Genomic DNA, 57,671 nt, shown 5'->3' with positions numbered 1-57,671 from the left:
GCTCTAAGGTGCAGGTGCAGACTAGCCATGAGGACGCTTTCGTCTATGCGATGAAGGAAGGAATCGCCATTACGGCCAAGATTGGCGGTAAGCGCCGCTCGGGCAAGCTGCTCAGCGGAGAGCTGGTCCTGCTTCCTTACGGCACGGAATGCACCATGGAGAGTACGGCGAAGCATGAGTCCCATGTGGTGTTCATCCGGTTCCGTCGCAATTGGCAGGATGTAGGGGAAGGGGCGGAGCCGGTGCTCGGCAAAGGCGGCATTCAGAAGCTCTATATCTTCCGCATGCCGCAGATCCGCAGTTGGATTCAAGACTTCTTAAGCGACGGCGGCAGCCGGGATGAGCCGCTCTATTACCAGCTTCAGTCTCATTTGTACGCAATCGCCTCTGCCCTGCTAACGAGCGTCCGCAACCGGAAAGAACCGGAAGAGGATGTGTATGAGTATGTGGAGCAGACGCGCAAATATATGGTCGAGCAGTTCCATAAGCCGATCGACGTGGAGCAGCTCGCCGCACAGTCGGGTTCCAGCGCCAGCCGGTTCTATCAATCGTTCCGGCGCTATACGGGGCTTAGCCCGCACAAGTATTTGACCAAGGTTAGGCTGGACGCCTCGCTGCGTCTGCTGGCAGGGGCGCATGATACCGTCATGGATGTCGCCCACTCGGTCGGGTATGTCGACGAATTTTATTTCAGCCGCCTGTTCAAGAAACATCTCGGGCTTAGTCCCACCGAGTATGCGCAGCTGGCCGCATGCCGCGTAGCTACGCTGAGCGCAGTCTTCGAAGGCGATCTTGCCGCGCTCGGACTCACCCCTGTATTCGGGGTTAAGCGCAAGTGGGCGGAGGAGCTTCGGGAAGGGATCGGACTCGCCGAGAAGCTGGAGGCGATCGCGGCCGCACAACCGGACCTCATTCTGACCGGACCGGTGCCTGCCGCGATCTTCGAGGCGCTGTCTGCCATCGCGCCGACGGTTGAGCTCCACTGGAAGCGGATCTCCTGGAAGGAGCGGCTGCAGAATATCAGCGACCTGCTGGGACTTGGCACCGTTGCGGAGCGCTGGCTGAGCTACTATGATCAGAAGGTGGAGAATGCGCGCTGCCATGTGCGCAGGCGGATCGGCAACGACCCGCTGCTGCTGGTTATCGCGCAAGGCGAGGGGTACCGGGTCTACGGCACGCAGATGCAGAAGATGAAGGATCTGTTCTATGATGACCTGCAGGTGACGCCGCCGCCCAAGGTGCGGGAGCTTAAATTCATGGACACCGACAATCTCGACGATATTGCCAAGCTGGGCTGCGATAACGTCATGTTCTTCGTGGACGAGCTCGAATCCGAGGCCTATTGCCAGCAGCTGGAGGAACAGTGGCGCGCGAAGAAACGAGGCCGTGCCAAGCAGCACTGCCTGTTCGTTCGTTACCAGGAGCATATCAATTATAATGCCGCCGTCCATGAACGGTTGGTCGAAGAGACCGTATTGAAGCTGCTTGAGAGCGGTTAGGGAACGGAAGTTGAGAAGAACCGCCGAAGGCTGCCCGAGCCTTTGACGGTTTTTTGTTTTAAATCAAACTATTCAACTTGTTTCATGTTTATGGTAAAAAGGTAGGATGGAAGAGAAACGCATAGCGGTTTTCCAGGCAGGGTACAATGCATAGCGATAACCATGATTCGGTAGAAAGCGGTGGCTAGGATGGAGAAGAAATTTGTTCGAGAGACAAGATGCTTCAAGGTAGCGCGGGTATTCCCGACCGATGTGAACAATCATAATACGCTGTTCGGCGGCAAGCTGATGTCCTATATAGACGATATCGCCTCCATATCCGCCTCCAAGCTGTGCCGTACGTCCGCGGTTACGGCCTCGACGGACTCCGTCGACTTCCTGCAGCCGATACGCCCGACGGATTCGGTGTCGTTGGAATCGTTCGTCACCTATACGGGACGAAGCTCGATGGAGATCTTCGTCAAGGTCATCCGCGAGGATCTGTTAAGCGGCGAGCGGAAGATCGCGGCTACCTCCTTCCTGACGTTCGTGGCGCTCGACGAGAACAATCGGCCGATCGTGGTGCCCGATATTGTACCGGAGACGGAAGAGGAGCACAAGCTATACGAAACGGCTGTCGAACGGGCTCAGATGCGCAAGCACCGCCGCGAAGAAAGCAAGAAATTTGCCGATTACCTGCTAACCAAGTATCCTTGGGAGTAGGGACGCTGTCTGAAGTTCGAGGCAGGGAATGCAGCGAGCCGCTGCCCCTGCTTTTTTGTGCTGTATAGCGAATGCGAGCCGAAGGAAAAAGGTTTTTAACCATGCCAGGAAAAGGACATGCTAACGATAGCGCATAATCGCAAATGTTGGCGATAGAAGGAGGTGCTGCCCTGCGTGCATGATCTTTCCCTGCATAATTTCAACTACTGGTCACGACGCATTCTAATCTCCTATGGCATTGTCGTGCTGTTCTCGCTTGCGGCAGAGACGATGGCCTGGTTAATCACGCGCAAACTGTCCGACGGGCTGCAGATGGATTTTCTGATCGACTTCATCGTCATTCCGACCTCAATCCAGCTCTCATTCATTGCGATAACCTTTTTGGTCGTAAAATGGGCGAATAAGACCCTCTCGATTTATTTTCTTATGCTGTGCGGATTCGTGATATCCCTTACGCTCATCCTGACGCATCCCGCCGTAGACGGCCTTGAACTCACGCTGCTGCTGCCTATGGCAATCGCCTTGATCTTCTTCCGGATGCGCGTGCTGGTTGCGAGCTTCATCCTGAGCCTGGTGGCGTACATGGCGATCTATTTTTGGATGCCGGATTTCAAGGACCGCATTCTGGAATTCGAGTTTATCTCTTACGCCTGTATCCTGTGCGCAGGCTACACGATCTACTATGCGGTGATGCAACGGGAGATTGAAGTGTTAAGCTCGCTGCGAAGGGCCATCGATACGGAGCAGGAGCTGCGGATCGAGAAGACGATCATCGATAAGCTGTCGAAGACGGATGCGCTTACGGGGCTGTATAATCATCGGACCTTCCAAGAATATCTGGACCATCTGGTGGACCAAGCTACCCGGTATCCGTTGCCGATTCAGCTGGCGATTATCGATATCGATCACTTCAAGAGCATTAATGACAGCTATGGCCATAGTATCGGAGATATCATTCTGCGCCGCGTTGCCGAGCTGATCCATGACGCTGTAACGGTCAATGACATCGTTGCCCGTTATGGAGGCGAGGAGTTCGCGATTATCTTCACAGGCAAATCGCTGGAGGAAACGTATCAGATGGTGGAGGATATGCGACTTGCGATCAGCCAGGTCCAACATCCGGAGATGAACGGACGCGTCGCTACGATCAGCGCGGGGCTGCAGGATTATTCGCCCGGACTAAGCAAGTCGGAGTTGTTCGCGCAAGCGGATAAGCTGCTCTATGAGGCGAAGCGGGAAGGGCGGAACCGGACGGCCATGCAGGCTTGAGGTTCAACGGGGGCGAGGAACGGGAATGTTCGAGCCGTGGCCCAAACGAGAAGAAAGCCGGCCTGCATCCAGTAGCAGCCGGCTTTCCTCCCCTTACGGCAAGAAACGATGAAGCATTACCGCCTCTTCATTTCGAAAAACTCGCACTCCTTGCGCGAATGATAGGCGACGTCGCTGACAGACGACTGGACAACGACGGTCTGATCGTCGAAGCGGACGATAACGCCGTCCGTATCGATGACATGATCATCGCGAAATACGCGAAGCCGCGCTTGCTTGTCCATCGCTTCGGTGAAATCCTGATCGCTCAGCAGCTTGTGGACATGTGCCATATTCGCTCCTCCTTCTGCTCTTGGCGGCCATTCCTTTGTGCTATTGTAACCCGTCGAAAGGGCAATGCACAAATTGGGAATAGCGCAATCAGGCGGCTGCTGAACACTATCACTTCTCCTAGCGTCAGGAACGACTAGACAGACTTTTGGCATGGACGTTATAATGGCCCTGAATGCACTTACAATGACAAGAAGTGTTAGCTCTTCAATAGGACAGGCTTGATTGATTATGACATCTTAGCGAGTTGGAGGGAGACGCGTGCAACACCATATGACTTCTACACGGCTCCTGCTGCTTCTGTCCATGGTTCTCTACATAGGCCTGCAATTCATAATGCCCATGCAAGGGGAAAGTTTCATCGGCTTCATCGCCCTCATGAATGTGGTTCCTCCGTTATATTCCGTATACGTGCTCCGCAGGGCAGCATCAATGCTCCCGGGTGCGTACGGCCTCTTCTGGCGGCTGCTGTCCTGGTTCTGCCTGCTGTATGGGGCGGCCTCCGCGGTTTGGTATGGCTGTTATCTCCTCCTTGGCCATGTGCCGCCTTCGCCGAATGCGGCGGACTTCATCTGGAATATTCAAGCGCTGCTGCTTCCCGTCGCCATTATATGCCTTCTCTTCAATAAACGAACGCTCTACCGCGGCCTGCGTTACTTGTTCGACGCGCTTACCGTCGTTCTCGTGCTGAATACGCTCTGCTGGAGTTATGTCATTCTGCCGAGCCTCTATGCGATCAAACGCCATATGGATTGGATCACCTTCATCGGCACGTCGCTGTTCCCGGTGTATGACCTGATCAGCCTCTGTATGATCATCACCTTATTCTTTGCTTATCGCAGCTTCCTCCCGGTCCGTACCTGGATCATGCTGGGAGCGGCTGTTATTCTGCTGGGGATCTCGGATTCCATTAATATCATGCTGCTCGCCAAGGGGCTTCCGTTTATAGGAAGCTGGTCAGCGGTCGTCTATAACTTCGGTCTGCTGCTGCTCCCGCTCGCTGCGCTGAATGGCAAAGGCGAGGAAGCGGACAACGACGCGTTGAAGCCAGCGCCTGTGAAGCGCAGCGCCTTCATGCGGCTGTATGTGCCTGGCTTTAGCTTCGCGGCGCTCATGGTGATGGCGCTCGATCAAGTGCGGGTCTGGAACGGTCTGATGATCGGCGGCGGCGCGGCCGTGCTGCTTATTCTCGTCCGTCAGGTGCTCATGCTGAAGGAGAACGAGTCCTTGGTGGAGCGTTCCGAACAACTGGTCAGGCAGTACGAATATATGGCGAACCACGATATGTTGTCCGGACTTCCGAACCGCCGTTATTTTGAGGAACGGGTGCGGCATGCGCTTCAGGCGAAGGACTCGCCAACGATCACGGCGGTCATGCTGCTGGATATGGACCGGTTCAAATATGCCAATGATACATACGGCCATTCGGCCGGCGATCAAATTATCCGTCAGGCGGCGCAAAGGCTCACCGAGGTAATCGACGGCTGCGGGACGGTGGCGAGGCAGAGCGGGGACGAGTTCGCGATCTTGCTCGAGTGCGAGACGCAGCCGGGTCAGCTCTCGCTATGGGCGGACCGCATTCAAGGCGCCATGGCTAGACCTTTCGAGTTACATGAGCATATCGAGTATTTGCTGACGGTGAGCATCGGAATCGCGTTCGCTCAAGCGGGAGCGACGGAGCTCGAACTGATGCGCAAGGCCGATCTGGCCTTGTACCGGGCGAAGAGCCAGGGCGGGGGCAGACAGGTCTTCTATCAGGAGGAAATGTCCCATTCCCTTACGCGCCAGCTGGCGATGGAACAGGCGCTGCGCAAGGCGATCGAACAGAATGAGCTGCTACTGCACTACCAGCCGCAGTTCGCCGCGGAGAGTCAAGCGCTCATCGGCGCTGAGGCGCTGATCCGCTGGCAGCCGAAGAACGGTCCATCGGTGTCGCCGGCCGTGTTCATTCCCATCGCGGAGGAGACGGGACTGATTGTCCCGATCGGCAATTGGGTGACGCGAACCGCCTGCAGGCAGGCGGTCGCTTGGATGCAGCAGGGGCTGAGTCAGCCGTTCCTTATTTCGGTCAATGTCTCGCTGCGCCAGTTTCAGGAGCCGGATTTTGTCGCCAGCATCATCGCGATTCTGGAGGAAACGACGCTCCCGCCGGAATTGCTCGTGCTGGAAATTACCGAGAGCATAGCCATGTCGGATGAACGTGAAGCCGTGGAGAAGCTGCTTGCCTTGAAAGACAGAGGCATCCAGATCGCGATGGATGATTTCGGGACCGGCTATTCCTCGCTGGCTGTGCTGAAGCGGTATCAAGTGGACAAGCTGAAGATCGATCAAGCTTTCGTGCGGGACATCGGCGAGAACGAAGAGCAGTCCACCATTATTGAAGCGATTCTCGCCATGGCGGCCAGCTTGAAAGTCGAGGTTATTGCCGAAGGCGTGGAGACGCATAGCCAGTATCTGTTCCTGAAGGAGCGGGGCTGCGGGGCCATCCAGGGGTATTACTTCGGCAAGCCGCTTGCGGTAGCCGATTTTGAAGGGCGTTTTTTACGCTGATTGGTTTGCCTCCCGAGGCTAAGGAGGCAGCATTCAGCGACGCTGATTGGTTTGCCCCCCGAGGCTAAGGAGGCAGCATTCAGCGACGCTGATTGGTTTGTCTCGAGAGTTTATCAGACTAACATAGAGAGGTGCAGCAGCATGCGCTTGCTTATCCCGAAGCGTCGCTTCGGCCGAGATATCTTTAATGGTCTGCTGCTTAGCGGAGTAGGGTTAATTCTGCTCATTGCCGGCGGCCTTTATATGATCAATAAAGATTTCAAGGAATCCGTCCAGACGAATGCGCGGATCGAACGCCTGTCCGATCATCTGATGCAGCTGCGCTCGGCGATGATCGATCAGGAGACCGGACAGCGCGGCTTCGAGCTGACGGGGGACGAAGAGTTTCTGGAGCCTTATATTCTCGGGACGATGCAGTTTAACGAACTTGTCCAATTGATTAATGAAGAGAAGGATATGCCCGAGAAGTTGTACGTTGCGCTGCAGGAAGTCATCAAGCGTGCCATCTACTGGCATGATGATTACGCCCAAATCCAGGTGAGGAAGAAGCGGTTCGATCTAGGCGAGGTTTCCATCGATGAGCTCCGTGCGGGGAAGGCGAGATTCGAGGCTTTCCGCGATGCCGCTGATTACGCGGAGGAGCTGCAGCTCACGGCCAAGGAGACCGCCTTCCAGGAGCTGCAGAAGAACGTCAGCGAGAAGTTGGGCTGGTTCGGCATAACGGCCGTGCTGTTGATCTTGGCGCAGGTGGCGTTCCTGTCCCGGCGGCTGCGGCAGGATATGGAGAATTTGCATGTGCTGGCGGAGTCGGCCCGCGCTTACACGAAGCGGAATTTCGACGTTCCGGTCCCGAGGCGGAAGAAGAAGGACGACTTGGGACGGTTGATCGCCAATATCGACCAGATGCGCAGCGAGCTGAAGGAGAAATTCGGCTTGATGGCGCAGCTTGCCGATTTGGATGGTCTGACGGGCATACCGAATCGCAGATACTTAAACGAACAGCTGCCGAAGCTGGTATGCGCAGCCAAGCGCCAAGGCGTGCCGTTTAGCCTCGTTTTGTGCGATATCGACTATTTCAAGCGGTTCAACGACGAGTACGGCCATCTCGAAGGAGACCGGGTCATCAAGCATGCGGCGAAGGTGCTTCAAGATGGCAAGGTATTCTGCAGAATGGTGTCCAGGTACGGCGGGGAGGAATTCTGCCTGCTGTTGCCGGGCTGTGATCTGGACGAGGCGAGATCTGAGGCGGAACGTCTGCGGACGTTGATCGTAGAGGAGAAGCTTCCGCCGTATGCCATTACGATGAGCTTCGGGGTGTCCAGCTTACTGGCGGAAGATGACGAAGAGGGCACGCTGCTGCTCGCAAGAGCCGACAAAGCCCTCTATCAAGCGAAGGCGAATGGCCGGAATCGTGTCGAATGAAGGCGATTTTAATGGCGATGTTAGAAATACTGACATTTTTGTCATTCTATCATTGTGCATACGCCCATTTCCTGCTACTATTTTGATAAATCCATCAAACAAATAAAGGGTGATCATGCATGAAGAAATTAAAATTACTCACTGTACTTACAATCATTACCATTATTTTGGCGGCTTGTGGATCGAAAAACAATGAATCAGGCAATAGCAACAGTGCAAGCGGCGATGATGTCACTTATTTAATTGCTAGCGATGCTTCTTATGCACCGATGGAATTCATGGACAAAGACAAGATTACCGGCTTTGATATCGACTTCCTGGCGGAGGTTATGAAGGAAGCGGGCCTGAAGTATGAAGTGAAGAACGTCGGCTGGGATGCGCTGATGGAGAGCGTACGCCAAGGTACGGAATACAAAGCGGCGATCTCCGCGGTATCAATCACGGACGAGCGCCAAGAGACGTATGATTTCTCCGCGCCGTATTTCGAATCGACGAACATGATTCTGGTCAAAGAAGGCAGCGGCATCAAGAGCGCGACTGACCTGAAGGGCAAGAAAGTCGCTGTTCAACAAGGCACGACGGCCGATGATCTGATGACTGGCATTATGGGCCAAGGCAATACGGATCTGAGCCGATTCGAGAATAATGCGCTGGCGTTGATGGAGATGGACCAAGGCGGCGTTGATGCGGTCGTGGCCGACATCGCGATCGTTCGCGAATACATGAAGAACAATCCAGACAAGAACTATGAAGGCCTTCTGGATGAAACGAATTTCGTCTCGGAATTTTACGGCGTTCTGCTTCCGAAGGGAAGCGAGCTGAAAGCGAAGCTGGATCCGGCCATCAAGACGGTCATCGAGAACGGAACGTATGCGGAAGTGTACAAGAAGTGGTTCGGTGAGGAGCCTGATACGGCAGCCTTGTTGAGCGCGGAGTAGAATTTCTCGAGAGCGAAGCATGCGCATGTGAACGATACGGCGCATGCTTTTTGCATGATTGAACTTTAATACGCTACTAGAGGAAAGGATGACATGGATGGACTTTCGTTTTGATATCATCATTGATTATTTGCCTCTTATCCTGCGCGGTGCCCTCTACACGATCGGCATCTCGCTTGGCTCCATCCTGCTCGGGTCGATCCTGGGACTTGTGATCAGCCTGGGCAAAATGTCACGGCCCTGGTACTTCAGATGGCCGGCAAGTATTTATATTAACTTCTTCCGCGGCACGCCGCTGCTCGTCCAGATTTTCCTCGTCCACTTCTGCGTCGTACCGATCCTATGGGGAAAGAGCGATCCGCTCGTTGCTGCAGTCGCCGCCCTCTCGCTGAATGCAGCGGCTTATACGGCGGAGATCTACCGGGCGGGCATTATGTCGATTGACCGCGGCCAGACGGAAGCCGCTTATTCCTTGGGGATGACGCATGCGCAGGCGATGCGACTGGTCATTCTGCCGCAAGCGATTCGACGGATGGTACCGGCCTTCGGCAACGAATTCATTACGCTCGTGAAGGACTCGTCGCTCGTAGCGGTCATAGCGGCACCGGAGATCATGTACTGGAGCAAAGCGATGAGCGCACAGTACTATCGCGTATGGGAGCCATATTTGACAGCGGCGCTGATCTACTTCATCTTGACGTATCTGCTCGGCAAGCTGCTTAGTTATATGGAAAGGAAGGTGTAGCTCGTATGCCGACAGTGATCGAAGTAAGCCAGCTTAAGAAAGCATTCGGCAGCAATACGGTGCTGAAGGACGTCAGCGTGAACGTGAATGACGGAGAAGTGATGGTCGTCATCGGACCTTCTGGCTCGGGCAAATCGACGCTGCTGCGCTGTCTCAACGGCTTGGAAGAGGCGCAAGGCGGAGACATTCGAATCGAAGGCAAGTCGCTTATGGATAAGGCGACGAAGCTGACGGAAATCCGCACCGAGGTCGGCATGGTATTCCAACAGTTCAATCTGTTCCCGCATCTGACGGTTCTTGATAATATTACGCTTTCCCCTATTAAAGTAAGAAAGCAAGACCCGGAGAAGGCGCGTGCCAAAGCGATGGAGCTGCTGCGCAAGGTCGGGCTGGAGAGCAAGGCGCAGGCATTCCCGCCTTCGCTGTCAGGCGGTCAAGCGCAGCGCGTAGCGATCGCAAGGGCGCTGGCGATGGAACCGAAAATCATGCTCTTCGATGAGCCGACTTCGGCGCTTGATCCGGAGATGGTCGGCGAGGTGCTGGCCGTCATGAAGCAGCTGGCTGCCGAAGGGATGACGATGGTAGTCGTCACGCACGAGATGGGCTTCGCGCGCGAGGTCGCAGACCGGGTCGTCTTCATGGAGCAAGGCGGGATTGTCGAGGTAGGACCCCCGACGGTCATTTTCGAGAACCCGCAGCAGGATCGGACCAGAGCTTTTCTCTCGAAAGTGCTGTAGTAAGAGAAGGGGCCATAGATAGCTTACAGAATAGAAGAAATCGATATAAGTTCGAAATGGGCGCCCAGGAGGGCGTCTTTTTTTGTTGTCGCGGCACGGTGCATTGCATCCAAGTATCCACATGTCAAAAGCGGAGCGTGGGCAAGATAATCGCAAGATAAGGTGCATTGTAGGCGGATAAATGAGCGGAAATCGGCTGTTGAAGCGAAATTTATATTTGACGGTTACCTCGAGAAAGAGTTATATTACTAAATGTTTTAGTGCTAAATAATTTAGAGGTCAACAAAAGAAGGTGGGAACCATGCAGGACAAAGCCCAGCTTTTGGAGCTGCCTGCGCTTTTCAAGTGTTTCATTAAGAAGGCCACGCAGGAGTGGAAAGAGTCCACGGATCACGATTTGACGCTAACCCAATTCCGAATGTTGTACGCGTTAATGGTTGAGGGACCGGCCAAGTCGGTTGAGCTCGCCGAGCAGCTTGGGGTTACCCCCGGAGCGATAACCGGAATGGCCGACAAGATGATCGAGAAGAGTTTTGTCGTCCGCACCCGTGACGATCACGATCGACGCGTCGTCCATGTGGCAATAACCGAAGAAGGCCGTGCGCATATCGAGCGGATCCATGCCAAGCAGAATGAAGCGATGTCGGCGATCTTCACGAAGCTGCCGGATGAAGACATCGAACATTTGCGGCGGATCTTCACGCTTTTGTTAGAACGCACGAATTTGGGGAACGGATAAAGAAAACACAGCACCTTGCTACGGTCTTTGTCCACAATATAACTATGAGAGTGAGAGAGGAATCAACATGAGTCAAGCAATATCCAATACCCTACGTAAGGGACCTATAGTTGCCTCCCTGCTTATCGGGGCATTCGTCGCTTTGCTTGCCCAGACGCTGCTGAACGTCGCGTTGCCGAGCATCATGGCCGACCTGGGAGTAAGCGCGAATACGGTACAATGGCTGTCGAACGGCTATTTGCTGGTTAACGGCGTCCTGATCCCGATAACCGCTTATTTGATCGCCAAATTCCCGACGCGCAATCTGTTCCTTACGGCAGTCGGATTATTCACCATCGGCACGATCGTCTGCGCGGTCGCGCCAGGCTTCGAGACGTTGCTGATCGGCCGTCTGATTCAAGCGGCGGGCGCAGGTATTCTCATGCCGCTGATGTCTGTCGTCTTCCTTACCATCTTCCCGGTTGAAGAGCGCGGTAAAGCGATGGGCATGATGGGTCTGGCGATGATCTTCGCGCCGGCTATCGGTCCTACATTGTCGGGCTGGGTCGTGGAGCACCATTCGTGGCGCGTCCTGTTCTATATCGTACTTCCGCTTACGTTGTTCGCTCTGGTCTACGGCTTCGTTGCTATGAAGAACGTTACGCGTAACATCCAACTGAAGTTGGATTCGCTTGGTGTCATTCTCTCGACGCTCGGCTTCGGCGGTCTGCTGTATGGCTTCACCGATGCCGGCAAAGACGGCTGGGACAGCTCGATCGTTGTCACATGCCTCGTCGTCGGCGCGGTCTCGCTTATCCTGTTCGTATGGCGCGAGCTCGTTATCGACACGCCGCTGCTCGAGATTCGCGTATTCAAGTACAGCATGTACTCGCTTACGACCGTCATTAACGTCATCATCACGATGGCGATGTTCTCCGGCATGATTTTGCTCCCGATCTATCTGCAGAACATCCGCGGCTTTACGCCGCTGGAATCCGGCTTGCTGCTCCTGCCAGGTGCCATTCTGATGGGTATTATGTCGCCGATCACAGGCATTATCTTCGATAAAGTCGGCGCTCGCTGGCTTGCTGTCGTGGGACTGATCATTACAACGATTACGACGTATGAATTCAGCAAGCTGACAGCCGATACGACGTATGCCCACATGATCTTCATGTACACGCTCCGCATGTTCGGGATGTCCATGCTCATGATGCCGATCCAGACGGCGGGCATGAACCAGCTGCCGCAGCGCCTCAATGCGCACGGCTCGGCGATGTCGCAGACCCTGCGTAACGTGGCGGGTGCGCTAGGTACGGCCTTGCTCGTAACGATCATGTCCAACCATGCGGCTGACCGCGTGAAGGAATTGGTGACTGCAGGCCAAGTGGATCAAGCAGACAAAGCCGCTATGGCGCAGGTCGTGCAGCAAGCGACGATCGACGGTATCAACCATTCCTTCGTTGTGGCAACTTGGATCACGGTTGCGGCACTCGTGCTGGCATTCTTCATCCGTAAGGTGAAGCCGCATGAGGAAGGCAAGACAGCTGCAGCTACCGGTGCGGACAAAGAAGGTCAGCCGGTACCGGCGAAATAATGTTATAGGCAATAAGCCCTGACCGTTCGCAGTCGGGGCTTATTTTTTGCGATAAATTAATGTAAATCATTACCTATAAACTTATTTATAGGAACGAATCGAGATGATAATCAACATAGTTTCTATTTATTTCGACATAAATAGTCATTGGTTGACATTTATCTAGTAACCTACTAATATTTTTTATACTGTGTAAGCAATAATGACATTCAGGATAAACAGGAAGAATGAGGTGGCTGGAAGTGCGGCTGAAGTTGCGATTGAAGGACGTTGGCAAGCGTCTTAAGGTACTAAGGACCTGGGGCGATAAGGGGGTCAAGATGAGTAAGCCGGTGTTCCGGGCTGCAGCCTCCAAGTGGAAGAACGCGAATGCCCGCAAGGCAGTGAAGGACTGGACGGGCAAGCCGCGGTTTTTTCACTCGGTCGGGTTCAAATTGTTCACGACGTTCTTCGCCAGCATCGTCGCGCTTGTGCTGCTCGTTGGCGTTTTTTCGTATACATACGCCAGGAATATGCTGGAGGATAACGTCTCTGCGGCAAGCCTGCAGAGCATGATTCTCACGGGCGATAAGATCGACTCCACTTTGTTGCGGTATGAATCGCTCACCACTCAGATTCTGCTCGAGACGGAAATCAATGAGCGGGTGAAGGAGCTGTTGAGCGCAACGGACGATCAGGCGAGACTAGCGGCGGGTCAATTGCTCTCGCAGCGCCTGGAGGCCAGACTGTTCGCCGATCCGGACATGGCGGGCGTAACCTTATATACGCTGCAGGGGAACCAGTTCTTGCATCTGGGCAACGCCAGCTCCAGCGTACAATATGTCGCCGGGGAGACCTGGTTCCGCAATGCGGTCATGAACAAAGGCAAGACGGCCTGGAGCGCCTCGACGACCGGCGGAACGCCGATGGTGACGATGACCCGGCAGATCAGCGATCCGCTTACGGGCAACAGCATGTACGTCATTCAGATGGAGATGAAGTCCGAAGCGCTGGCCAAACAGTTAGCCGGGGTTAAGCTTGGCGAATCGGGCGGCTTGAAGCGGGTGATACGCGACGATCTGTCGATTGTCGCCTCCTCGGAGATGACGGAAGTGGGCAAGCACGCCGATCTGGAGATGCCGGAGACGCTCGAGGCGTCAGGTTCCTTCAATGACAAAGTACAGGGCGAGCAGATGGTGGTCATGTATTCGTCGCTAACCTCCGTGGAGGGATGGATGGTTGTCGGCAGCTTCAGCGCGGAAGAGTTGGCCGCGCAGGCGGATACGATCTTCAACGTGGTGCTGATCGCCGTTATTCTCGCTGCCGCGTTGGCCGTCACGATCGGCTGGTTCATCGTGCGTAAAGTGGCGCGTCCGCTCATGCAGATGACGGCGCTCATGAATGAAGGCGAGCGGGGCAATCTGACGGTTCGTTCGACGATTACCGGCAAGGATGAGATAGGCCGCCTCAGCATGAGCTTCAACGTCATGATGGAGAATATTACGACGCTGGTTCACCGGACGAACGATTCGGCGGTTCGCGTGTTGGAGACGGCGCAGGAGCTCGCTGAAGCCTCCAAGATGACGGCGCGCGCGGCCAAGGAAATCTCGACGGCTACCGAGGAGATTGCCGGCGGCGCAACGACGCTCGCCGTAGAGGCGGAGCGGGGCCAGTCGCTGACGGATATGATCTCGGAACGGGTCGTCCGCACGATTCACGTGAATGCGGAGATGAGCGAGTCGGCCGAAGAGGTAAGCCAAGCCAGCGGCCGTGGTACGGAAGCGATGAAGGCGCTCATCGTGCAGACCGGAGAGACGGAAGATCTGACTCGTTCCCTCGTGGAGAAGGTCGGCAAGCTTGGCGATAGCGCGAAGGCAGTCGATAAGATTACCGTGCTGCTGAACGATATTACGAAGCAGACGAACGTGCTGTCGCTCAATGCGACGATTGAGGCTTCGCGCGCAGGCGCTGCGGGCCGCGGGTTCATGGTGGTCGCCGACGAGATCCGCAAGCTGGCGGAGCAATCGAAGCAGTCGATTCAGACCGTCAGCCAGATGGCCAAACAAATACAGGCCGAGGTAGGCGAGACGGTCGACGCGTTGTCCGCCGTCTACCCGATGTTCCGTCAGCAAGCGGTATCCGTTCAAGAAGCCAATTCGATCTTCGGCAAAGTGCAGCTGCGAATGAACGAGCTGGCTGGCAAACTGTCCGAAGTTACGGAATCGGTTCAAGAGCTGGAGCATACCCAGCACCAGCTGTCGGAGACGATGAGCGGCGTCAGCGCGGTTGCGCAGCAGTCGTCGGCTTCGTCCGAAGAGGTCGCCTCGCTCGGCAGCGAGCAGCTTAGCGTCAGCGGCAACTTGGTTGATCTGGCCGATAATTTGCAGGAACTGTCGACCGATCTGAAGCGAATTTTGGAGTCGTTCAAGTTTTAGCCTATGGTACAATGGTGAGGATCTATCCAGTTCATGGAAGGGGACTCTGCCAATGAAACTTGATTTGACCGGCAAGACAGCACTCGTAACAGGAGCTACCGGCGATCTGGGCCGCGTCATGGTCCGTACGCTCGCTTCATGCGGCGCGGATATCGTGATTCATTACAATCAGAACGCGGCGAAGGCGGAAGCATTAAGGCTTGAGGTCGGCGCGCTCGGCCGCAGGGCGGTAATCGTGCAGGCGGATATTACGGATTCGGCGTCGGTGACGGCGATGAAGGATACCGTGGAGCAGACGCTGGGCGCCGTCGATATTGTCGTGGCCAACGCAGTCATTCAATACCAATGGACTTCGGTGTTGGAGCAGCCGCTCGAAGACTACACCTCGCAGTTCGAATCGTGCGTGATGCAGAGCGTCTATTTGGCCAAAGCCTTCATCCCGGGTATGATCGAGCACAAACAAGGCGGGCGGTTCATCGGAATTAACACCGAGTGCGCGATGCAGAACTTCGCGAACCAATCCGCTTATGTCGCGGGCAAACGCGGCATGGACGGGGTGTACCGGGTGCTCGCCCGCGAGGTCGGCGAACATCAGATTACGGTGAATCAGGTCGCGCCGGGGTGGACGATCAGCGACCGGGACCGCGACAACGGGACGGAGCACAGCGAGGGCTATGAGCGTACCGTTCCGTTGAAACGCAGAGGGACGGATCAAGAAATCGCCAATGCGGTCGCATTCCTGGCGTCGGATCTATCCAGCTTCATTACGGGAGCGTACATACCGGTGTCCGGCGGCAATGTCATGCCGACGATCTAGCGCTAGAGTTAGCGTAAGTAACCGAGCTGCTCCATCGAAGTTAACCTTCGATGGAGCAGCTTTTTTATTTTCTATCTTATTTTGTTCACAAATTTGTTACAATATTGCTGCGACCCGCATACACTAATAAGGAGACTGACACTTGTACAGGCACCAGACCTATCGCCTCAGGGCGATTGTAAGTATCCGTTTTAACCGCACTCTTGTAAGCGTTAACATTTTGTGTGGAGGGATAGCTATGGGAACGCGTCTACTGACCGAGCATTTGATTAAACAGCATAATCCAAATTTGAGGTATGTCCGGGTACGTACGAGCGGCATGAATAGGGCGGATATCTACGCATGGAACGAGGATTTGCATTTGTCCGCCGAGGAGCAGGCTCGGCTAGAACGGTTCGCCGGGAGTTATTTGCTGGCGCATGTCTGCTTCCATGTGAAAGCGTATTCCGATCTGCGAAGCGACCAAGTCCCGGTTCGGGACAATATTCCGGAGTTGGTGGCCGAGGCGGCCATGCGAAAGGGGCTCGATCAGTACGGTATCGTACGGGTCGTGAACGGCATGCTGCCAAGCGGGAATATCGCGTTTAGCCGGTATGAGCTGACGACGGGAACGATTTATTTTGATATGGAGAACGAAACGGCGATGACGGAGATCGAGAAGGAGCTGCTTCAGCGATACTTGCAGGAGCTCATTCCGCTCGGCGCAACCTGTAGGGTGAACTACTGCTGAGCCGTGGATCGTGCTGACGGAAATCGGGATTATCTGTTCGATTGAAAAATAACGCAGGCAGCAGCGTAATTGCTGCTTGCCCGCCATAAGCGTCAACTTAAGGCAGCCCCGGACATAAGTGTCCGGGGCTGCCTTAAGTTATTGCGGGATGCGCCTGTCTAGCTGATTGAGGTTTTCGCCAGCAGCCGCTTGATGGAGCGGTCGGATTCGCGGAGCACGATATCCTTGTCGACCGTCGCCATAATGCCGCCTTGCATGACGATGCGCCCGTCGATGATGGTCGTTTCGACATCGGCGCGCGTCGCCGAGTAGACAATCCGCGAGATCGGATCGACGTCGAAGGACGGGAACGTGTGGAAGTTGTACAGGTTCAGAATCGCGAGATCCGCCTTCTTGCCGACCTCGAGGCTGCCGATCTGGTCGGACATGCCGACCGCGCGTGCGCCGCCGATCGTTGCCATCCGGAAGACGGTCTTGGCATCCATGGTAGTCGGGCCATGGGCAGGCTTCTGGATGAGCGCGGCGAGCCGCATCTCGTTGAACATGTCGAGATTGTTGTTGCATGGCGCGCCATCTGCGCCTAAGCTGACCGACACATGCTGATGCAGCAGGTCGGGCGTGTCGGCGATGCCGGAAGCCAGCTTCAGGTTCGAGCCCGGGCAGTGGCTGACATGGACGCCGCGCTCGCGCAGAATCCGCTTCTCTTCATCGTCGAGCCAGATCGCGTGGGCAAGAATGAGCCGCTCGTTCGCAAGGCCGATATGGTCGAGGTAGACGACGTTGCGCATGCCGGTCTCGGCTTGCACGATTTCGATCTCGCCGCGATTCTCCGAGGCATGCGTATGCACCTTTACCTGGTAGGAGGCCGACAGGTCGCGTACTTCGGTCAACAGCTGCTCCGTACAAGAGATGACGAAGCGCGGGCAGAACGCATATTGGATGCGCCCGTTGTCGTGACCGTGCCATTTCTCGAGCAGATCGACGCTCTCCTGGATGGACGAGGCGGTCTCTTCCTGCAAGGCAAGCGGGGTGTCGCTGCTCTTGCGGTCCATCATCACCTTGCCGGACAATGCGCGAATGCCGCTCTGGGCGATTGCATGGAAGGCGGAGTCGGTATGGTGGACGGTCTCCATGTCGACGATGGTTGTGGTGCCGCTGGCAATCAGCTCCCCGATCCCGAGCATCGCGGAATAATAGATCGATTCCTCGTCGTGGGCGGCTTCGAGCGGCCAGATCCGTTTGCGCAGCCAGTCCATCAATTCCAGATCGTCGCCTTTGCCGCGGAACAGCGTCTGGCACAGATGGATATGCGTCTGGATGAAGCCGGGGATAATCGTACGGTTCGTCGCGTCAATGACGCGGTCCACCTGCTCGGGGTTCAGATCCGGCCCGATGGCCGCGATTCGGTCATCCTGGATCAGGATATCTCCGTAGATAATCTCCTCGCTCTGATTCATCGTAATAATCTCGGCATTCTTAATCAGTATACTGGCCATCTTCAGGTTCCTCCTTTGTTAGGTCGCTCGGCGCGAACGATTCATCGAGCGACCTCTCGAACGTTGGTCCGTGCGGCGGATTTGTCATAACGATGCTGCCTAGGGATAAGAATTCAAGCGTATCATGAGGATGAAGCAGCAAAAAAGCTACGAAAAAATACACCTGCACAGGCATACTTTTCGTAGCTAGAAATTTACGGTTTCTAAGTAGAGACCCTTAATCCGATCATTAAGGTTATACGAAAACAGAATATTCAGTTCGATTGACTGTATTTAGCATAAACTCGGTTCCTTGTTGATGTCAATATAATGTAATGAAAAATACCATACACCTCGTGTGAGCTAGAGTGATCCTCATTTTCTGTAGGAAATTGAGGCACATTAACTGACATTCCCTCCTGATTTGTCGATTCGGATCCTCTCCTACTTCAGAAATGGGTATAATATGGGGCAGAGTAGAGAGAGGGCGGGCCAGGCTGTTGCGCGGAATCGATAGCTTCATCAGCACGTTCCGCTCAAATTCACGGAGCAGGGGACAATTCGGCTGACCGTCAGCCGCGGGACGAGACTGGCCGGGGAGGAGTCCGATAGAGAGTGGTTCGCCTTCGCGGTCGAAGATACCGGCATCGGCATTCCGGAAGAGAAGCAGACGATTATTTTCGAAGCGTTCCATCAGGCGGATGGCTCCACGAGCCGGAATTATGGCGGCACAGGACTCGGTTTGTCCATCTCCAAGCAGTTCGCTTGGTTGCTCGGCGGCCATATCCATCTGGAGAGCCGGGAGGGGAGCGGCAGCCGATTCACGTTGTATTTGCCGGGGGCGAGCGAAGAGCCGGCGGTGCATGACGCGATCTAGCCGTATAAAAAAAGAGGTACTGCATGCCGTTCGCGACCAACTCGCCTTCGGCTGCAGTACCTCTTGTTGCGGTTAATGCGGCGGCAGCACGTACAGCAGCACCGCGAAGAAATGAAGCACGGAGCCGGCAAGGACGAACGTGTGCCAGACGGCGTGGTGATACGGGAAACCTCGCCAGACGTAGAAGATCGTGCCGGCCGTGTAGCTGATCCCTCCGGCGACGAGCAGCGTCAACCCCCCTGCCGGCAGACTCGCGGTCAGCGGCTTCCAGGCGAAGACGATCAGCCAGCCCATGAAGATATAGAACAGGGTCGAGGTGAACAGGAACCGCTTCGTGAAGAACGACTTGAAGATGACACCGACGAGCGCGATGCCCCAGACGAGGCCGAAGAGCGTCCAACCGAGCGGGCTGCGCAGCACGCCCAGCAGAATCGGCGTGTAGGTGCCGGCGATGAACAGGTAGATGGACGAATGGTCCATAATCTCGAACAGGTCCTTGAGCTTGCCTTCGGGGAAGCTGTGCACGAGCGTCGAGGCGGTGTAGAGCAGCAGCATGGTCGAGCCGAATATGGTGAAGCTGACGACATGCCAGGCAGTGCCGTGCAGGCTTGCGAATACGATAAGCAGGACGAGTGCGGCGACGCTAAGGATGGCGCCGATGCCATGCGTGATAGCGTTGGCGATTTCTTCCCGGCGGCTGTAAGTATAGGTGTTGGCCATTGGTAATCAACTCCTTGGGGATTGGTTTGTGTGACCGACAGGGAACGCATAATTTTGCCCAACGGATGGGTCGCGTTCCGTTAATTATCCTATGTTCGATTATAGCACAGGAGCGTGTCCGAGCCTAAAAAAGCGGGCGCTCGACAGACGCCTGCCAAATCGGACATAATGGGAGAACAATCAAGCAAGCGGGAGGGCAAGCCGAGTATGATCATCATGAACGAGAAAATAAAAGCGTCCGAAGTGCATTTGACCGGCGTGAACGGCGAGGACTTGGGCGTCGTCTCCCGGGACGAAGCGCTGGCGCTGGCCAAGAAGCTGAAGGTGGACCTGGTCTGCACGTCGCTGATGAGCAGTCCGCCGCCATGCAAGCTGATCGGCGCAGGCGCGGCGAAGATGGACGCTCAGAAGGAGAAGCTGGAACAGCGGCGCAAGGAGCAGCCTGCGAAGGTGAAGGAGATCCGGCTCACCGCGCGGATCGAGGACCACGATTACGAGACGAAGCGGGCGCAGGCGGAGAAGTTGCTCGCCTCGGGCAATGCCGTGCAGCTCGTCGTCAAACTGTCGAACAGCAAGGAAGGACAGCAGGGTCGCGAGCTGGTCGAACGGCTGTGCAAGGAGCTCGCGGCACTCGGCACGAAGGACACCGGCATTCAGGTGAGCGGCAAGCAGGTCGCGGTCAAAGTGAATCCGAAGTAGAAGCGAGTGTTAGAATACTGGCAACAATGAAAAAGCCGCCATACGCTGTATTTGTCCCGAACGGACAAGCAGCGAATGGCGGCTTTCTTCTATGTCTGTGGTCCGATCGGGAACGATGCCAGCGGATCGTACATCGGCTTCTGGCCGAGGAGACTTCGGTATAGCGTCACGTTGTCTACGCGCCAGCTTAACGGCTTGCCATTCTCATCCGTTGGCGGCTTGAGGCGGCTGAGCAGTCCGGTATCGAGCGGCACCTCGCTGTTATATTCCCGGGCCAGCGTCAGATGAGGATGGAACGCCCGGTTCTCCGGTTCGAAGCCAAGCGAGGCGGTCGCATCGCAGATTTGCGCATGCAGCTGCGTCAGGAGCTGGAAGCCGTCCCCGCCGATGCCGGCCCACAGGATGGAAGGCCGCTGCGGTCTGCCGAAGGTGCCGAGTGTTCCGAGCGTCAAGGTGAAGCTGGCTTCAGCTGCCCGGCTGGCTGCCGACTGGACAGCTTCCTGCAGTGCATCGACTTGATCGAGCTGCGTCGGCCCGAGGAATTGAAGCGTAATGTGCAGATCGTGCGGATGGACCCATTTGCGGAACGTCAGTTTCTGTTCGAGCTCGCGGCTCCACGCCGCTGCGGCGGCTTGCACGTCGGGTGCCAAGGTAACGGCAAGGAAGAGGCGGTAGGTTAAGGCTGTAGTCGTCATAGAGAGGCCCTCCGTATAGGTTAGTTAAGGGGTATTATGCCCTACTTCCGTTATCCATATGTTGGGCGTGCGTCCTCACGACCGTTCGGGCTGGCTGGCCGCTTGGGCTTGCAGCCGATAATCTTGGGGCGGCATGCCGATCCGTTTCTTGAACGCCTTGGAGAAGGAGAACAGATCGGGATACCCGACGGAACGCGCGATATCGGCGAGCTTATAGTCGGTCCGGGTCAGGAGCAGTTGGGCTTCGTTCATGCGAAGCTGCAACATATACTGCATCGGCGGTATTTCGTAACGCTTGCGGAAAGTCTTCGTAAAATGCGAGCGGTCGATGCCGACGGACGCGGCGACATGCTCGATCGTAATGCCTTCGGCGTAATGGATATCCATATATTCACGCCCCTGCTGCAGCCAGGCGGGATCAGGCGACTGATCGGCTCCGTCGTGGAGGCTAGCCGACTGAGGCATGGCGAGCAGATCGAACAGGCGATAGAACAGGTTGAGCCTGGACAAGTCCGAAAGGGCGGGTTCCGATGCCCGCGCGCGCAGCTCATGCATCGCCGCGATGGCCTCCTGACTGGCTGCGCCCGCCGCATGCGGCTGGTTCGGCGTAAGGCCGATTCTGCCCAGCAGCTGCATCGACTGCTTGCCGTCGAAGGCGAAGAACGCTTTGCTTAGCGGACGATCCGGATTCGTATAGTATTCGTGCGTTACCGCTGTCCGCGCCGTATTTTGCGGCGACATCTGCCTTCCTGTTGGTCATCGTCTGGAATGACCTCTTGTTCCCGATGCTGCTCTTGACCGGCAAGGATAAGATGACCTTGCCGCTTGCGCTGCTGCAGTTTAGAGGCGAGTACGTGACGGACTATCCGGTGCTGCTCAGCGGGGCGGTGCTGACTTCGCTGCCGCTCGTGGCGATGTTCGTGTTCCTGCAGCGTTACTTCATTACCGGGGCATTGGCGGGATCGCTGAAAGGGTAACTTTTTGGCGCTGCATAATTCAGAGTTGACGGGTAGGAATTGAAAACTCTATACTGAAATCAACAGCTCGAGCTTGCCCAATATATGGTTGAAGAATGGAGCGTGCGCATTATGCCGAATATCGTTATTTTATCCGGAAGCCCGAATGCCGTCTCAAGACTGAACGGGATTACCGCCCATGTAGAGCAGTCGCTGGCCGCCCAAGGTTTCGAAATTACGCATCTGCACGCTGCGTCGCTGCCGGCGGAGGACCTGGTGCTGGCGCGCTGGGACAGCCCGGCGATTATTGAAGCGAACCGGATCATCGCCGAAGCCGATGCCGTCATTATCGCAAGCCCGGTCTATAAGGCCGCTTACACGGGCGTATTGAAGACTTTCTTGGACCTTCTCCCGCAAAAAGGCCTCGAGGGCAAAGTCGTTCTGCCGCTCTTCATCGGCGGTACGATCGCGCACTTGCTGACGATCGACTACGCGCTGAAGCCGGTCCTGTCGGCGCTGTATACCCGCCATATCGAGTCCGGCGTATTCGCGGTCGACACGCAAGTAGCGAAGAAGGAAGACGGATCGTTCGAAGTGGCCGAAGAGCTGGCTGCGCGTCTGGACGCTGCGGTAGCCTCGTTCGTGCAGGCAGTCAATCTTTTCGCCGCGAAGTAAGCGAAGCGCCATCATACCTATACCAAAAACCTCCGCGTCTCACAGGTTGTCTGTGAAACGCGGAGGTTTTTTTGGTATGCGTTATAGGACAGAGAAGTAGGCGCGCGATTCGTGAATAAGAACATCCGGATTCGCTTCGAACCCTGTGCCATAGGGCGACTGTAGGGATCCGATGGGAGTCGGCCAATTCACGCCGTCTTCGACCAGACAGCCGCCAAGATGGCTGCTGCACAGCTGCAGCGCCGTTCGGCCGGGGCCGATCAACTGGCCGGGATCGATGACCGGCGTGCCGCCGTTCAAGTATTCCGTATGGACCGCTTGAAGGAGTTTCATCAAGCCGGTCGCCACTTGCGGGTATGCGTCCTCTTGCAGTTCGGCAGCGGTGACTGGCGAAGCTGCTAGGGCCGAAGTGCCGAGCTGGACGCGGATCGGCGATGGCCGATCAACACCGGCTGCCAGCAGATTACGTGGCTGGACGGATGGCACAGAGGTGAGCGGCAGGCCAGGCAAGCGCAGCTGCCGAGCTTCCAGATCATGCAGCGCATCCAGAATAAGATCCGATTTGACCTCGCCCCATGCCGCACGGTTGCGCAGCGCCTGTTCCTTTATCTCGGCGGCCGTCAATCCGCGCAGATCCAGCAGATAATACGCCCAGCGAATGAAATCGAAGCCGCCGCGGCTTTCGGACATGTAACATTCGCTCCAGCCGCTGGTTCCGTCGCATGTGACCCGCAGCAACCCGAAGCGGCGCTTCGGCTGCCCCTCTCCTCCGATATCGAATCCGAATAATTCTATTCCGGATATTCGTTCCATCATGATGCCAGCACTCCTTTATATCCTTGCCAATGAAGCTGCCCGGCAAGACGATCCGGCAGCAGCCTCAAGCTATCCTTAAATCGATTGCGATTTGTACGATTACCGTGTGAAGCAGCTATTCCGATCTTACGCCTTCTCGCTCTTTTTGTAAAACGATTCAAGCAGGTTGGGGGGCCTACTTACTCAAAATGCGCATATGGACCTGTTTCTTCCCCTCGGCCGATCGGGATAGATGCAAAAAACGGCAGATGGAAGGGTAATTTCATCCAGTGGTTCTTCAGTAGGATGTTAACAACCATTTTTAGTCAAATATTCGACAAAAATAGCCTTTAAAAGTAGAATTATTTAACTTTATTCGAGACTAGAGGTCTTAAACTTGGTATCATTTAGTATATTAATAGTCTTTTAGTACTAAACGATTATGGAGGGGAAAGATTTTGAATGGCCGTCATCTACGGCGCCTTACAGCCGTCTTCGGGGCGGTGCTGCTCTATGTCCTCATGGCCATATCGGGCAGCAGCGTGCATGCCGAAGGAAGTAAGGAAATGGTTCAGAACGGCGGGTATCGTCCGCATCTGGAATGGTATCCGAGCGGGAGAACGCTGGGCATTCCGCGTACGACGGTGCTCTATGTGTACGCGAAGCAGGGCGAGACGATTAATCTCGGCTCCAGCGTATACAACTCGTACATAAGCGGAGAGGATATTCTGGCGATTGACCCGGCCGGCGTAAGCCACAAGCTGGACGTCCTGAACACGGGGGCCAAGAATGGCTATATCGCTAACGTTGCTCAGGAAAGCGCGGGGCCCTCGCCGAATACGGGAGGCTATACGCCGCTTCAGCTGACAGCCGCAACGGACGGCTGGTGGACGGTCAACTTCCATGGAACGAAGGAATCGGGGAATAATCCTACGGCGATCACGGCGTCGACAAACTGGGCCGGTACGCAGGATACTGCGACTGTTGCAGCCTGGGACGTCACCGTCAGAGGAACGGACGGAAGTGACAAGAAGGGGCGGATGTACACGTATTCGCTTGCCCTGAACGTTGGCTCCAATAGCGTAGGCATCAATTCCAAGTTGTATGTCCTTACGAAAGATGGCTTCTTGTACGCGACGGATACGAACGGCATGGATCCGTTCGGATTTATCTTCTTCTCGAACAATCGGGGGTATCTCGACAAAGCTACCGGCAGAACGCTTTATCATTCCGTGCCTCAGACGGCGGTAGGCAACAGCGTTGCGGTACAGGATCCGACCGCGGCCGATACGGGTACGGATGCGACGCACCGCGTCTTCTTCAACGAGCCGTCGGCGGACTTGCCGAGCGATATCCTGCGGACGCCGGAGGCGCTGCTCGCGCCTACGAACTTCGGATTTACCGATCCGAACGGACTGGGGCCCGTGACCAAGACAGGCGCGGGAGGCACGTTCTCTTTCACGCTCGGCAAACGTTCCTCGTACCAGCTCATTATCGATGATAATCACGATAACATCTACAACGTGAAGACCGATACGGTCATCGAGAGCGCCGGGCAAGCCGGATTGAACGTCGTTACATGGGACGGAAAGAACCGTTCCGGCGTCCAGATGCCGGAAGGGGCTTACACCGCCCAACTGATGGTCAAGGGCGGCGAGTATCACTTCCCGTTGCTGGATGTCGAGAATGCGGCAAGCGGGATTAAGATTATGCGGCTCAATGCACCGCCGGCGCTGCCGATGGGCAGTACCGGCATGGTCTACTATAACGACGAAAGCTTCACGACCTCGAGCGGCACCGTCATTGATATCCCAAGCGTGACGGGCGAGACGAACCCGCGCAATGCGAGCGATGGCCTGGACAGCACCTCCACCGGCAGACGCGGGTTCAGCAATAACTTCGGCAATGATCGCGCGATGGATACGTGGACGTATTACCCCGGACCGACGACGAATGTGACCTTCTACATCACGGACGGCTCGGTGACGGGTCAGGTCTACAATGATGCGGATTTTGACGGGAACAAGGATACTGGCGAGAACGGCATTCCGGGCGCTACGCTTTCGATCACCGACGCAGCCGGGATCCGTACCGTAACGACCGATGCTTCGGGAGCGTATTTGGCGCCTGTCGTCAAAGGGCAAGTAACGGTTGCCGTCGATGAAGCGTCCAGTAGTACGCTTGCGGGGCTTCAGGAAACCTCCGGGCAGACGAGCCGGACGGTAACGGTGTCCGCGGCGACCCCTGTGACCATCCCATCGTTCGGGTACGGCTACCGCACGAAGGTGGACATCCTTACGCCGGCGGATGGGGCGACGGTCAATACAGGCCAACCGACATTGACCGGAACGTCTGATACGAATGCTACGGTGACGATAATCGCCGACGGCGTGACCCTAGGGACGGCCACGGCGAATGGATCGGGCAATTGGAGCTTTACGGTGCCGGCTTCGAAGGAGCTGGCGGACGGCGATTATATATTCGAAGCGGAGGTGACGGGCGGCAGCGGTACGGTGAATGATTCGATAGACCTTACCGTTGATGCTTCTACCTATGTGACGATCCAGTCGCCAAGCACCGGCACGACCGTGCAGACTGGACCGGCTTCAGTCTCGGGAACTGCCGAACCCGGCGCCACATTGACTTTGACCGTATCGGGAAGCAACGGAACGCAGACGCTGACCAGCTTCACCGTCGATGCCAGCGGCAACTGGAGCTACACGCTGACCCCGCAGCAGCAGCTTGGGGCGGGAACGTTTACCTTCCAGGCGAATGTAACGGACGGGGCCGGCAACCAAGACTCGGACAGCACGGTCATTACCGTCGATAACAGCACGTACGTTACGATTGATTCGCCTAGCGACAATGCGGTGCTCAGGGACCGTACGCCTGATGTCTCGGGGACAGCCGAGCCGGGCGCGACGCTCACGTTAACGGTGACGGACGATCAAGGCACGCGGACATTAACGACATTAACCGTCGGTCCGGGCGGTACGTGGAGCTACACGCTTACCGATGCGCAAGCGTTGACGGAGGGAGCGCATACGTTCAAGGCGGAAGCAGAGGATGCAATCGGCAATACGGCTTCGGACAGCACGCCGGTTAAGGTCGATGATTCGACGGCCGTGGACATCGTTGTACCGGCGAATGGGGCTGTGACGAATGATTCGACGCCGGCAGTATCCGGTACGGCTGAACCCGGCGTGACGCTGACGCTCAGTCTAGTGAAAGCAAGCGGCAATGAGTCGTTAACGACCCTAACCGTCGCGCAGGACGGCAACTGGAGTTATACGTTGACGGCCAGTCAAGCGCTGGCAAACGGCGCTTACACGTTCCGCGCCGATGTCGTGGACGCGGCAGGCAATACGGCAAACGACACGGCGAGCATGACGATCGATGACAGCACGTTCGTGACGATTCAAGTCCCGGCAGCTGGCACGGTAACGAAGGATCGCACGCCGGTAGTATCCGGCACGGCCGAGCCGGGCGTCACGCTTACGCTCAGCCTGATGAAGGCGGGCGGCAATGAAACGTTAACGACACTAACGGTCGGCAATGACGGCAAGTGGAGCTACACATTGACTACCGCGCAACAATTAGCGGACGGCGACCATGTGTTCCGCGCCGATGTGGTGGACGAAGCGGGTAATACGGCAAATGACACGACGAACATTACAATCGATAACAGCACGTCCGTCATGATTCAAGAGCCTGTCGACGGCACGATAACGAAGGATTGTACGCCAGTTGTATCGGGTACGGCCGAGCCAGGCGTGACGCTTACGCTCAGCCTGGTGAAGGCAGGCGGCGATGAAGTGCTGACGACGCTGACGATCGGCAATGACGGCAAGTGGAGCTATACGCTGACTAGCGGGCAGGAACTGGCCGATGGAGATCATATCCTGAAGGCAGTTGTAGAGGATGAAGCGGGTAATACGGCATCCGATACGTCGACGATTACGGTGGACAATGGAACGATCGTTACGATTCAGGTGCCGGCGGATGGTCTCGTAACCAAAGACGCCACACCGGTCGTATCCGGCGTTGCTGAGCCAGGGGTGGAACTGACGCTTAGCTTAGTGAAGGCGGGCGGGCTCGAAACCTTAACGACCTTAACGGTCGGCAATGATGGCAAATGGAGTTATACCCTGACAGCGGGGCAAACCTTGGCGGACGGCCCTCATACCTTCCAGGCGGATGTAGAGGATGAAGCGGGCAATGCCGCATCGGACACGACATCAATCCAAGTGGATATGGGTACGACTGTGAAGATTCAAGTGCCGGCTGACAACTCGGTGCAAAAGGATGCTACCCCGACGGTGTCGGGCACGGCAGAGTCGGGCGCAACGTTGACGCTAACCGTAACGGATAGCGGTGGCACGACAACGTTAACGACATTAACGGTCGGCGCGGGCGGCGAATGGAGCTACACGTTGACCGAAGCGCAGAAGCTTGACGACGGGACATACACCTTCAAGGCGTCTGTCGTGGATGAAGCGGGCAACACGGCTTCCGATCAAACGCGTCTTACCGTAGACAATGCAACATCGGTTACGATTCAAGTGCCGAGCGAGGGACTGATCACGAAGGATCGTACGCCGGTCGTATCCGGTATCGCCGAGCCAGGCGTATCCTTGACGCTGAGTCTGGTGAAGACGGGCGGCCATGAAACGTTAACGACGTTAACGGTGGGCAACGATGGCCAATGGAGCTACACCCTGACGACGGGACAATCGCTTGCCGATGGCGCTCATGCCTTCCGGGCGGATGTCGTGGATGAGGCGGGCAACACAGCCTCCGATACAACGAATATTACCGTCGATAATGACACGCGGGTCGACATTGAAGTTCCTGCGGACGGCGCATGGCTGCGCGATCGCACGCCGGTTGTCTCCGGTACGGCGGAGCCGGGCGTGACGTTGACGCTGCGTCTGGTGAAAGCAAGCGGCAATGTGACGTTAACGACGTTGACCGTCAATCAAGCGGGCACTTGGACGTATACGTTGACGGAGGCGCAAGCTTTGGCGGACGGCGCCCATACGTTCCGCGCAGATGTCGTGGATGAAGCGGGTAATACCGCTTCGGACTCCCACCAGGTGAAGGTGGACGACGGCACAACGGTCGATATTGTGGTGCCGTCAGCCGGCAAGGTGCTGACGGATCTGACACCTGTTGTATCCGGAACGGCAGAACCGGGAGTTACGCTTGCACTAGGCGTATATGGTACGAATGAAAGCGCGGCAGTAACCTTGACGACGCTCACGGTGCCGGCTAACGGCGAGTGGAGCTACACGTTGACCGAAGCGCAGAAGCTTGCGGCTGGCGATTATACGTTCAAGGCTGACGTAGAGGACGAAGCGGGCAATACCGCCGTGGATCGCACGACGATCGCAGTGGGCATCGAAGCGGTGCTGAAGCTTACGGCGGTGCCTTCCGTCGTGGTCGGCGACGGCATCTCCACGACGAAGCTGACGGCGCTACTGACCGACAAAGACGGAGATCCGATTGCAGGCGTCCGCGTTGATTTCGCGACGGAAGCCGGCACTTTGTCCAGCGCATCGGCGATTACGGATGCAGACGGCAAAGCATCGGTGATGCTGACGTCGCCGAACTTAAGCTCGACCGTAGAGGTTGTCAAACAGGTGAGCGCAGACGTTAACGATACATCGCGCCATCTCGCGGCGCACGATCAGATCGAGATTACGTTCCAGCCGGCCATGATTAAAGGCACGGTGGTCGATCTTCGTACGGGCGCGCCATTGGCTGGCGCGAAGGTAACCATTACCGAAGATTTTGACCATGATGGCAAGACAGATTACGTGTACGAAGCGACGACGGATGCTAATGGCAATTATGCGATTCCCGTGCCGCGAGGCAATTATACGTATACCGTTGTCGTAGAGGCAGAAATTCAAGTGAACGGCTACCCCGTTCCGATGACATTCACGCAAGAGGCAGCCGTAGAGACGCTGAACGGCTCCGGCGAGACGGTCGAACCGGACAAGAAAGCGGTCGGGCGCTTCATGGCGGTCGATCCGGCGACGAATGCGCCGGTATCGCTCGAGACGCTGATCCCCGCGCTTAACGACAGTCAATCGGGCGTCAAGCTCAAGGCCGTTGTCGAGAACGATTCGACCGTTCAAGCCACGATCAAGCCGGACGGCACGTTCGAGATTACCGGCGTTGAGAAGGGCAAGGATTACGAGGTTCTGCTGCAGGTTACGACAAGCGACGGCCTCACGCTGGCCGGTCAACGGGTGAAAGTGCATGTCAACAGTGACGGCGAGATGGCCTTCCAACTTGGCCTCATTGACCCGTACGGCATCGTAACGGATAAGGACGGCAAGGCGATCGAAGGGGTCAAAGTGGTGCTCTACTGGGCCGACACCCCGAATAACCGATTGGCGGGCCGTACGCCCAATACGCCGGTGAATCTGCCGGAGCTGCTCGGCTTCGCGCCGAACGATAACCATAATCCGCAGTGGACGGACGCGACGGGTTCCTATGCGTGGATGGTATTCGCTTATGGCGATTACTACATCGTTGCGACCAAGAGCGGTTATAAAACTTATGACAGCCGCGACGAGAAACGGACCGTTCCTGTTCAACCGGGCGAGGACAGCGAGATCGAAGCGGGTATTATCAAAGTGCGGACGAGCATCGTCCATTATGATTTCACCATGCAGAAATCTACTCCGCCAGCGGTGATCGTAACGCCTTCTGAGCCGGAAGTTGAGACGCCGGAGGTCGAGACGTCTGAGCCTGAAGTTACGACGGTTACGCACTTCGGCTATATGCGCGGCTATGCGGAGGACGGCGAATTCAAACCGAATCGCTCATTAAGCCGTGCGGAGCTGGCGGCGATCATCGCCCGCTTGCTGGAATCGTCGAAGCCGGATGTAACTTCCCCGCCGTACTTGGATGTACCGGCCAAACATTGGGCCGCGACCTACATCGAGGTCGTGCGCCGCAGAGGCATCATGAATGGCGTGGACGGCGGACTGTTCAAGCCGGAGCAAGAAGTGACGCGCGCCGAGATGGCCGTCATCATCGCTCGCCTTCGCGGGCTGACGGCGACGGGACAACCGGTGCCGCTCTCGGACGTAGCCTCCAGCTGGGCAAGCAAGGAGATTGCGGCCGTGTATGAATCGGGCCTCATGAAGGGAATGCCGGACGGCACCTTCTCGCCGAATGCCAAGCTGACGCGCGCCGAAGCGATCACGATTATGAACCGCATGCTTGGCCGCGGGCCGCTCAACGGGGTTATGACCTCGACTTGGCCGGACGTGTCCGAAAGCTATTGGGCGTTCCTGGATATTGAAGAGGGCTCGCGTTCCCATGAGTCCACGATTGATGAGAATGGCGTAGAGACGTTCAGCAAGTATGTGGACGTTCCTACCTGGTAAGGAAAAAGGCTTGTGCGCCGTCGTAAAGACGGTTCACAAGCCTTTTTTGTTAGGAGCGGGGCATTCCGGATTACAGATGCGACTCACCGGTCAAGTAGTTGTGGAACGGATGGTCGACCCAGAAGTTGTAGGAGACGATCTTCGCGTCCGGATTCAGCTTCTTGAAGCCTTCGGAGACTGCCTCGGCATCCTTGGTCAGCGAGAAGGACTGGGCGTACACGGAGCCGCTGCCGATCAGCTTGTTGTTCGTGATGATATCGTAATCCGCCAGCTCCGTATTGGAGTAGTAGAGCGGCTGCCACCAGGAACCGCTGATCAGCCCTTGCACATCCTCGCTGTTCTTCTTCGCATACTGGAGGATGACCGGCTGGAACCGCGCCTTGTCTGCGGCGGAATCGAACTCGAAGGCGATATCGTATTCTTTCGCCGAGGCGATGTAGTTGCCGTTATCGAGCTTCTTGTACTGATAGTCGGACGACGGTTCCGGCTCGCCCCATTCGATCAGATGGACGAACGCCGAGGTTTTCGGCTCGAACTGGACTTTCGCGTGAATGCCTTCGCTGCGCAGCAGGCCGATCAGCTGGATGGCATGCTTGAGGTCGGAATGGCCGTAGGTAATGGCCAGCGAATCGACGAAATTGGCGTCATAGCGGCTGTCCTTCAGGTTGTAGCCGGTGACCAACCCCTGCTGCAGCGCGCCGTCTACGACGGACTCCAACTCGCCGCCGTCAATAATGTCCGAAGTGCGGTAAGCATCGGTCAGCTTGGCGTAAATGTCGAAGTCGCTCGTCTCGCCGATATAGTGCTTATACAAGCCTTGCGTCTCGAGCACGCGGCCGAGCAGTTTGGCGGCGAATCCTGCCGAAGCCGGCGCTCCCGGAGTCAGCTGGCCGTAGTCGGCCGGCTCGACCAATCCGGTGTCGATCGCCGCGGCGATCTCTTGGGCGGCGGTGAGCGATCCGAGCTGGGTGGCAGTCAGTTTGGCGCGCTTCAGCGCTGCCGCGACTTTGTCGGCGGGATAGGTGTAGGCCAGTTCCTTCAACTCGGCCGCTTTGACAGCGAGGAATACCGCTTGGAGGGCGGATAGCCGCTGCTCAGCCAGTACGGATTTGGACTGGATGATCCCTTTGTTGTAGAGCGCGCTGGCAGCCGGAGCGACCGGGCTGGATGAGGCCAAGTCGGTGAATGCGACGGCGTCTGCGCTATCGGACGTCAGCTGCAGAGCTTGAGCGATGGCGATGATGAAGGCGCCGCGCGTCGGCGCGGTGCCGAACGTAATGCCGAGCTTGCTGCTCAGGAACAGCGCGTAATTCTCGGTCGATGCCGCAGCGGTCGACTGGTTAGCCTGAGCGGCGACGGCTGCCGGTGCGGCCGCGGCCAGTGCCGGCGCGGGAATTGCGGCGAGCAGGGATAGGGAAAGGGTCGCGGCGAGCGCTTTCTTCGAGCGAAGGAACGAGTGAGCCATTAGACAGGCCTCCTGAATGCGAGATTATTCCGACTTGTAAAGTGGGAATTAGTTTCTAGCATTCTATCATTGGAGAAAAAAGGTTGTCAATAAAGGATTTGAGCTGCCATCGCCAGGTCAGGCTCGGTGCCCGAAGGTTGGGCAGGTTGCCGCTAGATCGCGGCTAGCTCGCGCAGACGCTTGGCGGCGTCGCCTTCATAGCGGCCGCCATGATAGCAGAGGATCGTCTCGATCTCATAGGCAGCCAGTTTGCGGACGGATTGTACCGCTTCGGCATAGTCGGCGCATAGGGCCTGCGATGAAATCTGCAGCTCGCCGTCCTCCACGACGAGCGCATCGGCGGCAATCAATGTTTTGGTCGCGGGGTGGTAGAGACTGAGATGTCCGGGCGTATGGCCGGGAGTGGCGATGACGGTAAGGCCGCCGGCGTAAGGAAGGGTGTCTAGATCGTGCAGGAGGCCGGTTACTTGTGCCTTCGGCGGGTTCTCGATGAGGCGCTTCAGCGGCGCGCTGAGGGCAGGCGGCCAGCTGTCCAGCTGCGCCATGGCCTCGCCGCTGAATTTGAGCAGACGCTGCTCGCCTTGGATGAAGGGCTTCTCCAGCTCGTGGGCCAGCACCTCTACCGGATGGGATACGGCTTGCAGCAGTTCAGGAAGCCCGCCAATATGGTCAATGTCTTGGTGGGTAACGATGATAGTTGTCAGATTAGTGAGGGCGGCATTCGCTCCCTGAAGCGCTGAAGTCAGCAGCGGCAGCTGGCCGGGATAACCGGCATCGATCAGCACGGCGCCATGCTGATCCTGCAATAGAACCGGATGAATGGTGCGTTCCTCGCCGAGCAGGTGGGCCGTAAGCGTCAGCATCGTTAGACGGTGGGTAGCTTGCATGGTAGAATCGCCTCCATGAGTGATGGGGTGGAAAACTCAGCTCTAGGATAGCGCGGTTGAGGCTTGTTTGTAAACAAAAATATTTATTATATCACATAATCATTAATTTGTCAATACATAAGTTTGTGAGTGCCAAATTGGTGGTGGGATTAGATGGAAGAACAGGGGGTCTCAAACAGTATAATGGTAGAATGGGACAGGTAGTCTAGCAGGCTCAAGAAGGGATCTAGACAGGTGGGGGAACGAGATTCTACGATGGTTCACTTTAGGAGAATTACCGGAAGTGTTGCACGTAAGAAAAGCTCCGCGGTACCTAAGAAACAAAACGAGTTGGGGGAAAATAAAATGAATCAACGTGAGCGCATAGTAGAACTTATTACCGACAGCGGCTTGGATCGGGTGAAGCAGAGCCTTATCGAGCTGTTGGCCGATTCCGTTCGCCTGAACTCGGAGCCATGCCCGGATGATGAAATCGGGATCGGCAGCTCCAAGCTGGGCGGCTGTCCGGACTTGCCGGTCGGCGTGGAGTGGCCGACGTACGGGGGCAGGCCGCTGAATTTGATTGCGCAGCTCAACTTGGCGGACGTGCAGCCATATGAACCGGCCCAAAGGCTGCCTAGGGAGGGCTTTCTGTCGTTCTTCTACGATGCATTGGAGCAGCCATGGGGGTTCGATCCGCAGGATAAAGGCCGATTCAAGGTCATCTATTCAGAACCCGGCCTTCAGTTGCAGCGGCTTCCGGAGCCGGAGGAACTGTCTGAGCAAGGCAATTTCGGTGCCATGCGGCTATCCTCCCAGCTAGATACGACTTTCCCTTCAATCGATACGATTGAGGTCGTACAGCTGGATCTGAATGTGGATGAAGACGAACTCTACTGGGAGCTTACGGATCAGATTGCGGGATCCAAAGATGAGACGCTCATCCATCGCATGTTCGGTCATCCAGATACGATTCAGAATGCGATGCAGCTGGAATGCCAGCTTGTAACGAACGGGATCTACTGCGGCACTTCGGACGGGTACGATGACGCTCGCGCAGCTGAATTAGCGCCAGGCAGCAGCGACTGGAAACTGCTGCTGCAGGTCGATTCCGAAGAGGGGATCGGCACGATCTGGGGAATCGACGGCCGCCTCTATTTCTGGATTCGGGAGCAAGATTTGGCGGCGAGGAACTTCGATCACGTATGGGTTATCCAGCAGTGCACCTAATGACTCGAGCGGCAGTCGTACATGCCGCTCATTCTTTTTTATAAAGTCATATTGACTATATAGAGATACCCGGTTATACTTGGAAACAACAAGGAGGTCATGCAGATGACAACTTCAACCAAGAAATACCGAACGCCCGACGGATTGCCCGTCGATATCGCGATCTTCACGATTACGTCCCACGCCAAGCCGGGCAGTTACAAGACGCTGGCCGAACGCAAGTTAGGCGTGCTGCTAGTGAAGCGAAGCGAGCAATCCGCGGCCTATCCCGGATACTGGGCGCTGCCGGGCGGATTCTCGAAGGAGACCGAGACGCTGGCGGAGGCGGCCTACCGCGAACTGAAGGAAGAGACCAACATTGGCGAGGACGTTCGGATCGAACAGGTGAAGACGGTTTACTACCCGGGACGCGATCCGCGCGGCTGGATGCCGTCCGTGCTCTATTGCGCACTGGTGAACGAGAGTCTGCTGCTTGGTCTGACCGCCGATTCGGATGCCGATGAAGCCCAATTGTTCGACCTCGAAGACGCGCTCGCATTGCCGCTGGCCTTCGACCATAATGAGCTGCTGCGCGACTCGCTTACCCATATCCGGCATCAGATGATGACCACGACGATTGCAAGGGAGTTCCTGCCGAAGTCGTTCACGATCCGCGAACTGTATCAGATCATCCAGACGGTCGTGCCCGCGTTCGAGGAAGATATCGCGAACTTCAAGCGCAACCTGCTCACGACGAAGACGCGCAGCGGATTGATCCGCGAGGTATTCGGCGCAGACGGGAAGCCGCTGACGACCGACCGCAATTCCAACCGTCCGGCGCAGCTGTATGAATTTACGACCTATGAGCCGAAGATTTCGATTTATAACTCCGGGATCTTCTGAGCTTTTTTCTAGGTATTATAATAGTCGATGTGACAATTAATGAACGAAGTGCATAGCTTATATTAGTCGATGTGACCATTAGAAAACGGGGGTAATAACCATGATGAATCAACTGTACGGCAACATTCTGCTTCTGACCGACAGCTATAACCTTTCGCATACCCGGCTGAAAATAAATACCGACTGGGAAGTCAGCCACATCTATAACCGCAAAGCGGGCATGATCCTGTACGGCTTCCGGGAGATCGTAACCCACTTGCTCTCGCACCGGATTACGAAGGCCCATGTGGAAGAGGCGGGTAAATGCGCGAAGATGCAGGGTTTGACCTTCCCTACGGAGTTGTTCATGCGCGTCGTGGATGAGTGCGACGGCTACGTGCCGCTCGAAGTGCAGTCGCTGCCGGAGGGCAGCTGGTGCCCGGCTGGCACGCCTTTTGCCCAAATCCGCAATACCAAGGAGGGCTTCGGCGAGCTGGTGACGTGGTGGGAGGGCGTTCTGCTGCATGCGTATTTCCCGAGCGCCTGCGCGACGGAGGCGTTCCATATGCGCCGCTATCTCGAGCGGAAGCAGCAAGAGCACGGCTACGATGACGCGTTCCTGTGGCGCTTCCACAGCTTCGGCTTCCGCGGACACCGCAGCATGGAGGACGCCTATTGGGCGGGAACGGCGTGGAATCTGTCGCTGCAAGGGACCGACGACTTCCATACGACGAAGCATACGCCTTATGCGGCGATCGGCAGCATTGCCGCGCTTGCCCATAAAGTAACGCAGCAGTACGACGACGAGCTGGCTTGCTTCCGGCATGCGATCGTCTCGACGGCGCAGGCGGGGGAGCGGATCGTGGCGCTGGTCATCGATACGTATGACGCCTACCGGGTCATTAACGAGTACTTGCCGCAGCTGGGCCAATTGGCGCGTGAACACGGGGTCCGAATCGTCATGCGTCCGGACAGCGGCAACGTGCTCGAGCAAGCGATCGCGATCTACCGGGTCGCGGAGGCAGGCGGACTCCTCGATTGGGTCGGCGTCATTATCGGCGAGGGGATGAGCTTCGAGCAGGCGAAGCGATATGACGCCAAGCTCGAGGCGGAGCAGATTCCGCTCACCTTCGTGGCATACGGCATCGGCTCGGGCTACTATAGCCATATTGAGCGGGATACGCTCGGCTGGGCGATGAAGACCGCCTACAGCAACGGCAAGGACCGGATGAAATTCTCGATGGAGCCCCTCAAGCGCAGCATCCCCGGTATCGTCGATCTGGAGCGGGACGAAGCGGGCGAGCTGATCGTTCAAGCGGCTGAAGCGATGGCCGAAGGCGGCTGCTATGAGACGATTTATGCTTTTGACGGCGTAGGGGAACCGGTCTTACTGCCTGCGGGACCCGAGCAATGGATGGCGACGAGAGAACGGATGCGCGAGCAAACCACGGCTCAATCGCACATTCGTCTAGCTCCTGCCATACAACGTAAGATAGCGGATATTTCGAAGCAATACGATGTCCAAGGATAAATAGGCCGCAAGTAAGGCCGCACGACAGGGAGGGATATCGATGACGGAAAAAGCATTCCGGTTCGGCTTTCTCATCGGCCGGTTCCAGTTCGTCCACGAAGGCCATGCGCGGCTGATCGAGTCGGCGCTCGCGCTGTGCGAGCATGTGCTGGTCGTCGTCGGCTCGGCGCAGGCGAGCGGGACGAAGCGCAATCCGTTCTCCGCCAAGCTGCGCGAGAGCTGGCTCCGCCAGCGGTACGGAGACCGCATTCATACGCTGCTGCTGCCGGATTACACGAATGAGGGGGATCACAGCTTCGAATGGGGCGCCTATCTGCTGCAGGCTGTCCGGCACTATGGAGCGGCGCAGGAATGGCCCGCCCTCGATCTTATCGTCGAAGGGGAGGAATCGGGACGCGATGCCTGGTTCATGCGGGAGCTGGTGCAGGAAGTCGGCAGATTGATCGTACCGCGCCCGGAAGAGGCGGTGAGCGCGACGCGCATCCGCCGTGCGATTACAGGGCAGGAGCCTTACGACTGGCAGGCGCATGTGCACCCCGCACTTCATGAGGCGTATGCGGGGCAGCGGGATTATTTAATAAAGCTCGAGCAGGCGTAATATACTAGGTTGGACCAATCGAAAGCACCTGTCTTATCCAAACGCTAAGGCCGCATACCGATTACCCGGCGTGCGGCTTCGGGCGTTTGTGCGCATGACGGGCAGAGGCCGGGCCTGCAAGTTGCGGGATGTCCACGTACTGATGGGACCTGGACAAGTCCATTAAATTTCGGCTATCCGCCTTGTTGACATACCCACCGGGGGTATCGTATAGTGAGGATACGAGGTGAGCATGCTATGAATAACGACAACGATATCCAGACCGAAGCCCAGTGTGCCGAGGACGAACAGGCAACCTGCCATACTCATTCTGCCGGAAGCGAGCGCAAGAGCCATCATTCGGATAAGACCAAGTCCAACCTGATCTCGCGGCTGAACCGGATTGAAGGCCAGATTCGCGGGGTAAAGGGGCTTATCGAGCGGGATGCCTATTGCGACGATGTGCTGAATCAGATTGCCGCGGCGCAATCGGCGCTCAACAGCGTCGGCAAGCTGCTCCTGGAAGGGCATATGAAGAGCTGCGTCATCGAGCGGATTCAGTCCGGTGACGAAGAGGTTATTGATGAGCTGCTCATTACCGTCAAGAAACTGATGAAGTAACGAAGCGGAGGGTTATACGATGCAGCAACAAACGTTGAAGGTGGAAGGCATGTCCTGCGGACATTGCGTAGCTTCCGTCGAAGGCGCGGTCAAGAAACTGGGCGGCGCGACGGCGAAGGTCGATCTGGCGAGCAAATCGGTTTCGGTTGAATTCGATGCCCAGAAAGTGACGCTTGCGGCCATTAAGGACGCGATCGAGGAACAAGGCTACGACGTCGTGTAAGGATTGGCTTGCGACAGTCAGTCTCATGTCTTAATAACGGAGCTGTCCGAACAGACAGCTCCCTTCTTTCACTCTCATACATACCCCACTAGGGTATATAAAATAAATAAACGGATAAGGTGATACCTATGGCAACCGTACAATCTACGCCAACATTGACAGGCGATCATTCCGAGGCCAATGATCTGCAGCACATGACGCTCGATATCGCCGGCATGACCTGCGCGGCCTGCGCCAATCGCATCGAGAAAGGACTGAACCGGATGCCGGGCATGCAGCGGGCGACCGTGAATTTTGCCATGGAGACGGCTCAGGTGGAATTCGCCCCGACGCTGACGGTCGATCAGGTCGTGGGCAAGGTCGAGCAGCTCGGCTATCATGCCAAGCCGAAGGCTGAGCAGCGGGACGGAGCAGCGGATCGCAAGGCGGCGATCCGCAGGCAGCAGCTGAAGCTGGCTGTCTCGGCGCTGTTGTCGCTGCCGCTGCTGTGGGCAATGGCGGGGCATTTCACGTTCACGTCCTGGCTATGGGTGCCGGAACTATTCATGAACCCGTGGTTCCAGCTGTTGCTGGCGACGCCGGTGCAGTTCGTGATCGGCGGACATTTCTACATCGGAGCGTACAAAGCGCTTCGCAGCCGGAGCGCGAATATGGACGTTCTCGTCGCGCTCGGCACGTCGGCGGCCTACTTCTACAGCTTGTATCTGACGCTCGACGCAGCTGCGAACCCGCATCATCACGGGCAGGTCGACATGTATTACGAGACCAGCGCGGTGCTCATTACGCTCATCCTGCTCGGCAAGCTGTTCGAGGCGCTGGCGAAGGGACGCTCCTCCGAGGCGATCAAGAAGCTGATGGGGCTGCAGGCCAAGACGGCGCGCGTCATCCGGGACGGGCAGGAGCTGAACATTCCGGTCGAGCAGGTGGTCGTCGGCGATGTGTTCCTCGTACGCCCCGGCGAGAAAATACCCGTGGACGGTATCGTGATCGAAGGGACATCGGCGGTCGATGAGTCGATGCTGACAGGCGAGAGCCTGCCCGTCGATAAGAAAGCAGGCGATACGGCGATCGGGGCTACGCTGAACAAGAATGGGGCGTTAACCGTGCAGGCGGTGAAGGTCGGCCAGGCGACGGCGCTCGCCCAGATTATCCGCGTCGTCGAGGAAGCGCAGGGCTCGAAGGCGCCGATCCAGCGCATCGCCGACGCGATCTCCGGCATCTTCGTGCCGATCGTCGTTGCGATTGCGGCGGCCGTCTTCCTCATCTGGTACTTCGGCGTAGACGCCGGCAATCTGCCCGGCGCGCTCGAGAAAGCGATCGCGGTGCTCGTCATTGCCTGCCCGTGCGCGCTCGGGCTCGCCACGCCGACTTCGATTATGGCCGGTTCCGGCCGCGCTGCGGAGCTTGGCATCCTGTTCAAAGGCGGCGAGCACCTGGAGGCTGCGCATCGTCTCACGACCGTCGTGCTCGATAAGACGGGCACGGTCACCAAGGGCAAGCCGCAGCTGACGAACGTGAAGCTGCTGACGCGCTGGGAGAAGGACGCCCTAATGTCCTGGATCGGCGCGGCGGAGAGTTACTCGGAGCATCCGCTTGCGATGGCGATCGTAGAGGGCATCCGCGAGCGGGGGATTGCGCTTGCGGCGGTGGACCATTTTGAAGCGATACCGGGGTACGGCATTAAGGCGACGGTGGAGGGGCACGAGCTCTTGATCGGCACCCGCAAGTTGATGATGGCCCGGCAGATAGACGCTTCGGCGCTGCTGGCGGAGATGGCTGAGCTTGAAGAGACCGGTCGGACCGCAATGCTCGTCGCCGTGGACGGACGTCTGGCCGGGATGTTGGCGGTTGCCGATACGATCCGCGAGACGTCCAAGGAAGCGGTGGCGCGGCTGCGCGGCATGGGGATCGATGTTGTCATGATGACGGGCGATAACGAACGTACCGCCAAGGCCATCGCGCAGGAGGCGGGCATCGACCGCGTGCTTGCAGAGGTATTGCCGGAAGGCAAAGCCGCGGAAGTGAAGAAGCTGCAGCAGCAAGGTCAGATCGTGGCGATGGTCGGCGACGGGATCAATGACGCGCCTGCCTTGGCAACGGCCGATGTCGGCATGGCGATCGGCGGCGGTACGGATGTCGCGATGGAAACGGCGGACGTAACTTTGATGCGCGATGACTTAAACGGCATTGCGGATGCCATACTGCTTAGTAGGAAAACAATGGCAAATATCAAACAGAACCTGTTCTGGGCACTCGCCTACAACGTGATCGGCATTCCGATAGCCGCCAGCGGCTTCCTCGCCCCGTGGGTGGCGGGAGCGGCGATGGCGCTCAGCTCGGTGTCCGTCGTGCTGAATGCGCTGCGGCTCCAGCGGGTTCAAATCAGACGATAAGGAGCAGCGAATAAGATGCGACGAATACTGTTAACCACGCTCGCGGCCATGCTCGTACTTGGCGCCGCCTCAGGCTGCGCCAAGAAAAGCGAGAACCATGATGAGACAGCGATGACCGAAGAAAGCGGCCATGGCGCTCACGGCGGTCACGAAGACAGCCATGGCGATGAAGAGGCCGGCGTACAGACGAAGGCCGGCTGGACGTTCTCCAGCACCGCGCCTGCAGCGGGATCGAAGACCGGAATTACGATTCAAGTGACGGATGAAGCCGGCAAGCCCGTAACGAAGTTCGATATCAACCATGAGAAGGAGATGCATCTGATCGTCGTCAGCAAGGATCTGTCGACCTTCAACCACATTCATCCGGAACATAAGGGCGATGGGAAGTTCGAAGTGTCGACGGTATTCCCGTCGGCGGGCGAGTACAAGCTCATCGCCGATTACATGCCGGCGGGAGGAGGCGCCGTCTCGCAGAGCAGCTGGGTCACCATTGCGGGCGATGACGCGAAGGAAGCGGCCATTGAGCCGGATCGGACGCTCACCAAGACGGTGGACGGCGTGACGGCGACGCTCTCCTTCGGCCATCTGATGGCGGATATGGAGCTGGACTTGAAATTCCAGCTGACCGATGCGAAGACGAAGCAGCCGATTACCGATCTGGAGCCTTACTTGGGCGCGGTGGGACATGTCGTGATCCTAAGCGCGGATACGGAGCAGTATCTGCACGTCCATCCGGTGGACGAGAAGGCGCAAGGACCGGAGGCTGCCTTCAAGACGACGTTCCCGAAGAGCGGCCTGTATAAGATTTGGGGCCAGTTCCAGCGCGGTGGCCAAACGTTCGTCGTTCCGTTCACCGTGAACGTGCCGTAAGATTCTCGCACCTACCGCTATAGACGCCAAAAGCAGCAAGCCGATGGAGGCTTGCTGCTTTTGGCGTGCTGCGATAAAGGGGGATGCCCGCTCTTAGGCTTCCTGGCTTGCGCTTTGCTCTTCTTGGTTGTCCTCTTCCTGAACGCCCCGCGCGAGCAGGAGGAAGATCGTGATGAGGATGAAGGCGATCAGCGCCAGGAACGGGATCGTAATGAAGCCGAACCAGTCGAGATAATCCTGGTTGCAAGGAACGCCTTGCGTGCAAGGCAGGATGTCGGCCATGCCCGGAACCTTTTGCTCGAGATAATGATAGAGGGAGATACACCCGCCGATAATGCTGAGCGGCAGCGTGTAGCCGATAATGCCCCGGTCGTTCTTGTAGGCGGCCCGCCCTAGCAAGATGACGAGCGGGTACATGAAGATGCGCTGGAACCAGCATAGCCTGCATGGTTCGAAGTCCATCACTTCGCTGAGGAACAGGCTGCCGCCCGTGGCGACCAGCGAGACGACCCAGGCAAGATAGAGCGAGTAGGCTCGGATCATTCGGCCTCCGCGGACGCCGCCTCGGATTTCGCTTTCTCAATCGCTTTTTTCAATGCTTCGTAATCGAATACGTCCTCGAATTTCTCGCCATTGATGAACAGCGTCGGCGTCGCTTGCACATTCCCTTGGCTGGCCAGCTTGTTGTGGCTGTCCACCTCATCGGCGTAAGTTCCGTTCTCGATGTCGCTGCGCAGCTTGTCGTAATCGACGTCGATCTTCTCGTTCTGCGCCAGCGTCGTCATGTAATCGGCGGTTGCCCATGCTTCCATCTCGTTGCCCTGATTCCTGTAGATCGCGTCATAATAAGGCCAGAACGCGTCCGGGTTCTGGTGAAAAACGGACTGCGCGGCATAGGCGGCGGTGTAGGAGTCCGGTCCGATGATCGTGTCATTGACGAAATAGAGGCCAACGTCGCCGGTCGAGATATAATCCTGCTCGAGCTGCTTCACGATCGTCTGGCTGAACTGCTGACAAGCCGGGCATTTGTAATCGCCGAACTCGACGATCTTCACCGGCGCATTCGCTTCGCCCTTCAGCGGGAGCTCGCTATAGTTGAATTCCATCGTGGAGCTGGGCCGGAACACGAAGGCGAGGACGATGAGCGCGATGAAAGCGACTGCGGTGAGCGACATGAGGATGCGCATGCGCTGCTTTTTGGCGATGGCCTGTTGCTGGCGATGCTGTTTGTTGTTGGCTTTGACGCTTGCTTTCTGAACTTGCGGCATGGGGGTAACCTCCTGAGAATGGATGGATAAAGTCAGATCGGTGATGCTGGATCCCCAATCTTATAATTGCGAACACAAGTGTTACGTTGTCTCGCTAACGACGGCATATGGGCTTGAATACTACACTACAAATTGTAGTGTTAATAGGCCTGTTCGTCAATTCCCCCCTCGATCGGGGACTGTATGCGTGGGCATCTTGCAGCTTCTTCGCGCGCGGACCTGTTCATGACATCCCTCCCGAATGGTACCTGCGATGGTGATTCTCCGGAATGAACCGCGCATACGCCATCAAAGACGGCGTCAGCCGGTTCACCTTGATGCGTCTTAAGGCTATCATATCGGATACTGGAGTCCGTCACCTTAATTTATCCTTAAAATCATGCGTGCAACAGGTGATTAAATCGTGTCGATCTCTTGGCCGGACTGGCCAGTTGGGGAGCCCGCATACTATAATCGAACTCAAAACGAGTCTGAAGGGGACAAGCGAACGTGGCTGTGAATATTATCTTATTCCTTCTCGCCGGTTTAGCCGAGATCGGCGGGGGTTATTTGGTCTGGCTATGGCTGCGCGAATCGCGGCCAATCTGGTACGGCCTCGCGGGCGGCGCCGCACTGGTCATTTACGGCATTTTGCCTACACTGCAGTCTTTTCCGAACTTCGGGCGGACCTATGCGGCGTATGGCGGCGTCTTCATTGCGCTGGCTGTCATATGGGGCTGGCTCGTCGATAAGAAAACGCCGGATCAGTACGATATCATCGGCGCGATCATCTGCCTGGTCGGCGTAGCGGTGATGCTGTGGGCGCCAAGAGGAAGTTAGTCCTGCATGCTGTTGACGCGTTGAGGCGTGTTGGGCGATGGACGGCGGCATATTTCCTTTTGTCTGACCTATAGGAAATGTACTATAGTAAAACTAGCAGTCTGGAATTACGCCGGAGGTGATGACACTGTCTGAGCAATCTTGGGAGGCTGCCGTCGCAGAAGCGCTCCATATCGGGCGTGATGTCATTCGTCTGCGGGCGGCTGCGTTAACGGATGAGAATAGTAAGGGTGCTGAGGCATGGCACCCTGTCATAGAGGCTTTGCAACATACGCTCTGCACCTTCGATGAGCGCTGGAAGGAAGAGAGCAAGCGGGCGCCGGGCGTTGTCGTGCGCGATTATGCGCTTCGCGTATTGGCACGGCGCGACGCTGCTCTGCTGCTCGGCACAGAAGCGGTTGCCGATCTATTCGGCATGACCCCGGCGACCTTGGCGATTCAGCGGCTTGTGGAATTGCTGGTCGATACGGTCGATGTGCAGCGGCTGCAAGCCCGCTTGGAGAAGGCCGCCGTACGGACAGTCGTGGCGTATGGGGAGTTATTGACCGCGCTTGCGGAGCTGCCGCAGACGGAGATCCGGTTCGAATGGGAGTCGCCTAGCGGCGAACGGTCTGAGGTCGAGCTGAGAAGCGAGCAGCTTCAGGCGGGCAAGAATTACGTTCTAGGCGTAACCGAGACGACAGATGAGGTGCAGATGGAAGGCAAGCTGACCGCGATGGATGCGCAGAAACGTCTGTTTCGGATCGTGACGGAGAGCGGCACGGTATACGAGGGCAAATGGTCCAAAGCGCTCAGGAAGCGCTACGGTAAAGAGCCGCCTGTCTTCCAGCTCCCGATCAAGGCGGAGGCGACGCTTGAGATCGTCAAGGCGTATCAGCCGAGCATCCGCCAGGAGACGGTGCGTGTATCGCTGCTCGAACTCGATACCGACCTGGGACTGGATACGGAAGAGACGCTGTACACGCTGCAGGAGCTGTATCGCAGCCTCGACGCTTCGCTCGAGCAGGACAGCGGCTATATTGAGGGCAAGGGCGTGTCGCTTGCGGATTACACCGCGCTCGTCGAGCTGGTGAATGCGCTGCTCGAGAGCAATCCGGCCAAAGGCGCGCTTCGCCTGCTGGAGCCAACGGATACGGCGGCGGTGTACGATTTGCTTGCCGCGGGCAAGCCGATCAGCAAGCTGGCGCGGTTCGATGCGCGGGGGCTCGGCAGCTTCGACGGCTTTGGCGACGACGAGATGCCCGGCAGCCGCACCGCGCTGCGCGCCCGGTCGGCGGGCGACCTGGCCAAGCTGACGGCGGCGGCCTACGTCGACATCGTGCAGCTGCTTAAGCGGCTGGCCAGCATGATCGAGGCGCTCGAGCAGGGCGGCCGAGGCGCGGCTGACAAGCGCCGAGCGTAACGAGAATAGCGGTCCCGTACGGAAGCGGGGACCGCTATTTGTCGTTCGATCATGAGGCGAAGGCGTGGCCCTCTCTCTATCGATTCAGCTTCGTCACGTTGAAATTATCCTCCAGCAGCAGCCAGTTCTGCGGGAAGCTGAGCCCGAGTTTCCAGTAGCTGATGCCGCGCAAGCCTAGCTCTTTCAGCAGGTCGAACTTGGCCTGAATGGAGCGGGCGTCCTCGAACCAGACGATGTGCTCCTTCCGGTTGTCATCCCAATAACGGAAGGTCGGCGCTTGGGCCGTGTAGTCGTACTCGATCCGCGAGTTTTCGCGGCGGGCGAGGTCGATCGCCTGCTGCGGACTGAGCGCGCGCGCATAAGCACCGCCCGGGACGAAGGGCAGCGTCCAGTCGTAGCCGTACAGATTTTGGCCCATCATAATCTTGTTGGCCGGCATCTCCGTGATGGCGTACTCGAGCACGCGCCGCACCGGGCCGATCGGCGAGACCGGCATGGCGGGACCGCCGCTGTAGCCCCATTCGTAGGTCATAATGATGACGAAATCGACGATCTCGCCGTGTGCCTTATAATCGTGCGCGGTGTACCATTCGCCGGTCTGCGAAGCGCTCGTCTTCGGCGCAAGCGCCGTCGAGATGAGGTAGCCTTGCGCATGTAGCCGGGCTGCCGCTTTGCGCAGGAAACGGTTGTACGCTTCCCGGTCCTCCGGACGCAGATGCTCGATATCGAAGTGAATGTCGCGGAAACCGAGGCGCTGCGCCGTGCTGATAATGTTGTCGAGCAGCTGATTCTGCACCGTCTCATTATTGAGGATGATCTCGCCGAGCTCGGCGCTGAACTGGTCGTTCTCCAGATTGGTGACGACCATCATGAGGGTAACGCCGTTCTGATCGGCAATCGCCCGGAAATTATCCAGCTGAGGCGGCGTCAATGATCCGTCCCGGTTGATCCGGAAGCTGAAAGGCGCCAAATACGTCAGGTGGGGAGCTGCTTCCTGAACGGAGGTGACAAGGTTAGGCGCAACCGTTTCGCCGCGCGGCTCCACATAAGCGTTCACCTCGGCATTGCGCTTAGGCTGCGGCGGTATGTACAGGCGCAGGCCGACGACCAGCTGGTTCTGCTGATTCAAATTGTTGATGCGGGCAAGCGTGGCGGCGTCGGTGCCGAAGCGGGCGGCGATGGTCGTCAGCGAGTCCCCTGGCTGCACGAAATAATAACGTCCCACGATCGGAATGACGAGCGCCTGCCCGATGACCAACGAATTGGCCGGATTGATTTCGTTTGCCTCCGCGATGGTCTGCACATTCGTTCCATATGCCTGCGCAATGCCATACAGCGATTGTCCGGGCTGCACGACGTGGATCTGCATGCTTTTTCCTCCTCATGCGGCAATGGCCGCGATTTTCCGTTTCCGTAATCGACAAGTGCCCATATTAAGCTAACGTATTCGCAAGCGGTGGCCTCCATGACTGCTATCTTGCAAGGTGTGAATTCACGTTAACCGGACGAAGCTCGGCCGATGATACTTGATCTTGTGCCGGGAGCCGCGTGTGAAGGAGAGGAGGCACATTGTCCGGCGACACCAAAAAGGAAGGCCCTCGTCGGACCTTCCCTGCACATGTGCTATTCCGGATGATTCTGCGTTTCTTCGCCGACCGTGTAAGGCGCGGCAATGCCTTCGTACATGAGGTGCATCGACATGCCGGCCTTGGCGTGCACGAGATTATGGCAATGGTCCATCCACAGGCCGGGATTGTCGGCCCGGAAGGCGATCTCGTACGTTTCGCCGGGCTGGACGTCCAGCGTATCGGTCCACCATGCGCTGCCGTCAGCAGGCTCGCCGTTGCGGGAGAGGACCAGCGCATGATGGCCGTGCAGATGCATCGGGTGGTCGACCATGCCGCGGTTCACGATCGTCATTTTGACAAGATCGCCTTCGCGCACCATGTACATCGGCGTGTTCGGGAACACCTCGCCGTTCATCGTGTACAGTTGGTCGAACGTGCCGTTGTAGAAGCCGAGCATGTTGTCGAGTACCATCGTGAACGACCGGTCGAATGTGCTGTTCGCGTCGAAAGCGGTCTCCGAAGGCTCGCCGTAATGAAGCGGGTCGAACGCCTTCATGGCGGGAATGGACGGAATATCGCCGTTGCCGTCCGGGCTCAGGAAGAGACCGAGATCTTCCCGTCCGGCTACGCTCAGGTAGACAGGGCCATCGGGCATCGTGAAGGTCAGATCGTACCGTCCGCCTGTGGTCAGCACCAGCTTTTCGTTCGTCAGCATGCCGGGTGCATTGAGATCCGTCCCGTCAATTGCGGCGACCTGGAAGGAGGTGCCGACAAGCATATACGACTGGCGAACCCAATCGTCGGTATTAATGAGGCGCATCCGGACTTGCGTACCGGGAGCGACATCGAAGCGCTGCACCTGGTCATTCGCGCCGATCGCGAACGTACTTCCCCACAGATGGGTCATGACGGTAAAATCGCGCTCTTCCGCAGCGGCTGCGTCAACTGCTTCAACCGGCGCTTCAGCTGTTTCGGCCTCAGTCGCCGTTTCGGCTGCGGCCTCGCCTTCAGCTGTCCATGCAGAAGATTGCTCCGTCAGCGTCAGGGAGGCCAACGTCAGTCCGCTATTCAGACCGTCCGCCCCGGCGAGAATTTCATCGCCGGCGTCAGATCCGGACTCCGCCGCGGGTTCGTTGATCTCCGGTTCGGTTAGGCCATCGGCTTCAAGCTGTTCTTCGTCTACAGCCGCATCCGTGTCCGTGTCGGGTTCAGGTTGAACAAGGTCAGCCGGCTCGACGATGAGCGATCCGAACAGCCCCTTCGAGACGGCCTCTCTCGAATGCTGATGGGAGTGATACCAGAATGTCCCCGTCTGTTCCGCGACAAAACGGTACGTGTGCGTCTGTCCCGGCATGACCGCATCCTGCGTCGCGCCGGCTACGCCATCCTCGGCGTTCGGTACGTCAAGTCCGTGCCAGTGGATCGTCGCGCCGTCCTCAATATCCCGGTTCACGAGCGTCACTTCGACCAGCTCGCCTTGTTTGACCCGCAGTTGCGGACCGGGAATCTGCCCGTTGAACGTCCAGGCTTCGACCATTGTGCCGGAGCTGAGCGTAACGTTCTTCTTCTCTGCCGTCAGGGTAAACGTCTGATCCGGCTCGCCGTCCTGCGGGCCGGTCAAGTCGGATACCGAGATGACGCGCAGGCCTTCCGGAACTTCACTGCCGTCATGGACATGCGCAAGCTCGCTGCCCCCGCCGAAATCCGCCTCGCCTGAAGCCATATCGATTCGGCTCGGCAAGCGGCTGTTCTCGTAAGCCAAATAGACGAATAGACCCATAATCGCCGATAAGAACAGGGCGACGCCCAAGCCGCCGAACGCGCTGCGCCAAGGCCGGGAGATCAGGACCGCTTCCGGGTTCGACGCCTTATGGGAACGGCGGCCATGCCGGATCCAGAGGACGTACCAGACGAGCAGCGTGAGCGCGGCCGGGAATGCGGTGCTCAGCCAATCGATCGGAGCGGGCATGATAAGCGCGATGAAGAGTACGGCAGCGCCTCCCCAAGCGGAAGCCTGGAAGGGGACGACGATGCCGGGATGAGCGGCTTTGGCCCGTGTCTGCGCCATCAGCGGCGCTTCGGCCTCGTAACGCGACAACTCCCGGCGCAGCAGGAGCAGCCTAGGAACGGCAATGAACCAAGCGGCGATTAGCGGCAGCGCGACGAGCGGCGCCTGTACGTATACCCGATCCTGCCAATAGACGGGATCGTAATCCAGCATCAGCAGCGCGGCTCCCGTGCATGAAGCCGCTGCGGGGATCGTCAGGATGAACGTCCAGCTGATCAGTTTCCGTGCTTTCTTGCGCATCAGCGGCGCCGATGGGCTGAATAGCAGGCGCGAAGCCTTCGTCCCGGCAATCCAGCCAAACACGATTAATAGAATTGGCGGTATAAGTGTTAAACCAACAAGTAAACTATACACGAACAAACAACCTCCCCAATGTATGAAGCGAACAGACGAACAGTACGCCGCCCGCAAGACCAAGCTGCATCTAAGACCTTAGGCTCTAATCGCGGCGCAATGATGCGTGCCGGGTGCAGTCGTCGCATGTCGAACTTTATGCTCTTAAGTGTACGGTCCCAGGCGAGGGCCAGGAACGGGCCGCGGAATGGTTTGTGTCCTAGACTTGCGATGGGGGAGGGGATAGGAAGTAAGGCTTTGAAGGAATTTACAGTTGCTTTACCGCGCTAAATTTTCTACAATATATGGGTTCAAAATGCGTTATCGAAAGTGGACGATAAGAGGAGACTTTCTCTCACTCCCCAACTTCACGAATAGACGTACAAGCAACTAGAGGAGTGTGAACTTGCACGTGAATTCACAACAGCAGCAGAAGAGCGATGAAGGCGGCACGCTGCGCAGAGGGCTCAAATCCCGCCATATGGCGATGATCTCGCTCGGCGGTTCGATCGGGACAGGCCTGTTCCTGGCCAGCGGCGGCGCGATCCATTCGGCGGGCAGCGGCGGTGCGCTCGTAGCGTACTTGCTGATCGGCATCATGGTTTATTTTCTCATGACAAGCCTGGGCGAGATGGCTACCTACATGCCGGTATCCGGTACGTTCAGCACGTATGCGAACCGGTTCGTCGATCCGTCCTTCGGCTTCGCACTCGGTTGGAATTATTGGTACAACTGGGCGATCACGATTGCGGCCGAGTTGTCGGCGGCGACGATGATAATGAAATTCTGGTTCCCGGACAGCTCGTCCTTCCTGTGGTGCGCGTTATTCCTCATCCTGATGGTGGGGCTTAACCTGCTCTCGGTCAAAGGCTACGGCGAGTCCGAATATTGGTTCGCGATGATCAAAATCATTACCGTCATCGTCTTCATCGGCGTCGGTATCCTGATGTTGATCGGCATCTGGGGCGGCGAGAGCGTCGGATTCAAGAATCTGACGGAAACCCCGTTCCCGGGCGGGTTCCTGGCGACGCTCGGCGTCTTCATGGCGGCCGGCTTCTCGTTCCAGGGCACGGAGCTCGTCGGCGTTACGGCAGGCGAGAGCGAGAACCCGCGCTCGAGCATCCCGCGCGCGATCCGTTCCGTGTTCTGGCGCATTCTATTGTTCTACATTCTCGCGATTCTCGTCATCGGCTTGCTTATTCCGTATACGGACGAGCAGTTGGCGGGCGATACGGTAGCGACAAGTCCGTTCACGATCATTTTTGAAAAAGCGGGTCTCTCGATCGCAGCCTCGGTCATGAACGCGGTCATTCTGACTTCGGTGCTGTCGGCCGGCAACTCCGGCATGTACGCTTCGACGCGGATGCTCTGGGTACTGGCCAAGGAAGGCAAAGCGCCGCGGTTCCTGGCTCGCTTAAACAAGCGCGGCGTACCGATCATGGCGCTCTTGGCGACCGCGGCCGTCGGCACGTTGGCCTTCTTCTCCTCCCTGTTCGGGGACGGCGACGTCTACGTTTGGCTGCTTAACGCTTCGGGGATGTCCGGCTTCATCGTATGGCTGGGCATTGCGATCAGCCACTACCGCTTCCGCCGCGCGTATCTCGCCCAGGGCAAATCGCTTGCGGACCTGCCTTACAGGGCCAAATGGTTCCCGCTCGGCCCGATCCTGGCGATGATCCTCTGTATCATCGTCATTATCGGCCAAAGCTACGGCGCCTACGCAGACGGCGAAGTCGACTGGCCGTACCTGTTCGCTTCCTACGTGGGCATCCCGCTGTTCCTTGCGATCTGGCTCGGACATAAGTGGAAGCATCGCACCAAGCTGCTGAAGCTGTCGGAATGCGATCTGGACACGGACGTGTCGAGGTAAATTCGCGAGCGTCAGCGAAGAACGAGAGAGATAATATAGGCTGTTCCATCCGTCACTGCGGTGATGATGGGACGGTCTTTTTTCGCTCCCGCCGCAACACGAAAAACCGCTCTAGAGAAGAGCGGTGGCATGGCAGATTGAACGTGAAATTAAATATCGCAGCGGATGAAGGAGACCGCGAGAGACATCGCGCTGCGGGTGGCGGCCGTACTGCTAAGCGAATTCAGCATGACGAAGTCATGGATCGTGCCCTGTATTCGCGCCTGAGCCACGCATACGCCTGCTTGCCGCAGCTTGTTCGCATACGCTTCGCCTTCATCGCGGAGGACGTCCGCTTGGCCCGTGATGATCATCGCGGGCGGCAATCCTTCCAGCTGCTCGGTCGTCGCGCGGAGCGGTGACGCCGTAATCTGCGCTCTTTGCGCCGGATCCGTCGTGTATTGGTCCCAGAACCACTGCATGACGTCGCGGCGAAGATAGTACCCTTCAGCAAACTGTTTGTACGAAGGCGTGTCGAAGGCGGCATCCGTGACCGGGTAGAACATGAGCTGCTTGGCGATCTTCGGTCCTCCGCGCTCCTTGGACATAATGGCGACGGCCGCGGTCATATTGCCGCCTACGCTATCGCCAGCGACGATGATTTTGGTCGGATCCATGCCGTGCTTGCCGCCACTCTTCGCCACCCACTCCAAGGCAGCGTATACTTCTTCGATGGCGGTCGGATACTTGGCTTCCGGAGACAGGCTGTAGTTCACGAAGACGACGACCGCATTCGAACGGACCGCAAGTTCGCGAACCAGCCGCTCATGCGTGCCGAAGTTTCCGAGCACCCAGCCGCCTCCGTGGGTGTAGAGCACGACAGGCAGATTGGCTTTGTTCTGTTGCGGCCGAACGATCGTCAGCGATACATTCCCGGACGGTCCGCCTTTGACCTTCACATGATGAATATCCGCAGGCAGCAGGCTGACTTTCCTTGACTGCAGCTTGTCCAGCTGCTTGCGCGCTTTTTGCGGACCAAGATCGTACGTATAGGGCGGGGCCTTGGTCGCCTCGGTCACCTTCTTGGCTTCGGGCTCCAGCACTACGTCATTGACGGTGTGCGGCGTTACTTGCGGGTTGGCTGCCGCCATGCTGCTAGCGAATAACGCCGTACCTAACATTACCGTACAGCAGACGGCTGCAAGCTTCTTGCTAGTCCAATGCATAGGTCGGTTCATCCTTTGATCGCGAGATAGTGTATACCTAATTAAGGTGTGCTAGATCTTGCGAGCTATGCATCTTCGTTTGCCGCCCGAGTCATCGTCCTTGATCGGTGCCGATTCCATTTAGAGCTCCACTGGCTGCCGTAACTTATCATCGTAAAAATCGAAATACAATCCACCGTCCGTTCCCTGCACAGCATAAAAGACGTCCGCCATCGTATGTCCCTTCTTCCTTACGGCCTCTTCGATCGCATGCTGTGCAAGATGGGCTCTCTTCAATTGTTCCGGAATCAGTTTACCCTCCAGAATGAATTCAACAGGGTAGTTGGATTTAGGAGCAGGCGCTGCGGCACCGCTGGAGTGCGACAGAAAATCTTGGAGGGTAAGCGTCCGGTGCTCTTTCTTTTTGAGCACGGAGAGTTTGCCGTTGTTTTCGAGCACGGCGTACTCGACTTCGGCGATATCGAAAATATCTTTTTCACGAAGCATCTCGTTGAGCGAGCCTAGCGTATACTTGCTCTTCTTCATGTTGCCCTCTAGCAATTTCCCGCCTTCGATCAGAATGGAAGGCTTGCCGAACAGCAGCTTTTCCGAGCGGCGGCTCTTTAGCGTGAGCACCGACATGAGCCAAGAAGTAACGGTGAAAACGGCTAAGGAGATAAGCAAATGGGACGGATTGATTTTTTCGTTGAAGGCAAAGTTCGCGGAGATGGCACCTAATATAACCGCGGTCACAAAGTCATGAATGTTCATGTTAGAAAGGGTTTGTTTGCCTATTAGCCTCGTAATGATAAGCAATAGCGCGAAAGCGGATATGCTGCGGATCAAAATCTGTATATGTTCGGACATAGGTAACCTCCTGCTAACGGAACTGCAATTAGAGTGCTACCTCGATTCGAATTTATACCTTGGCATTGTGTTTATGCCCCCTGGGCAGTCACCCACAGCAGGAATCGTCTCACTTCAGCGATGAGTGGATCATCAGGTGTGGTTAAGGTGTCCGTTCGCCAGCATTGCGACCGTTCCACCAGGGAACGCCATGGCTCCGGAAGCGTGCTTAATGCCCATGCAACAGCATGCGGTTTACTGCAGATCTCTCCATTAGCCAGCGTATAGAGGACTCGGCACATCGTCTCAATCACATAAGCTTTATGGCTCAGCGGCAATTGCCATGCAGGGTCATCGACTTGGCTGCACCAGTCCGCCCAATCGCGCAATCGAAGGGAGACGGCGGCGCGGAGCCGTTCTGCGGGAATAGGGTCGATCAGCTGTTGCGGATCCGGTCCGAGGAGCGTAAGGCCATGCTCGCGAACCGTCCATCGTTCGAGTACCCAGTTCGATTGATGCCTGGTCACCTGTAGACCTTCCCCGCGGTATAACGTGGGATAGGGCTGCCCTGGCTGAAAACGCCGCAGTCCTTCCAGGTCGATATACGCGCCTTCCAACTCGTTCGCATAGGGGTTGGGAAACTTCGCGAGTCGGTTATGAAAATCCACGAGCGCCGCCAAGGCTGCATCCGTCACGGGAATTTGAGTCGCGGCCAAGAAATCAACGTCGCTTGTCGCGGGATCAAAATCGCCTAAAGCGAGCGAGCCCCGCAGATACACCCCGACGAGATTATCGTCAAGGAGCTCTTGCATGCCTTGCAGCAGAACTCGCAGCATTTCATTGACATTGGAATCCTGCCATCCCGCCGAAATCCGGAATGGAATTACAGGAGGCTGCATCCGATCACCTCTTGCCGATGAATGAACACGACGATTACGTCAGCGGATCTTCGCCGCAGCACATCGTTTGATGCTCTATTCGTTGGGCGGATCTAACAATCCTGCGCAAATATTCACTAAAAGGTTGTAAACATGGCGGCAGAGCTGCCTTCGATAGAAATCAGGGCGAAAAAATAACCCGCTGCGGAGGCGGGTTCAAGTCGAACTATATAATAAAGGGGGGTCGTTGAAACCAAGTATAAGCGGACAACCTTAACGTAATCTGAAGCGCTTATGAGGCTAACATTAAGATTTCGTTCAAGCCGATTAGACTGTTCTCATAACCGCACACTTGCCCCAGTTAGCACGCTAGATTCGCTGGATGAACTGAAGTATCGCCTCGTTGCTCGCCTTAGGCTGCTCCAAGTTAACGGCATGCCCGGCATTGTCTATAATGCGAACGGTAGCGTTACGGCATAGCGCCGCGGTGGCTTCGGCGTGGCTGGGGGGCCACATCGGACTTTGCGCGCCAGCAAGGAAGAGAATGGGGATCGTCAACGTCTCCAGAACAGGGCGCCAGTCGGAGCGAACATGATCGAGGAACAGCGGTTTGGTGGTCACGAAGTCGAATTTGGGCAGCTTTCGGCTCAGCAGCAGCACGCGAATGACGACGCCTAGCGGCACTCTTTTATAAAAAGGAGAAGGGAGCTCGCGGTCCAGGTAATGCTCGAAGTCCATCTCCTCCGAGTCATACATCCCGTGCTTCCAATGCGCGTCATGATGATTTTCGGCGTCTGATCGACGTCGATGACGGCGCTGACGTTCGCTTCCCCGTACTGATTCAGATACGAAAAAACAGTGGATGCCCCCATAGACTGCCCCACTAGAATCGGCTTCACAAGCCGCAGATGCCCAATGAGCTAATGCAAGTCTTCGCCATGCCGCTGCATGCTCTGCCCATAGGCGGGATTATCGGAATAGCCGTGGCTGCGCCGGTCGAACACGATCGCCTGGAATCCGGCTTGAACGCAGGCTTTCACCTGAGAGAACCAGAGCTCTCCAGCCGCGCTGTAACCGGATACGAACACAATCGGCCGGCCTGTCCCTTGCACCGCGTAAGCCAGTTTGACCTGGTCGTCTGTCGTGAAGAACTGAAAATCCATCGCTGCCCCCTTGGTTATGTCTTTCGCTGTCTGTTAAATTAGGGTTCCCGGAGGCTCTTGTCTTAGCCATGAGCCCGACACTATAATAAACCACATTAACGAATGAAGCGCTGTCAGGCGAAAGGGGATCAACATGCGAGCTTGGCTTCAGAACTACAATACCTTGCGCAACCAGATCTTGGCGGTGTGCCTGCTCGTAATGGCGCTTGTCCTGTGCTTCGTGGGGCTCGTGACATACAACCGCGTATCGGTGCTCATCACGAACAACGCGGAGCGCCAGCTGCAGCAGACGGCGATCGAAGCGGTCGGTCGTTTGGAAACGCTTTATCGGCAGGTGGACATGCTATCCAGCCAAGTGATGACGACAACGGAGGTGCAGCAGCTGCTCATGCAGGAGGCGAAAGGGCAGCCATCGAGCCTCAAGCAGCGGCAGTCGCTGATGCAGAGCGTAAGCACGTTCCAGGTGTACTCGGACGGCATTCACGCTTTTGACCTGTACACGAAAGACTACCGCAGCTTATTCCCGCTCGATGAGACGACGCTGCTCACCCGGGTCGGGCCGGATCCTGTGCGGCTGGCCGATGAGGCGAAGGGACGGCTCGTGTGGATCGGCGATGACCCGCGGGATCCGTCTTACTTCTTGGCCGTCCGACAAGTCCGGCTGATGGATCGCTGGTTCGATCACGGCGGTTATTTGCTCATGCGGATCAATCGCGGATATTTCGACTTGGGCGGGGACGATACCGATGGCCGCCGCGAATACATGATGCTCTATGATCAGAAAGGTGGGCTAATCTCGTCCAACTATAGCGCGGCATCCGTAAAGTTGCAGGCAGACGCGCAGCAGAAGCTGACCATCGGCGGAGAATCGTACATCCAGGTACGGCAAACCTCCGGGCTGACGGACTGGCAGCTCGTCATTCTCTCGCCGGTCAGCAGCCTGACGGAAGGCATTAATGTCCTCCGCACAGCGATTGTCGTTTCGGGGGTAGTCGGCTTCCTCATCTGTCTCATCTGCTCGTTCTTCTTGTCGGCGATGATTACGAGGCCGATTCTGCGTCTGATCAAGACGATGCGCGGGGCGCGCCTTGGCGAACTGCGTCCCACGCCGGAGATGCAGTCGACGGTGGAGCTGAACGAGTTGACGAAGACGTACAACCAGCTGGTCGGCCATATGAACGATCTCATTCAGGTCATCTATGAAAAAGAGCTCGTCCGCAGCCGCACGGAACTCAAAGCGCTGCAAGCGCAGATCAATCCGCACTTCCTCTACAACACGCTCGAGGCGCTCTATTGGGCCTTGCAGGAGAAGGACGAAGAGGAACTCGCCGATCTCGTCGTGGCGATGTCCGAGCTGTTCCGCTACACGATCGGCAGCGAGAGCCAGAGCGAGTGGGTGACGGTGAAGGACGAGCTGGAACATATCGAACGCTATATGCAAATGATGAAGCTGCGTTTCGGCGATCAGCTGGCTTGGCACATCGATGCTCCTTCCGAATGTCTTGCCGTCCGCATCCCGAAGCTGCTCATTCAGCCGCTCGTGGAGAACGCGATTCTGCACGGCGTCGGCAACAAGAAGGGGCACGGCGCGGTATCGCTCGTGATTCAGCGGATCGGTGACGGCGACCGCTGGCTCGTCCAGGTGAAGGACGACGGCCCCGGCATGGAGCAGCAGATGGTGCATGACCTCATGCGCTCGCTCGCCACGGGCGGACTGACGACAGGCAAGGGAAGCGGCCTTGCGCTGGCGAACGTGAACAAACGGCTGCAGTTATATTACAAAGACGAAGCGCTGGAAGGGCTGCAGATTACGAGCGCGCTCGGCGAAGGCACCATCGCTCAATTCGAGATACCGGGAGGTACGTGATGAAGACCAGCACAACGATTCTGATTGTCGACGATGAACCGCGAACGAGGCAGGGGCTGAAGAAGACGCTTGAAACCTGGGCGGACAGCAGCTGCGAGATTATGACGGCCGAGAACGGTGACGAGGCATTGGAACTTGCCGCGAGCCGGCCGATCCATCTGCTGCTCACGGATATCCGGATGCCGGAGATGAACGGGCTCGAGCTGATTCAGGCGATTAAGAAGCAAGGCAGCGAACCGGTCGTCATTCTGCTATCGGGCTATTCCGAGTTCGAATATGCGCAGGAAGGGATCCGGCTTGGCGTCGTCAATTATTTGCTCAAGCCGGTGACGAAGACGAAGCTGCTCGAGGCGGTCGAAGAGGCGCTGCGCGTGAGCGAAGGGCGCAGGCGGATGGGCGCGATGGAGAAAATCGTGGACAAGCAGCTGATCGAGATGAAGGAAGAGGATCGTCTCGTTCCCCAGCCGGTGCAAGAGGCGATCCGGTTCATCGAGGCGAACGTGAAGGCCCCCTTGTCGCTGCGCGAGGTGGCCGAGCATGTCCATCTCAATGCCAGCTACTTCAGCTCGCTGTTCAAGGAGAAGACGGGCATGACCTTCAGCGAGTTCGTGGCGCGCAGCAAGATGCAGGCGGCCAAGAAACTGCTCTACTCGACGGGGCTGCCGATCGCTGATGTTGCCGAAGAGGTCGGCTACCAGACGGCCAAATATTTTATTACCCTGTTCAAAGAATACGAGGGCATAACCCCCAGCCAATATCGTAAGAACCTGTCGGAAGGGGACAATATATAGGTCCTCCACCTAAAAATAACGAACTTTTCCCTGATCGCCGTTACCTTATCTCATTACCTCTTAAGCGCTATCATTGGAAATGTAACCGCTATCCTTAGCGACAAAGGGGAGAAGAACACAATGAAAAAGAAGACAATGACCGTTGCCCTGACCGTAGCGCTGGCATCTGCAGTCGCGCTTACGGGCTGCGGCAGCAACAATGCAGGCAGCA

At 57.0% G+C, this 57,671-nt stretch carries 48 protein-coding genes, 1 pseudogene and 1 riboswitch (2 of these 50 cut by a window edge); of the genes and pseudogenes, 32 read left to right on the top strand and 17 right to left on the bottom strand.

All coding sequences use genetic code 11. The features are described from left to right. The 3 genes from FHS18_RS21555 to FHS18_RS35245 form a co-directional block, all read left to right on the top strand. On the top strand, nt 1-1,499 hold the 3' portion of the coding sequence (locus FHS18_RS21555; protein WP_183602446.1) for an AraC family transcriptional regulator. 70 nt of this gene lie to the left of the window's left edge; 1,499 of the gene's 1,569 nt are visible here — the last part of the coding sequence; the start codon falls outside the window, past its left edge; its stop codon occupies nt 1,497-1,499. A gap of 189 nt (nt 1,500-1,688) precedes the next feature. Further along, complete coding sequence (locus FHS18_RS21550; protein ID WP_183602445.1) at nt 1,689-2,201, top strand: acyl-CoA thioesterase; 513 nt, start codon at nt 1,689-1,691, stop codon at nt 2,199-2,201. Between the two features lie 174 nt (nt 2,202-2,375). Next, the gene (locus tag FHS18_RS35245) at nt 2,376-3,470 is read left to right on the top strand and encodes a diguanylate cyclase (RefSeq protein ID WP_183602444.1); all 1,095 of its coding nucleotides are present in this window, start codon (nt 2,376-2,378) and stop codon (nt 3,468-3,470) included. A 116-nt stretch (nt 3,471-3,586) separates the two neighbouring features. On the opposite strand, the gene FHS18_RS21540 is transcribed toward FHS18_RS35245, so the two are convergent. Next, the gene (locus FHS18_RS21540; RefSeq protein WP_183602443.1) at nt 3,587-3,802 is read right to left on the bottom strand and encodes a hypothetical protein; all 216 of its coding nucleotides are present in this window, start codon (nt 3,800-3,802) and stop codon (nt 3,587-3,589) included. A 259-nt stretch (nt 3,803-4,061) separates the two neighbouring features. On the opposite strand from FHS18_RS21540, the gene FHS18_RS35240 reads away from it, so the two are divergent. From FHS18_RS35240 to FHS18_RS21490, 10 genes are all read left to right on the top strand, one after another. Further along, nucleotides 4,062-6,350: an EAL domain-containing protein gene (locus FHS18_RS35240; RefSeq protein ID WP_183602442.1), complete on the top strand. Its 2,289-nt coding sequence runs from the start codon at nt 4,062-4,064 to the stop codon at nt 6,348-6,350. 141 nt (nt 6,351-6,491) lie between these two features. After that, nucleotides 6,492-7,772: a GGDEF domain-containing protein gene (locus FHS18_RS21530; RefSeq protein WP_183602441.1), complete on the top strand. Its 1,281-nt coding sequence runs from the start codon at nt 6,492-6,494 to the stop codon at nt 7,770-7,772. A gap of 119 nt (nt 7,773-7,891) precedes the next feature. Next, nucleotides 7,892-8,710: a basic amino acid ABC transporter substrate-binding protein gene (locus tag FHS18_RS21525; protein WP_183602440.1), complete on the top strand. Its 819-nt coding sequence runs from the start codon at nt 7,892-7,894 to the stop codon at nt 8,708-8,710. Nucleotides 8,711-8,807: 97 nt separating this feature from the next. Next, nucleotides 8,808-9,455, top strand: coding sequence for an amino acid ABC transporter permease (locus FHS18_RS21520; RefSeq protein WP_183602439.1), 648 nt, complete (start codon nt 8,808-8,810; stop codon nt 9,453-9,455). Nucleotides 9,456-9,469: 14 nt separating this feature from the next. Then, nucleotides 9,470-10,192, top strand: a complete 723-nt coding sequence (locus tag FHS18_RS21515) for an ATP-binding cassette domain-containing protein (RefSeq protein ID WP_183602481.1) — start codon at nt 9,470-9,472, stop codon at nt 10,190-10,192. Between the two features lie 301 nt (nt 10,193-10,493). Further along, entirely contained in the window at nt 10,494-10,931 is a 438-nt protein-coding gene (locus FHS18_RS21510; protein ID WP_183602437.1) for a MarR family winged helix-turn-helix transcriptional regulator, read from the top strand. Between the two features lie 67 nt (nt 10,932-10,998). Further along, entirely contained in the window at nt 10,999-12,507 is a 1,509-nt protein-coding gene (locus FHS18_RS21505; protein ID WP_183602435.1) for a DHA2 family efflux MFS transporter permease subunit, read from the top strand. Nucleotides 12,508-12,827: 320 nt separating this feature from the next. Beyond that, complete coding sequence (locus FHS18_RS21500) at nt 12,828-14,921, top strand: methyl-accepting chemotaxis protein (RefSeq protein ID WP_183602434.1); 2,094 nt, start codon at nt 12,828-12,830, stop codon at nt 14,919-14,921. Between the two features lie 52 nt (nt 14,922-14,973). Further along, nucleotides 14,974-15,738 carry an SDR family NAD(P)-dependent oxidoreductase gene (locus FHS18_RS21495; RefSeq protein ID WP_183602432.1) on the top strand — a complete coding sequence of 255 codons (765 nt, stop codon included), beginning with the start codon at nt 14,974-14,976 and terminating at the stop codon, nt 15,736-15,738. A gap of 238 nt (nt 15,739-15,976) precedes the next feature. Continuing rightward, nucleotides 15,977-16,468 carry a hypothetical protein gene (locus FHS18_RS21490; protein WP_183602430.1) on the top strand — a complete coding sequence of 164 codons (492 nt, stop codon included), beginning with the start codon at nt 15,977-15,979 and terminating at the stop codon, nt 16,466-16,468. Nucleotides 16,469-16,626: 158 nt separating this feature from the next. On the opposite strand, the gene FHS18_RS21485 is transcribed toward FHS18_RS21490, so the two are convergent. Further along, nucleotides 16,627-17,964 (bottom strand): 5'-deoxyadenosine deaminase, encoded by a 1,338-nt coding sequence (locus tag FHS18_RS21485; RefSeq protein WP_183602429.1) that lies wholly within the window; start codon nt 17,962-17,964, stop codon nt 16,627-16,629. A gap of 163 nt (nt 17,965-18,127) precedes the next feature. Beyond that, a riboswitch (purine riboswitch) is annotated at nt 18,128-18,227 on the bottom strand. Between the two features lie 266 nt (nt 18,228-18,493). Between FHS18_RS21485 and FHS18_RS21480 the strand changes: the two are divergent. After that, a pseudogene (locus FHS18_RS21480) lies at nt 18,494-18,820 on the top strand (ATP-binding protein); the annotation flags it as partial. Nucleotides 18,821-18,892: 72 nt separating this feature from the next. Here the strand turns inward: FHS18_RS21480 and trhA are convergent. Continuing rightward, nucleotides 18,893-19,540: a PAQR family membrane homeostasis protein TrhA gene (gene trhA / locus FHS18_RS21475; protein WP_183602427.1), complete on the bottom strand. Its 648-nt coding sequence runs from the start codon at nt 19,538-19,540 to the stop codon at nt 18,893-18,895. A 207-nt stretch (nt 19,541-19,747) separates the two neighbouring features. Here trhA and infC point away from each other — a divergent pair, with 207 nt between their 5' ends. Continuing rightward, a complete protein-coding gene (infC, locus tag FHS18_RS21470) occupies nt 19,748-20,239 on the top strand; it encodes a translation initiation factor IF-3 (protein ID WP_183602425.1) in 492 nt (163 codons plus the stop codon). 89 nt (nt 20,240-20,328) lie between these two features. Here the strand turns inward: infC and thpR are convergent, their stop codons facing one another. Together thpR and FHS18_RS21460 are read right to left on the bottom strand one after the other, a co-directional pair. Beyond that, nucleotides 20,329-20,934, bottom strand: a complete 606-nt coding sequence (gene thpR / locus FHS18_RS21465) for an RNA 2',3'-cyclic phosphodiesterase (protein WP_183602423.1) — start codon at nt 20,932-20,934, stop codon at nt 20,329-20,331. A 75-nt stretch (nt 20,935-21,009) separates the two neighbouring features. Further along, the gene (locus FHS18_RS21460) at nt 21,010-21,675 is read right to left on the bottom strand and encodes a helix-turn-helix transcriptional regulator (protein WP_183602421.1); all 666 of its coding nucleotides are present in this window, start codon (nt 21,673-21,675) and stop codon (nt 21,010-21,012) included. A gap of 11 nt (nt 21,676-21,686) precedes the next feature. Here FHS18_RS21460 and FHS18_RS21455 point away from each other — a divergent pair, with 11 nt between their 5' ends. Further along, complete coding sequence (locus FHS18_RS21455) at nt 21,687-21,911, top strand: ABC transporter permease family protein (RefSeq protein ID WP_246427817.1); 225 nt, start codon at nt 21,687-21,689, stop codon at nt 21,909-21,911. 111 nt (nt 21,912-22,022) lie between these two features. Further along, nucleotides 22,023-22,565: an NADPH-dependent FMN reductase gene (gene ssuE, locus FHS18_RS21450; protein WP_183602420.1), complete on the top strand. Its 543-nt coding sequence runs from the start codon at nt 22,023-22,025 to the stop codon at nt 22,563-22,565. A gap of 81 nt (nt 22,566-22,646) precedes the next feature. Here the strand turns inward: ssuE and FHS18_RS21445 are convergent, their stop codons facing one another. Next, complete coding sequence (locus FHS18_RS21445) at nt 22,647-23,381, bottom strand: hypothetical protein (RefSeq protein WP_183602418.1); 735 nt, start codon at nt 23,379-23,381, stop codon at nt 22,647-22,649. A gap of 437 nt (nt 23,382-23,818) precedes the next feature. On the opposite strand from FHS18_RS21445, the gene FHS18_RS21440 reads away from it, so the two are divergent. Next, nucleotides 23,819-30,766 carry an Ig-like domain-containing protein gene (locus FHS18_RS21440; RefSeq protein ID WP_183602416.1) on the top strand — a complete coding sequence of 2,316 codons (6,948 nt, stop codon included), beginning with the start codon at nt 23,819-23,821 and terminating at the stop codon, nt 30,764-30,766. A gap of 70 nt (nt 30,767-30,836) precedes the next feature. On the opposite strand, the gene FHS18_RS21435 is transcribed toward FHS18_RS21440, so the two are convergent. Then, a complete protein-coding gene (locus FHS18_RS21435; RefSeq protein WP_183602414.1) occupies nt 30,837-32,231 on the bottom strand; it encodes a hypothetical protein in 1,395 nt (464 codons plus the stop codon). 152 nt (nt 32,232-32,383) lie between these two features. Then, on the bottom strand, nt 32,384-33,118 hold the full coding sequence (locus tag FHS18_RS21430; protein ID WP_246427816.1) for an MBL fold metallo-hydrolase: 735 nt from the start codon (nt 33,116-33,118) through the stop codon (nt 32,384-32,386). A 345-nt stretch (nt 33,119-33,463) separates the two neighbouring features. Here FHS18_RS21430 and FHS18_RS21425 point away from each other — a divergent pair, with 345 nt between their 5' ends. From FHS18_RS21425 to FHS18_RS21390, 8 genes are all read left to right on the top strand, one after another. Then, a complete protein-coding gene (locus tag FHS18_RS21425; protein ID WP_183602413.1) occupies nt 33,464-34,327 on the top strand; it encodes a YwqG family protein in 864 nt (287 codons plus the stop codon). Between the two features lie 105 nt (nt 34,328-34,432). Then, entirely contained in the window at nt 34,433-35,209 is a 777-nt protein-coding gene (locus FHS18_RS21420; protein WP_409348562.1) for an NUDIX domain-containing protein, read from the top strand. A 100-nt stretch (nt 35,210-35,309) separates the two neighbouring features. Further along, nucleotides 35,310-36,719: a nicotinamide phosphoribosyltransferase domain-containing protein gene (locus FHS18_RS21415; RefSeq protein ID WP_183602411.1), complete on the top strand. Its 1,410-nt coding sequence runs from the start codon at nt 35,310-35,312 to the stop codon at nt 36,717-36,719. A 40-nt stretch (nt 36,720-36,759) separates the two neighbouring features. Beyond that, entirely contained in the window at nt 36,760-37,317 is a 558-nt protein-coding gene (locus FHS18_RS21410; RefSeq protein ID WP_183602409.1) for an adenylyltransferase/cytidyltransferase family protein, read from the top strand. A gap of 237 nt (nt 37,318-37,554) precedes the next feature. Beyond that, nucleotides 37,555-37,917, top strand: coding sequence for a metal-sensitive transcriptional regulator (locus FHS18_RS21405; RefSeq protein WP_183602407.1), 363 nt, complete (start codon nt 37,555-37,557; stop codon nt 37,915-37,917). Between the two features lie 19 nt (nt 37,918-37,936). Next, nucleotides 37,937-38,140 (top strand): copper chaperone CopZ, encoded by a 204-nt coding sequence (copZ, locus tag FHS18_RS21400; RefSeq protein ID WP_183602406.1) that lies wholly within the window; start codon nt 37,937-37,939, stop codon nt 38,138-38,140. Nucleotides 38,141-38,334: 194 nt separating this feature from the next. Then, nucleotides 38,335-40,533: a heavy metal translocating P-type ATPase gene (locus FHS18_RS21395; protein ID WP_246427823.1), complete on the top strand. Its 2,199-nt coding sequence runs from the start codon at nt 38,335-38,337 to the stop codon at nt 40,531-40,533. Nucleotides 40,534-40,548: 15 nt separating this feature from the next. Next, a complete protein-coding gene (locus tag FHS18_RS21390) occupies nt 40,549-41,403 on the top strand; it encodes a hypothetical protein (protein ID WP_183602403.1) in 855 nt (284 codons plus the stop codon). Nucleotides 41,404-41,496: 93 nt separating this feature from the next. Here FHS18_RS21390 and FHS18_RS21385 read toward each other — a convergent pair whose 3' ends face one another. After that, nucleotides 41,497-41,946 carry a disulfide oxidoreductase gene (locus FHS18_RS21385; protein ID WP_183602402.1) on the bottom strand — a complete coding sequence of 150 codons (450 nt, stop codon included), beginning with the start codon at nt 41,944-41,946 and terminating at the stop codon, nt 41,497-41,499. Beyond that, a complete protein-coding gene (locus tag FHS18_RS21380; protein WP_183602400.1) occupies nt 41,943-42,671 on the bottom strand; it encodes a DsbA family protein in 729 nt (242 codons plus the stop codon). Before FHS18_RS21380 ends, FHS18_RS21385 begins: the two co-directional genes overlap by 4 nt. A 489-nt stretch (nt 42,672-43,160) precedes the next feature. Here FHS18_RS21380 and FHS18_RS21375 point away from each other — a divergent pair, with 489 nt between their 5' ends. Further along, entirely contained in the window at nt 43,161-43,490 is a 330-nt protein-coding gene (locus tag FHS18_RS21375; RefSeq protein WP_183602399.1) for a YnfA family protein, read from the top strand. Between the two features lie 118 nt (nt 43,491-43,608). Then, nucleotides 43,609-44,892 (top strand): hypothetical protein, encoded by a 1,284-nt coding sequence (locus tag FHS18_RS21370; RefSeq protein WP_221401414.1) that lies wholly within the window; start codon nt 43,609-43,611, stop codon nt 44,890-44,892. 76 nt (nt 44,893-44,968) lie between these two features. Here the strand turns inward: FHS18_RS21370 and FHS18_RS21365 are convergent, their stop codons facing one another. Both FHS18_RS21365 and FHS18_RS34555 read right to left on the bottom strand, forming a co-directional pair. Further along, entirely contained in the window at nt 44,969-46,261 is a 1,293-nt protein-coding gene (locus FHS18_RS21365; RefSeq protein WP_183602396.1) for a glycoside hydrolase family 18 protein, read from the bottom strand. A gap of 254 nt (nt 46,262-46,515) precedes the next feature. Next, nucleotides 46,516-48,882 (bottom strand): multicopper oxidase domain-containing protein, encoded by a 2,367-nt coding sequence (locus FHS18_RS34555; protein ID WP_183602394.1) that lies wholly within the window; start codon nt 48,880-48,882, stop codon nt 46,516-46,518. 460 nt (nt 48,883-49,342) lie between these two features. Here FHS18_RS34555 and FHS18_RS21355 point away from each other — a divergent pair, with 460 nt between their 5' ends. Further along, nucleotides 49,343-50,731: an amino acid permease gene (locus FHS18_RS21355; protein ID WP_183602478.1), complete on the top strand. Its 1,389-nt coding sequence runs from the start codon at nt 49,343-49,345 to the stop codon at nt 50,729-50,731. Nucleotides 50,732-50,880: 149 nt separating this feature from the next. Here the strand turns inward: FHS18_RS21355 and FHS18_RS21350 are convergent, their stop codons facing one another. The 5 genes from FHS18_RS21350 to FHS18_RS21330 all read right to left on the bottom strand — a co-directional run bounded on the left by FHS18_RS21350 (nt 50,881) and on the right by FHS18_RS21330 (nt 54,802). Continuing rightward, nucleotides 50,881-51,861, bottom strand: coding sequence for an alpha/beta hydrolase (locus tag FHS18_RS21350; RefSeq protein WP_183602477.1), 981 nt, complete (start codon nt 51,859-51,861; stop codon nt 50,881-50,883). 195 nt (nt 51,862-52,056) lie between these two features. Next, nucleotides 52,057-52,782 (bottom strand): DUF421 domain-containing protein, encoded by a 726-nt coding sequence (locus tag FHS18_RS21345; protein ID WP_183602393.1) that lies wholly within the window; start codon nt 52,780-52,782, stop codon nt 52,057-52,059. 71 nt (nt 52,783-52,853) lie between these two features. Further along, a complete protein-coding gene (locus tag FHS18_RS21340; RefSeq protein WP_183602391.1) occupies nt 52,854-53,660 on the bottom strand; it encodes an aminoglycoside adenylyltransferase domain-containing protein in 807 nt (268 codons plus the stop codon). A gap of 348 nt (nt 53,661-54,008) precedes the next feature. Continuing rightward, the gene (locus tag FHS18_RS21335; protein WP_183602389.1) at nt 54,009-54,395 is read right to left on the bottom strand and encodes an alpha/beta fold hydrolase; all 387 of its coding nucleotides are present in this window, start codon (nt 54,393-54,395) and stop codon (nt 54,009-54,011) included. A gap of 164 nt (nt 54,396-54,559) precedes the next feature. Continuing rightward, complete coding sequence (locus FHS18_RS21330) at nt 54,560-54,802, bottom strand: alpha/beta fold hydrolase (RefSeq protein WP_183602387.1); 243 nt, start codon at nt 54,800-54,802, stop codon at nt 54,560-54,562. Nucleotides 54,803-54,935: 133 nt separating this feature from the next. On the opposite strand from FHS18_RS21330, the gene FHS18_RS21325 reads away from it, so the two are divergent. The 3 genes from FHS18_RS21325 to FHS18_RS21315 form a co-directional block, all read left to right on the top strand. Beyond that, entirely contained in the window at nt 54,936-56,669 is a 1,734-nt protein-coding gene (locus tag FHS18_RS21325) for a cache domain-containing sensor histidine kinase (RefSeq protein ID WP_183602385.1), read from the top strand. Next, entirely contained in the window at nt 56,669-57,460 is a 792-nt protein-coding gene (locus FHS18_RS21320) for a response regulator transcription factor (protein ID WP_183602383.1), read from the top strand. The genes FHS18_RS21325 and FHS18_RS21320 overlap by 1 nt, the downstream gene beginning before the upstream one ends. A 120-nt stretch (nt 57,461-57,580) precedes the next feature. Beyond that, nucleotides 57,581-57,671 carry the 5' portion of an extracellular solute-binding protein gene (locus FHS18_RS21315; protein WP_183602381.1) on the top strand. It continues 1,286 nt past the right edge of the window, so 91 of the gene's 1,377 nt are visible here — the first part of the coding sequence; the start codon lies at nt 57,581-57,583; its stop codon lies beyond the right edge, outside the window.

The organism is Paenibacillus phyllosphaerae, from assembly GCF_014192105.1.
Taxonomy (GTDB): domain Bacteria; phylum Bacillota; class Bacilli; order Paenibacillales; family Paenibacillaceae; genus Paenibacillus_Z; species Paenibacillus_Z phyllosphaerae.
The sequence above is the reverse complement of the archived record's forward strand: the minus strand, read 5'-3'. Positions and strand labels throughout refer to the sequence as shown.

What these genes read in the sequence shown, in the direction of transcription:
- FHS18_RS21405 (WP_183602407.1), top strand. Translation starts at nt 37,555, where the DNA reads ATGAATAACGACAACGATATCCAGACCGAAGCCCAGTGTGCCGAGGAC.
- FHS18_RS21435 (WP_183602414.1), bottom strand. Translation starts at nt 32,231, where the DNA reads ATGGCTCACTCGTTCCTTCGCTCGAAGAAAGCGCTCGCCGCGACCCTT.
- FHS18_RS21520 (WP_183602439.1), top strand. Translation starts at nt 8,808, where the DNA reads ATGGACTTTCGTTTTGATATCATCATTGATTATTTGCCTCTTATCCTG.
- FHS18_RS21330 (WP_183602387.1), bottom strand. Translation starts at nt 54,802, where the DNA reads ATGGATTTTCAGTTCTTCACGACAGACGACCAGGTCAAACTGGCTTAC.
- FHS18_RS21395 (WP_246427823.1), top strand. Translation starts at nt 38,335, where the DNA reads ATGACGCTCGATATCGCCGGCATGACCTGCGCGGCCTGCGCCAATCGC.
- FHS18_RS21445 (WP_183602418.1), bottom strand. Translation starts at nt 23,381, where the DNA reads ATGATGGAACGAATATCCGGAATAGAATTATTCGGATTCGATATCGGA.
- ssuE (WP_183602420.1), top strand. Translation starts at nt 22,023, where the DNA reads ATGCCGAATATCGTTATTTTATCCGGAAGCCCGAATGCCGTCTCAAGA.
- FHS18_RS21485 (WP_183602429.1), bottom strand. Translation starts at nt 17,964, where the DNA reads ATGGCCAGTATACTGATTAAGAATGCCGAGATTATTACGATGAATCAG.
- infC (WP_183602425.1), top strand. Translation starts at nt 19,748, where the DNA reads ATGATCATCATGAACGAGAAAATAAAAGCGTCCGAAGTGCATTTGACC.
- FHS18_RS21425 (WP_183602413.1), top strand. Translation starts at nt 33,464, where the DNA reads ATGAATCAACGTGAGCGCATAGTAGAACTTATTACCGACAGCGGCTTG.
- FHS18_RS21365 (WP_183602396.1), bottom strand. Translation starts at nt 46,261, where the DNA reads ATGCAGATCCACGTCGTGCAGCCCGGACAATCGCTGTATGGCATTGCG.
- FHS18_RS21415 (WP_183602411.1), top strand. Translation starts at nt 35,310, where the DNA reads ATGATGAATCAACTGTACGGCAACATTCTGCTTCTGACCGACAGCTAT.
- FHS18_RS21510 (WP_183602437.1), top strand. Translation starts at nt 10,494, where the DNA reads ATGCAGGACAAAGCCCAGCTTTTGGAGCTGCCTGCGCTTTTCAAGTGT.
- FHS18_RS21490 (WP_183602430.1), top strand. Translation starts at nt 15,977, where the DNA reads ATGGGAACGCGTCTACTGACCGAGCATTTGATTAAACAGCATAATCCA.
- copZ (WP_183602406.1), top strand. Translation starts at nt 37,937, where the DNA reads ATGCAGCAACAAACGTTGAAGGTGGAAGGCATGTCCTGCGGACATTGC.
- FHS18_RS21340 (WP_183602391.1), bottom strand. Translation starts at nt 53,660, where the DNA reads ATGCAGCCTCCTGTAATTCCATTCCGGATTTCGGCGGGATGGCAGGAT.
- FHS18_RS21345 (WP_183602393.1), bottom strand. Translation starts at nt 52,782, where the DNA reads ATGTCCGAACATATACAGATTTTGATCCGCAGCATATCCGCTTTCGCG.
- thpR (WP_183602423.1), bottom strand. Translation starts at nt 20,934, where the DNA reads ATGACGACTACAGCCTTAACCTACCGCCTCTTCCTTGCCGTTACCTTG.
- trhA (WP_183602427.1), bottom strand. Translation starts at nt 19,540, where the DNA reads ATGGCCAACACCTATACTTACAGCCGCCGGGAAGAAATCGCCAACGCT.
- FHS18_RS21540 (WP_183602443.1), bottom strand. Translation starts at nt 3,802, where the DNA reads ATGGCACATGTCCACAAGCTGCTGAGCGATCAGGATTTCACCGAAGCG.
- FHS18_RS21460 (WP_183602421.1), bottom strand. Translation starts at nt 21,675, where the DNA reads ATGTCGCCGCAAAATACGGCGCGGACAGCGGTAACGCACGAATACTAT.
- FHS18_RS21410 (WP_183602409.1), top strand. Translation starts at nt 36,760, where the DNA reads ATGACGGAAAAAGCATTCCGGTTCGGCTTTCTCATCGGCCGGTTCCAG.
- FHS18_RS21380 (WP_183602400.1), bottom strand. Translation starts at nt 42,671, where the DNA reads ATGCCGCAAGTTCAGAAAGCAAGCGTCAAAGCCAACAACAAACAGCAT.
- FHS18_RS21325 (WP_183602385.1), top strand. Translation starts at nt 54,936, where the DNA reads ATGCGAGCTTGGCTTCAGAACTACAATACCTTGCGCAACCAGATCTTG.
- FHS18_RS21550 (WP_183602445.1), top strand. Translation starts at nt 1,689, where the DNA reads ATGGAGAAGAAATTTGTTCGAGAGACAAGATGCTTCAAGGTAGCGCGG.
- FHS18_RS21385 (WP_183602402.1), bottom strand. Translation starts at nt 41,946, where the DNA reads ATGATCCGAGCCTACTCGCTCTATCTTGCCTGGGTCGTCTCGCTGGTC.
- FHS18_RS21355 (WP_183602478.1), top strand. Translation starts at nt 49,343, where the DNA reads ATGGCGATGATCTCGCTCGGCGGTTCGATCGGGACAGGCCTGTTCCTG.
- FHS18_RS21320 (WP_183602383.1), top strand. Translation starts at nt 56,669, where the DNA reads ATGAAGACCAGCACAACGATTCTGATTGTCGACGATGAACCGCGAACG.
- FHS18_RS21335 (WP_183602389.1), bottom strand. Translation starts at nt 54,395, where the DNA reads ATGTATGACTCGGAGGAGATGGACTTCGAGCATTACCTGGACCGCGAG.
- FHS18_RS21420 (WP_409348562.1), top strand. Translation starts at nt 34,433, where the DNA reads ATGACAACTTCAACCAAGAAATACCGAACGCCCGACGGATTGCCCGTC.
- FHS18_RS21530 (WP_183602441.1), top strand. Translation starts at nt 6,492, where the DNA reads ATGCGCTTGCTTATCCCGAAGCGTCGCTTCGGCCGAGATATCTTTAAT.
- FHS18_RS21500 (WP_183602434.1), top strand. Translation starts at nt 12,828, where the DNA reads ATGAGTAAGCCGGTGTTCCGGGCTGCAGCCTCCAAGTGGAAGAACGCG.
- FHS18_RS21390 (WP_183602403.1), top strand. Translation starts at nt 40,549, where the DNA reads ATGCGACGAATACTGTTAACCACGCTCGCGGCCATGCTCGTACTTGGC.
- FHS18_RS21495 (WP_183602432.1), top strand. Translation starts at nt 14,974, where the DNA reads ATGAAACTTGATTTGACCGGCAAGACAGCACTCGTAACAGGAGCTACC.
- FHS18_RS21350 (WP_183602477.1), bottom strand. Translation starts at nt 51,861, where the DNA reads ATGGCGGCAGCCAACCCGCAAGTAACGCCGCACACCGTCAATGACGTA.
- FHS18_RS21430 (WP_246427816.1), bottom strand. Translation starts at nt 33,118, where the DNA reads ATGCAAGCTACCCACCGTCTAACGATGCTGACGCTTACGGCCCACCTG.
- FHS18_RS21525 (WP_183602440.1), top strand. Translation starts at nt 7,892, where the DNA reads ATGAAGAAATTAAAATTACTCACTGTACTTACAATCATTACCATTATT.
- FHS18_RS21505 (WP_183602435.1), top strand. Translation starts at nt 10,999, where the DNA reads ATGAGTCAAGCAATATCCAATACCCTACGTAAGGGACCTATAGTTGCC.